Raw genomic sequence first — 40937 nt, forward strand, 5'->3', positions numbered from 1 at the left:
TGCACCGACGTGCTCAACGGGCTCCTGAACGACCAGTTCGTCGTCGACGTCATCCAGGGCGGCGCCGGGACCTCCTCGAACATGAACGCCAACGAGGTCATCGCCAACCGGGCCCTGGAAATCCTCGGCCACCCCAAGGGCGACTACGCCCGGCTGCACCCCAACGACCACGTAAACCTCTCCCAGTCCACCAACGACGTCTACCCCACCGCCGTCAAGCTCGGCACCATCTTCGCCGCCCGSGAACTCCTCGCCGCCCTGGCCGAACTCGARGACGCGTTCGCGGCSAAAGCCGCCGAGTTCCGCACCGTCGTGAARATGGGCCGCACCCAGCTCCAGGACGCCGTSCCCATGACCCTGGGCCAGGAATTCGGCACCTACGCCGTCACCATCGGCGAGGACCGGCTCCGCCTCGCCGAAGCGGACCTGCTCATCCACGAGATCAACCTCGGCGCCACCGCCATCGGCACCGGCCTGAACGCMCCGCCCGGCTACGCCGACACCGCCTGCCGGCACCTGGCCGACATCACCGGCCTGCCGCTGGTCACCGCCGTGGACCTGATCGAGGCCACCCAGGACGTCGGCGCGTTCGTGCACCTCTCCGGCGTCCTCAAACGCGTGGCCGTGAAACTCTCCAAGATCTGCAACGACCTGCGCCTGCTCTCCTCCGGCCCCCGCGCCGGGTTCGRCGAGATCAACCTTCCGGCCGTGCAGTCCGGATCCTCCATCATGCCCGGCAAGATCAACCCGGTGATCCCGGAAGTCGTCAGCCAGGTCGCCTACGAAGTCATCGGCAACGACGTCACCATCACCATGGCCGCCGAAGCCGGGCAGCTCCAGCTCAACGCCTTCGAACCCGTCATCGTCCACAGCCTCCACAAGAGCATCTCCCACCTCGAAGCCGCCTGCCGCACCCTCACCGCACGCTGCGTCCGGGGCATCACCGCGAACACCGAACACCTCCGCCTCACCGTGGAACAATCCATCGGCCTGGTCACCGCCCTGAACCCCCACCTGGGCTACGCCACCGCCACCGCCATCGCCCAGGAAGCCCTCGCCACCGGCAAGGGCGTGGCCGAACTCGTCCTCGAACACGGCCTCCTCACCGCAAACCAACTCCAGGAACTCCTCAGCCCCGAACGCCTCGCCAACCTCAGCAAATAACCGGCGTAGCCCAACACGGTCTCGACAAGCTCGACCGGCGCAACCCATCACCTTTCCCCGCACCGCGGTTAGGTGCACGCCGTCGTGCCCGGAACCGTCCCGTCCCGCCCCCGTGAAACCGGACCTACCCGAAGGATTGACCATGAAAAACAAAACAACGATGTGGATTCTGGCAGCGCTCCTGTTCGGGATCATCAGCGGCCTCGTGTGCCACTGGCTGCTCGCCGGAGCAGCGCGCGAAACTGTCGTAGCCGTCCTCGACACTGTCACGCACATGTTCCTGAATCTCATCAAGATGATCATCGCCCCGCTGATCTTTGCCACCCTCGTCTCCGGCATCGCAGGAGCTGCCAAATCCGCAGGGGTGGGAAAGCTCTTCGGCCGTTCGATGATCTGGTTCCTGTCCGCCTCCGTCCTGGTCGGCGCCTTCGGATTCATTACTGCGCATGTACTCAACGTGGGCGACGGTCTCCACCTTGCGCCCACCGGGGATGCCGGCATGGAAACGAAGGCCCTTGATTACCAGGAGTTCATCACCCATATCATTCCCACGAGCGTATTTTCCGCACTGACGAACAACAACCCGCTCCAGATCCTCGTCTTTGGCGCACTCTTCGGCATCGCCCTGCTGAATCTTCGGAAGAAGGGCCACTCCTCCATAGCGAATGCCATCGATGAATTGATGGGCATCATGCTCAAAGTCACCGGCTACGTGATGCTGGCGGCGCCCGTAGGCGTTTTCGCGGGAATCGCTTCCGCCTTCACATCCCAGGGCCTTGATGCGTTTGCGACCTACGCCTCTTTCATCGGCGGATTCTACGTCTCTCTCACGGCGCTGTGGGCCCTCATGATCGCCGTGGCCGTCGTATTCCTCGGACGCGCGGCCTTCCGTCTCGTCCGGATCGTGCGCGAACCCATGGTCATTGCCTTCGCCACCTCCAGCAGCGAGGCCGCACTGCCCAAACTCATTGAAGGCCTGACCAAGTTCGGCATCGAGAAACGCACCACCGGTTTCGTGCTGCCGCTGGGATACTCCTTCAACGTCGACGGTTCCATGATGTACATGACGTTCGCGTCGGTCTTCCTGATCAACGCCTACGGCATCGACATGGACCTTGGCCAGCAGATCGCGATGACCGCCATGCTTCTGCTCAGCAGCAAGGGCATGGCCGGCGTGCCGCGCGGGTCACTCGTCGTGGTCGCCGCCGTCGTCCCGGCCTTCGGCATCCCGGCAGCAGGCATCGGTGTCCTGCTGGTGATCGACCAGCTCCTGGACATGGGACGCACCGCCACCAACATCCTCGGAAACGCCATCGCCACCGCAGTCATCGGCCGAAACCACGACAAGGCTGCTCCCCGCGAGGATTCACTCGCGGCTCAGGACGTGCACGAGGTCAAAGAGCTGGAAGCCGCAACGCACTGACCGGACCACACCCACCCGGCCGGCCGGTCCGGGCTCTGATGCCACGGCGTTTATGCCCCGCCATCCCGGATCCTGCCGGCCTGCATTTCCTGCGCACACTTTCCTGAGCACACTGAAAGGCAGTTGCATTGACTGAGGTAGTTAGCGTCCCGAGCAGCCAGATGACGGTCCACGCTGGCAATCACGAGCCGAAGGTTCGGAGCAACCAGATCAGATCCCGGATCGTCGAGTATCTGGCACACAACGGGGCGAGCAGAGTGTCGGAGCTCAGCAGCGCTCTTGGCGCCACCAGGGACATCGTCCGGTACCACCTTGCGGCACTGGAGGCCGCTTCGGTGGTCCGGTCGGATATTTCCCCCGGAACCAGAGCCAGATTCACCCCCTTCTACTCCCTTACGCCTGTTAACTCTCGCCGCGTTCGAGTCCTCCCAACGGGTAGCAGCACTCGCCGTTCCCAGCCCTGAGAACGGGCGGGCAGCTACCCACACCCGTTGACATGTGACCAAATGGTCACCTATTCTGAACCGTATGGACGCGGTGTTTAAGGCCTTGGCTGACCCGATCCGCAGGGAGCTGCTGGACCAGCTTTTCCGCGAAGACGGCCAAACACTCAGCGCCCTGGAAGCACACTTCGAGATCACCCGCTTCGGGGTCATGAAGCACCTCAAGATCCTTGAGGAAGCCGGCCTCGTGGTGACCCGGCGCCGCGGCCGCGAGAAGCTGCACTTCCTGAATCCGGTGCCCATCAGGCTCGTCCACGACCGCTGGGTGAGCAAATATTCAGAACCATGGGCCGCTGCCCTCAGCGACCTCAAATCCAGATTGGAAAGTCCCATGGAAAAGATCTTCGAAATCTACATCAAGACCACTCCGGAACAGCTCTGGGAAGCCATCACGGACAGCGAGATCCGCGGCAAATACCAGTTCGGAATGCACATCAAGTCAGACTTCACGCCGGGGTCCCGGTTCGAGATGGCTCCCAGCGGAGGGGATCTGCTTGGCGAGGGCGAGAACGTCGAAGTCGACCCGCCGCGCCGGCTCGTGCAGACCATGCGCGCGCTCTGGGGCGAGGACGTCAAGGCCGAGGGCACTTCGCGGATCACCTGGGAGATCGAACCTGTTGGCGACTCCTGCCACCTCACGGTCACCCATGACCAGCTCCGCGAAGGCGCCAACGAGCAGCTCTATGGCGGCTGGCCGATGATCCTGTCCGGCCTGAAGACATGGCTCGAAACCGGGCAGATCCTCACCACGCCGGGTTCCCTCATGTACACCTGAGGCACCCGTGTGGCGGCCCTCACCCAACTAGCCCCCGTGACAACGTCGGTGGGAACTACGCCTGAGTCTTTGCGTGCGCGGCAAGCGCCTCATTCAGGAACGCCAAGTGCTGGTGTGTGGTGGCTGTCGTGTTCTCAGAGTACTCAGGGTGCTTGGTGAGGAACTTCTTGATGAAGGGACACACCGGCACAATGGTCAGACCCGCGTCCGCCGTCTCGTCCAGTGCCACGGTTGCGAGCCGGCCGGCCAGCCCCTGGCCGCCGTACTCCTCGTTGATCACGGTGTGATAGAAAATCCGCTGTGGCGACCCGCCGTCGTCGTACATCTTGTACAAGGCCTTGCCGATGACGTGGCCGTCGGCGAGCACTTCAAAGCGCTCCCGGTCAGGGGTGTGGCGGATGGTGACATCAGTCATCGTCGAACTCCTTGGTAGCTGCCTTTGTAGCAGCCTAACCCCGGCGGCGGGGCACTTATACCGGTGCACCCTTTCCGAGTGGGAACAGGCACGCGAGCGCGCCGGCGGCGGGCCGGGGAACGGTAAGCGGTCACGTCCCCGACTTTATGTGCCGGTCCGCGACGCCGGATGTCCCCTAGAGTTCGCGCAGCTGGCCGAGTCCAGCGGCTTCCCGGGCCAGCTCCGTGATCCGGCCCCAGTCATTGCTCTCCACGGCGTCGCGGGGCGTGAGCCAGCTGCCGCCGACGCACGAGACGTTGGGCAGTTTCAGGTAGTCCGGTGCCGAGGCGAGGCTAATGCCTCCGGTGGGGCAGAACTGCACCTGCGGAATGGGTGCGCCGATCGCCGCGAGGTATTTCGGACCGCCGGCAGGTCCGGCGGGGAAGAACTTCATGGCGTCGAGACCGCTTTCCAGGACTGCCATCACTTCGCCCACCGTGGCCACGCCGGGCAGCACCGGAATGTTGAGGGTCAGCATGTGACGGAGCAGCGCGGGTGTCACGCCCGGGCTGACCAGGAACTGCGCGCCGGCGGCTACCGCAGCATCCGCATGGCCGGGCGTCAGGACCGTGCCCGCTCCGACCAGGATGTCCGGCACCTCGTTGGCGATCAGCTTCAACGATGTCAGCGCACTCTCGGTCCGCAATGTGAGCTCGATGATGCGGATGCCGCCGTCGGCGAGTGCCCGGGCCACCGGAACGGCATGCTGCGGATCGTCGATCGTCACCACCGGGATGACCGGGGAAACGTGCAGGACGCTGGTGGCGTCAGCCATGGTTGATCTCATTTCTCAGGCCGTCCAGCCCGTGGATGTCGATAATGCGGTACCAGTGAGTGAGAAGCTCGGCGAAACCGCCGTGCGCGGCCAGCTCGCCGTCGAAGATGCTGCGGCAGCCGAGGAGCGCCGGGACCACCGTGGCGGCACTGCGCGATGAAGGAAGCGCAGCATGGAGCTCTGCGGCCAACGGGTCGTCAAGCTGACCTTCGGGAGTGGTCGCCACATGGCGCATCCAGGCTGCCACCGCCAGGGCGGCCCACCGTGGTTCGCGGCCGGCGTCGAGATTTCCACGGACGGTGCTCAGCAACCGCAGCCCGATTTTCTGCGAGCCGTCGCTGCCCACCTTCGCGGTGGTGTGGCCCAGGGCAGGATTCGCGAACCGGCCCAGCACCTGGTCGCAGTAGCTTTCGCCGTCGAGTCCCTGGGGCAGGCTGATGGTGGGCAGCGCGTCCTCGGCCATCATGCGCCGGCAGGCAGTGAGGAACACGTCCTCCCCCACGGCGTCGCTGATCGTGGTCTTGCCCGCAGCCAGCCCCAGGTAAGCCAGCATGGAGTGGCTCGCGTTCAGCAGCCGCAGCTTGGCTGCCTCCCACGCTGCAACGTCGGAGCTGAACAGCGCCCCGGCGTCCTCCCACCGAGGGCGGCGGGCGGCGAAGTTGTCCTCGATCACCCACTGCAGGAACGGTTCGGCCACCACGGCGGCCTCGTCCCGGAGCCCGAGTTGACGTTCGACGGCGTCCAGGTCACCGGCCGTCGTGGCCGGCACCATCCGGTCCACCATGGTGTCGGGGAAGGTGACATGCGCGTCGAGCCAGGCCAGCAGCGGCTCCGCCTCCCCGGAAGGCAGCGCGGCGGCAAAGGCGTGCACCAGCTTGCGGGTCAGCTCCCCGTTGCCCGGCAGGTTGTCGCACGAGACCACGGTGAGGGGGCCTGCGTCGGCACGAGAGCGTTGCTGGAGTCCCCTCGCGATCTGGCCGATCGCCGACTGCGGCGCCTGGCCGGCAAGATCCGCCCGGACCTGGTCATCAGCGACGTTGAGGGTTCCGGTCCGCGGATCGATCCGGTACCCCTTTTCCGTGATGGTGAGCGTGAGCACCGACGTCGCCTCGGCGGCGATCCGGTCCACTACCGACGCCGGATTGTCCCGTCCCGAGATGGCTTCCACGATGCTGGACACCACCCGGAGGGGCGCCGCACCGCTGCCCCTTTCGGTTACGGTGAAGAGTCCGTCCTGCGGCGTCAGTTGTCGCGCGACGGTGTCCGAGCGCTGGGTGACTCCGGTGATCCCCCAATCGAAATCGCCGGAGGCAAGCATCGCGTTTTCGGTGATGACGGCCGTGTGGGCGCGGGCAAAGGCGCCCAAGCCAAGGTGCACCATGCCGGGCCGGAGCGTGTCGCGTTGCAGCAGGGGCCGGTGGTCCCCATGAGCTGCAAGCGAGGAGGCGTTTAGGCGTGCGATGGCAGGCCTCCCTTGGCTCCGGCGGAAGCGTGGGCGCGGGTCTGTTTGAAGGTGGGAATGAACCCGGTCCCGCCCTTGCCGCCCACGACGAGCGATGCGGCTGCCGCACCAAACCGGGCGGCCACGGGAAGGGAGTCCCCGAGCACCATCCGTGCGGTCAGCGTTCCGACGAACGCGTCGCCCGCCCCTGTCTGGTCCACCACCGACGGCGCGGGAATGGAGTCGATCCAGGCGGAGTCCTGTTCGCCTTCAAGCTGGATTCCTTCCGCCCCGCAGGTCACGGCGACGTTCGCCGCGCCAAGGCTGCGCAGCTTGGCGGCGGCTTCCTTCGGTGAGGAGCAGGCCAGCAGGGCCGACGTCTCCCCGGGGAAGGACGGAGTGACCAGGAACGTCCGCGGCGCGAGCTCGGCGAGGACCGCCGTCGCGTCCTCCACGGAGGTGAGCCGGGGACGGAAGTTGGGGTCGAAAACGAAACGGCGGGACAGGGCCGCAGCCTTCAGGACCGCCGCACGCGAGGACGCGGAGATGGCGCAGGCGATCCCGCCGCCAATCACTGCCCCGGCCGCCGAGAAGACGGCCGGGTCAATATCCTCCGGGGACAGCGTGGAACCTACGCTGCCGCTGCGGGCGTATGAAAACTCCCGCTGCCCGTCGGGATCGCAGTGCACCAGGTAGACGCCCTGCTGTCCGGTTCTGAATTTCAGGAGCTCGGTTGAAATGCCGAGTTCCCGGATCCTGGCGGCGATCGCCTGGCCGAGTTCGTCGTCGGGCAGTACCGATAGCAGCCCCACGCGGGCACCGGCCGCGGCGGCGGACGCCGCAACGTTCAGCGCATCGCCGGAGATGCCCAGCTGCGCCGGAACGCCGTGGCCGAACGGGGCGTCAGTGGCGACTTCCAGCAGGATTTCACCCATCACGACGACGTCGAAGGGCTTGGGCTGGGATTCTTGCGGTGCGGTGTTCACCAGTCGTGAGGCGCTCACCAGTCGTGCACCGACCCGTCGAGCCGGCGGTTGATGGGGAGGTACTTCGGCTCGAACGGGAAGGCTGCTGCCGCTTCCTCGTTGAATTCCACGCCGAGTCCCGGGGCATCACCCGGGTGCATGTAGCCGTCGGTGAAGGTGTAGGAAGTCTTGAAGACGTCACCGGCGGGGTCGCGGTGGCCCATGTATTCCTGGACGCCGAAGTTGGGAATGCTCATGTCCACGTGCAGCGCCGCAGCGAACGACACCGGGGACAGGTCGCCGGCGCCGTGCGAGCCGGACCGGACCCCGTACAGGTCGGCCAGCGAGAAGATGCGGCGCAGGTGCGTGATGCCGCCGGCGTGCGAGACGGACGTGCGGATGTAGTCGATCAGGCGTTCGGTGATCAGCTGCTGGCAGTCCCAGATCGAGTTGAACACCTCCCCCACGGCGATGGGCGTGGTGGTGTGCTGGCGGATCAGGCGGAACGCCGACTGGTCCTCGGCGGGCGTCGGGTCCTCGATCCAGAACGGCCGGTACTGTTCCAGCGAGGCGCCCAGCCGGCCGGCCTCGATGGGCGTCAGCCGGTGGTGGACATCGTGCAGGACGTGGACGCCGTAGCCGAACTGTTCGCGGACGTGCGCCATCATTTTTGGCGCGAAGTCCAGGTAGGACGTGGTCTCCCACAGGTCCTCCTGTGGAACGTTGCCGCTGGCCGGTTCGTACGTCCTGCCATCCACGGGCGCGATCCCGTAGGTTTTCTCCAGCCCGGGCACCGCAGCCTGGGCGCGGATTGCCTTGTAGCCGAGGTCCAGGTGGTGCTGGAAATCGGCGCTCAGGTCCTCCAGGCTTGAGCCGCTGGCGTGCCCGTAGACCATGACGCCCTCGCGGGCGGCACCCCCCAGGAGTTCGTAGACCGGCATGCCGGCCGCCTTGCCCTTGATGTCCCACAGCGCGACGTCGATCGCGGCGATCGCGGTCATGGTCACCGGCCCGCGGCGCCAGTAGGCACCCTTGTAGAAGTACTGCCACGCGTCCTCGATCCGGCGGGCGTCGCGGCCGATCAGCAGCGGGCAGAGGTGCTCGGACAGGTAGGACGCCACGGCCAGTTCGCGGCCGTTCAGGGTGGCGTCGCCGATGCCGGTGATGCCGTCCTCGGTTTCAATAACGAGCGTGACGTAGTTTCGTCCGGGGGACGAAACCACTACCCGTGCGTCGGTGATTTTCACTGGTTGGTCCTTCGTGGGTGCGTGGGAGATTTGCAAGAAGCTTGCAGTAGGTGTCGTTTTGAGCCCTCATAACGACACCTGCTGCCAGTCAGTTGGCGGTGAGGCGGAGCATGACCTTGCTGCTGCCGGACGCAGGATCGGCCGAAACCCGCATGGCTTCCTCGGCCTGGTCGATGCCGAACTTGTGGGTGATGACGGGCGATACGTCCAGGCCTTCGGCCATGGCGCGGAGGGCGTCGCTGATTTCGTCCGCGAACCGGTATGAGCCGATCCAGGTGATTTCCCGGGTCACCAGGTCTCCGAGCGCCGCGGGCGCCGGTGTGCCCGGCAGGTTGCCCACCTGGACAACGGTTCCGCCGCGGGCCGTGGCGCGGAGGACGCCGCCCAGCACGCCCGGGATGCCGGTGGCTTCGAACACCACCTCCATGTCCTCTGGAAGTGCGCCGACTCCGGAAAGGTTTCGGAGCTCGTCGGCGCCCATTGCTGCGGCGATCCGCAGCGAGGCATCGTTGATGTCGGCTGCGATCACCGTCCTGGCCCCGGCGTACTTGGCTGCTGCGATCACCAGCGAGCCGATAGGTCCGGCACCGTTGACCAGGACATCCCGTCCGGCCAGGGATCCGGCCCTGCTTACGGCGTGCATGGCGACGGCGAGCGGTTCGGCGAGCGCCCCGCGAAGGGTGTCCACGCCGTCGGGCAGGGCCCGGATCTGCGAAGCCCGCACAAGCTTCCGTTCGCTGAAGCCGCCGTCGGTGTGGGGGTCGAAGGCAGCTGACCCGAAGTAGCGGATCTGCGGGTAGAGGTTGGTCCTGCCCGCGAGCCGTGCCGGCATGGTCCCGTCCCCCACGAGTTCCGCGGGGTGCACCGTAACCGGCTGGCCGACGTCGAGGTTTTCCACTCCGGACCCGAGCTGCGCGATCCGGCCGGCCACCTCGTGGCCGAGGACGAGCGGCGACTTCAGTGCCGCCGTCCCCGAGGCGCCGTGGCGCCAGTACGAAAGGTCGGAGCCGCAGATCCCGCCCCACTCGACGTCGAGCACGACCTCGCCGGGTCCGGCTACGGGTTCCGGGCGGTCGTCGATGCGAAGGTCGTTCGGTCCGTGGACTACTACCGCTTTCATACGGCGTCTTCCAGGCGGACCATGTCGCGGCCGCGGACCTCGGGTCCCACGGCTGCGGCGACCAGGGTGATCAGGGAGTAGCCGATGAGCATCGCGGCGAGCGGCCACCAGTGTCCCGTGATGGCCGTGAGCGTGGCGGCCAGCAGCGGGCCGATGGCCGTGGCGAGGATGCCGCCGATTTCCTTGGCGAGGGCCAGCTGGGTGAAGCGGGTGCGGGCTCCGAAGAACTCGGCCATGGTCACGCTTTCCATGGCGAACAGGCTCAGGACGCCGAGGTTCAGTCCGGCCACGATGGCCACGGTGATCAGGGTGGTGTTGCCGCTCGTGACCATGAGCATCATCGGGATGGCGAACAGCGCCGTGAGGGTACTGAGGACCAGGTACAGCGGTTTCCGGCCGAAGCGGTCGCCCAGGAGACCCATGATGGGGATGGTGATGAAGCCCAGCAGGGAGCCGTACATGATGGCGCTGGTGCCCACGGTCTTGTCGACCAAAAGCACGGTGGCGAGGTAGCCGATGAGGAAGGTCTGCACGAGCCCGGAGTTGCCGGCCTGTCCGAACCGGAGGCCCAGGGCGATCAGGAAGGCCCGGCCCTTGCGCTGGTGCAGCGCGGCTTCAATGGTGCTGGTGCCGGCTGGTACGGCGGCCTGGGCGATGTCCTTCTTGGCGAGGGCAACACCGTCCACGACGTCGGCCCGCTGTTCGAAGACCGGGCTTTCCTTGAGCGAGCGGCGGATCCAGACTGCGAAGATCATCAGCAGGAAGCTGGCCAGGAACGGGATGCGCCAGCCCCAGCTGAGCAGTTGGTCCTCCGGCAGGACCGCGACCAGGATCGCCCAGAGGGCAGAGGCTCCGAGTGTGCCGGAGTTGGTGCCAAGGCAGACGAGCGAGGAGATCAGGCCGCGTCGTTTGGCGGGGGCGTATTCCGCGAGCATCACGGTGGCCCCGGCGATCTCGGCGCCGGCTCCGAAGCCCTGGATGAGGCGCAGTGCTACAAGCAGGATCGGAGCCCAGATGCCGATCATCGCGTACGTGGGGAGGACACCGATGAGCGTGGTGGACGCGCCCATGAGGGCGATGGTGATGAAGAGGACCTTCTTGCGGCCGATCCTGTCACCCATGCGGCCGAAGTAGACGGCTCCTGCGAGGCGGGCGACGTAGCCCACGCCGTAGGTGGCCATCGCGGCGATGAGGCCGAGCACGGGGCTCACCTCAGGGAAGAAGATCTTGTTGAAGACGATGGCTGCGGCCAGGGAGTAGAGCTGGAAGTCCATGAACTCCATGGCGGTCCCGAGCCAGCCTGAAACTGCGACCCTGGCCAGGTCACGGGTGGTCCTCGTCTCCGGCTTGGTGGTGGGTGGCGCAATGCTCTCGGTCATCTGGTGCTCCTTTGCAGGCGATGAAAAAGGGAGGTGGCGATGTCTGCGGTGCGAGGGTGGCCGCCTTCCCGGGTGCACGCTCTGCTGAGCAGGTTTGGCGTACGGGGCTTTTTCCGGCGGCTTCTTACTACCATACAAGCACTACCATTCTAGTTTGTCAACGATGGCTAGACTGGACGCATGGCAATAGGAAAACCCGATAAAGGACAGTCGCCGAGGCTCTCGGTGCGTGATCAGACACTGGAAACCCTCCGTCGTCGGATCATTTCCCTGCAGCTCCCTCCCGGTGAGCCGCTGTCCGAAAACGAGCTAGCGCAGGAGCTCGGCGTCAGCCGGACACCGGTGCGGGAAAGCCTGATTCTGCTGCGCGAAGAGGGGCTGGTGCAGGTCTTCCCGCAAATCGGATCCTTCGTCTCCCTCGTGGATCTGGGCCGGGTTGCCGAAGCTCAGTTCGTCCGGGAGGCCATCGAATGCGCATCCCTTGGTGACCTGGTGGTGGACGCGCCGGGGATTGGCGGCCTGCGGCAGATTCTTGCCAGCCAGCGCGAGGCCGAGGCCCAGGGTGATGTGGAGGAATTCTTCCGGCTGGACGAAGACTTCCACCGTGAACTCCTCCGGCTGGCGGGGCACGAGTCGGCCTGGACGGCCGTCAATTCGGCCAAGGCGCACCTGGACCGCGCCCGGCGCTTGAGCCTGATCGATACGAGGCCTGTGTCCACGCTGATTGAGCAGCACACGGCAGTGGTAGACGCGTTGGAAGCCAACAATATCGCCGACGCCGACAGCTCCCTGCGCGTCCACCTCCGGGGCGTTTTCGAAGACGTCAAACGGATTCAGGCATCCTCGCCTGATCTCTTTTCGGACGGCACGGCCTCACGGCCGATCCGGCGGAGCATCGCGCGCCTGTCCTAGTTCGATTCACCTCGGACAGACGCGCGGCTGCTACTCATGGTCAGGCTTGGCCCGGTACGGCCTGGTCTTGCTTGACCAGTGCAGCCTCGAGATTGATCTTCACCTTGTCACTGACCAGGAATCCGCCGGTCTCCAGCGCTGCGTTCCACGTCAGGCCAAACTCCTTGCGACTGATTTCCGTCTCCGCCGAGAAACCTGCCCGGGTGGCACCGAACGGATCAACCGCCACGCCGGTGAACTCAACTTCCAGTTCGACGGGCTTGGTGATCCCCCGGATCGTCAGGTCGCCGGTGACCGTGTAATCCTCGCCGTCGCCCTCGATGCCCTTGGCCCGGAACGTCATCTCGGGATACTGCTCGACGTCGAAGAAGTCCGCACCCCGCACGTGGCCGTCGCGGTTGGCGTCACCGGAGTCGAAACTCGCGGTCTTCACTGTGGCGCGCACGGAGGATTCAGCCAGCGATTCCCGGACACGGGCTTCGGCATTGGCATCCGTGAACCGGCCACGGACCTTGCTGATCCCGGCATGCCGGACGGTAAATCCAATCTCGCTGTGCGACATATCAAGGGTCCAGGTGCCCGGGGTCAGGCCTGAGGGAAGCGTCATTGCACATCTCCTAAAAGGGTGAAAACCAGCTGAAACGGTGCGATTTCCACACTGGTTCAGGCCGGGAGTGAAGTCAAGGTCCCGCCGAACCTTCCGCCCGCGCGCGGAAGTAATGGGGGCCTCGCCCTCCACAAGGTCTTCCAAGCTTGGTCCCCCACTCCCCCTTACCGGCCGCTGCCAGTCCCCCCAAAACTCCTAGCCAATTTTCAGGAAACCTCTTTATCTTTGTTAACAGGCCCACCGCGTCCCCCAGTTGCGGTGGTCCTGCCGCTAGGAGGGGCCTCGCACACCGACAGGTGACGCGAGGCCCTTCCGCTTAACTGCTGTTCCCACGCTTTACGCAGGCTTGGCGCAAGATCCCCGATCCAGCTCGCTTGGTGGGTACGATCGTTGAACGCACAACGACCGCCACGGGGGCACAAGAAGTTGAAGAGAGCACGTCCACTGCCGCGCGGCAACTACAGCGGAGCCTTCGGCACCAGCGCATCCTTCGGCGCTGTCGACTGGGTCAAAGGCGGCATCGTCGCCACCGTCATCCTGGTCACCACAGCCTGCGGCGGAGCCGTCAGCGCAACGCAAGAGCCGTCGTCGGGCGCCCGAACAAGCACCTCGGCGGATGTGCCGGCAACCGCCGCCCCACCCACCGCCTCAGCCACTGCCACTGCGCCGCCGTTCGAGCCCGCACGGCTGGACGCGGTCAAGGCACGGCCTGCCTACGCCACCAAGGCCGCGGAGCTGCTCGCCACCCTGCCCATCAAAGGCCGGGCGCCGAAAACCGGCTACGACCGGGCGCAGTTCGGGCAGGCGTGGGCGGACACGGACCACAACGGCTGCGACACCCGGAACGACATCCTCACCAGGGACCTCACGGCCACGACGCTGAAGCCGGGGACCCGAAGCTGCGTGGTCCTCTCGGGCACGCTGAATGATCCGTACACGGCCACCGTCATCGCATTCCAGCGCGGGGTCAACACGAGCAGCGCGGTGCAGATCGACCACGTCGTGGCTCTCAGCGACGCCTGGCAGAAGGGTGCCCAGCAGCTGACAGAGGCGCAGCGCACGGCCTTTGCCAACGATCCCCTGAACCTCCTCGCCGTTTCCGGCCCCGCAAACCAGCAAAAGAGCGACGGCGACGCTGCCACCTGGCTGCCGCGAAACACGGTCTACCGCTGTGCGTACGTCGCCCGGCAGATCTCGGTCAAGACCACCTATAAGCTCTGGGTCACGCGGGCCGAGCACGATGCCATGGCCACGGTGCTGTCCAAGTGTGCCGGCGGCCTGTCTCCGACGAACGGGAGCGGCTCGGGCACGGCTCCGGCCCAAGCGGCGCCCGCGGTTCCCGCGCCAGCTTCCGCGGCTCCCGTAGCGCCCGCAGCGGCAGCGGCAGCGGCGCCTGCAGCGGCCGAGGCCGCGCAAGCCGCGCCGGCTCCCGCTGCCGCCTACTACGCCAACTGCGCGGCAGTCCGGGCGGCCGGTGCCGCGCCCATCCACGCCGGCCAGCCGGGCTACAGCGGAAAGCTGGACCGCGACGGCGACGGCGTGGGCTGCGAATAGCCGGATCCCGCTGTTTCGGCTCCCCTACTCCTGTTCCTCTCCCGCAAACGGGTAGTCCTCCTCGTCCCCGCCGGGGGTTGCTGCCGACTGCTGAATGGCGTCCGCTTCAGCAGCGTCCTCGAGTGCGACGTGCGGTGCGGGAACATCGGTCATGGCCCCAGCAACGCGGGGTCGATCACGGCCGGATCCTCGCAGGATATTGAGTGGCCGCTGACCCCGCGCTGCTGCTCATGCCGTCAGCTCAGGTATCCGTTCGGGTTGAGGACGTACTTGGTGGCGGCGCCGGCGTCGAATTCGGCGTAGCCCTTGGGTGCCTCGTCCAGCAGAATCGGCTTCGCGTTGACGTTCTTGGCGATTTGCACCCTGTCGTGCAGGATGGCCATCATCAGTTGCCGGTTGTACTTCATCACCGGACACTGCCCCGTGGTGAAGCTCAGCGATTTCGCCCAGCCCGTGCCCAGACTCAGGCTGAGCGATCCCTTCTTTGCGGCCTCGTCCACGCCCCCGGGGTCGCCCGTCACGTAGAGCCCGGGAATCCCGAGTGCGCCCCCCGCGCCCGTGATTTCCATGAGTGAGTTCAACACGGTGGCCGGGGCCTCCTGCGCACCGGAGCCGTGGCCCTTGGCCTCGAAGCCCACGGCATCCACGCCACAATCCACCTCCGGCACGCCGAGGATCTGCTCGATCTGCTCCGCCGGACCGCCCTTGGACAGGTCCACGGTTTCGCACCCGAAGCTGCGCGCCTGCGCGAGCCGCTGCTCATTCAGGTCACCGACAATTACGACGGCGGCACCCAGTAACTGCGCGCTGGTCGCCGCAGCGAGGCCAACAGGACCGGCACCGGCAACGTAAACAGTGGAGCCGACACCCACGCCGGCACTCACGGCTCCGTGGTAGCCGGTGGGGAAGATGTCCGAGAGCATGGCGAGGTCGAGGATTTTCTCCATGGCCCGGTCCTTGTCCGGGAACTTCAGCAGGTTCCAGTCGGCGTACGGCACCAGCACATAGTTGGCCTGGCCGCCCACCCAGCCGCCCATATCCACGTAGCCGTAGGCGCTGCCCGGGCGGTCCGGGTTCACGTTCAGGCAGATGCCGGTCTTGCGCTCCTTGCAGTTCCGGCAGCGGCCGCAGGCAATGTTGAACGGCACCGAGCAGAGGTCACCCACCTTGATGAACTCGACGCCCGGCCCCACTTCCACTACCTCGCCGGTGATTTCGTGGCCCAGAACCAGGTCCGGCGGCGCCGTTGTCCGCCCGCGGACCATGTGCTGGTCGGAGCCGCAGATGTTGGTGGCCACCGTCTTGAGAATTGCCCCGTGAGGAACCGAACGCCCCACGTTTGCCGGGTTAACGCCCGGCCCGTCCTTGAGTTCAAAGCTGGGGTAGTCGATATCAATGACTTCCACCTTGCCGGGCCCTTTGTAGGCAACGGCTTTGTTCCCTTCCATCTTTTCCTCCTGGCGTCACGGACCCTCCCCAATGAAGGGCCGGCTGTGATTCATCAAGCGTCCTGATGTTCCCTCCAGGGCGGGTACAGACGGCAGACCGGACGGCGTCGTCGGTGCCTTTGATGGTGGAGGGTGCCGCCAGTCTAAGACGCCCGCCTTGGTGAGGTCTATAACGTTCCGTGATCATCGCCCGGCAGGGCCTGGTGGCGGATAAATACGCAACACTATTGGGTCTTTTTGATCAGGCCGGGCAGGCCTACGTTGGAACAAGCGGGCCGTCCAGCCGGGATGGCCAGAACCATGGAGGAACTTGCCATGTCCACGCATGTCGCCGACTGCAGCGTATCCAACTGCTCCTTCAATGATCACACCCATTGCAATGCCGAGGCCATCACTGTCGGCGGCACCACAGACCACGCGTCCTGTGCCACGTTCATCGACACCGGAATCCACGGCGGGCTGCCCAAGGTCCTTGCCGGAGTCGGTGCCTGCCAGCGCGGGGAGTGCGTCCATAACGACCACCTGATGTGCCAGGCACCGGAAGTCCACGTGGGCCCGGGCCCGGACAACGCCGACTGCCTTACGTACGCCCACACGTAAGCCGATCGGGGCACTTCCGCCATGGCTGCAGATGGCCTTCACCGTCAGAGCCTTCATTGTCAGAGCCACTTGCTAGATTCGAATTAGCACACCGGGAGCCCTCCCGGAGTGAGGCTGCCAATGGGGAGGCCCCATGTTCCTGCTCGATGCCCTGCCGGAAGCACCCGCCGATCTGGTGTTCTCGGCCAGCGACCTCGTGGCCGCAAGCGAGTGCGAATACCGCACCCTCCGGATCCTGGACGAGAAGCTCGGCCGCTCCCCCAAGGCCGACTTTCCCGCCGACGAGATGCAGGCCCGCGCCGGAAAACTCGGCGATCTCCACGAGCACAAGGTGCTGGCCGGCCTCATCGCAGAGTACGGCGCCTGGGATCCGGCCCGCGGCACCGGCGTGTACTGCGTGGAGCGCGGACCCACCGCCCGGTCAGACCTGGCCGCCAAGCACGAAGAAACGGCAGCGGCGCTCCGGGCAGGGGCCGAGGTGGTCTTCCAAGCAACCTTTTTCGACGGCGAATTCCTCGGCTATGCGGACTTCCTGGTCAAGGATGGCACTGACAGCGAGGGCGCTGGCAGCAAGAGCACTCGCGGGGAGGGCGCAGGCAGCGAGAGCACTGGCAGCGAGGCCGCGGACAAACGCGGTCATGACGCCGACGGCGGCCGCTACGCCGTATGGGACACCAAGCTGGCCAGGCACGCCAAGGTGGGCGCGCTTCTGCAGCTTGCCGCCTATGGGGATCAGCTGATCAAACTCGGACTTGATCCCGCTCCCCGCGTCACGCTGGTGCTGGGCAACCTCGAACGAAGCATCCACTCGCTCACCGACCTGCTGCCGGTGTACCGCGAGCGCCGCGACCGCTTCCGCGAACTGACCGCCGCACACCGCGTCTCCGGTGTTCCCGTGGCGTGGCAGCAGCCGGGCATCGGCTATTGCGGAAGGTGCGACTACTGCGCCGAGCAGGTGTCCGAACACCGCGACCTGCTGATGGTGGCCGGCATGACCTCCGTCCAGCGGAAAAAACTGATCGCCGGCGGCATCACCAGCATCGATGCCCTCGCCGAGTTGCCTCCGGAGAAGGCCACCGGGTCAACCCGGCGCCTGCGTGACCAGGCCCGCATGCAGACCGCCCGTGACTCTCCGGACGGTTCGCGGACCTTCCTCAAGGACGGCCAGGAACATACCGTCACCTTCAAAGTGTTGCCTGAGAACGCCCTGGCCAGCATCCCCGCTCCCAGCGACGGCGACATCTTCTTCGACTTCGAAGGCGACCCGCTGTGGCAGGATCCCGTCACGGGCCAGTGGGGATTGGAATACCTCTTCGGTGTGATCGAGGCGCCCCTGCCCGGGGATCCGCCCGGCGCGACGCCCGTGTTCCGGCCTTTCTGGGCGCATTCCCGTTCTGGTGAACGGCAGGCGTTCCTCGACTTCCTCGCCTACGTGGAGGAACGCCGCGCCAGGTATCCGGAGATGCACGTCTATCACTACGCGCCGTACGAAAAGACAGCGCTGCGCCACCTCTCGCTGACTCACGTCGCCGGCGAGGACATTGTGGATTCCTGGCTTCGCGAGGGAGTCCTCGTGGACCTCTACGCCACGGTGCGGCACTCGCTCAGGATTTCCGAGGCCTCCTACTCCATCAAGAAACTCGAGCCGCTGTACATGGGGAGCAACCTGAGGTCCGGAGACGTCAAAGACGCCGGTGCTTCGGTGGTGGCCTACGCGGCGTTCTGCACCGCACGCGACGGCGGACCCGAGACTCAGGCCGAGGCCGCTGCCATCCTTTCCTCCATCTCCGACTACAACCAGTACGACTGCCTCTCCACCCTGCGCCTGCGCGACTGGCTGCTGCAGCTGCGCGGGCCGTCCGCCTCTGACGCCTCCCGTGAGGCGACCGTCCCGGCCATCGCCGCTGAGGGCGGTGCCGCCGAGTCCGGCGCGGAACCGCCTGCGGAGGAAGAAGCCCTTCGCTCCTATCTGGATTCACTCCCGGACAACCGTGAGCTCACCGCCGACGAACAGGCCGTGGCGATGGTGGCGGCGGCTACGGGCTATCACCGCCGGGAACGCAAGCAGTTCTGGTGGGAGCATTTCGACCGCCTTGAATCGGAGGTGGACCGCTGGTCGGACCAGCGCAACGTCTTCGTGGTTGAGGACGCTTCCGTGGTCTCCGACTGGGCACCGCCCAGCTCCCGCGCCCGCACGGAATCCAGGACCCTGCGGCTCACCGGCACCATGAGCGAAGGCTCGGAGTTCCGCACAGGCTCCACGTGGTTCCGGATGTTCGAGGATCCCCTGCCCGACGGTCTCGGAGAGGTAGACGGCGGCCGTACGCCGCGGGCTCCGGGCACAGCCGCCGATTCAATTGGGCGGGAGGCGCTGTCCCGCGACGGAATCTTCGGCACTCTGGTGGAGGCGGTTGAGGACCACCCCGGCCAGCCGGGCAAGACCATCATCACCATCACCGAGAAGTCAACAGGCAAGGTACCGCCGTACTTCCAGTTGCCCATGGCCCTCACCCCGGACCGGCCCATTCCCACAGCGAACATCGAGGCGGCCCTGGCCGACCTCGCGCAACTCGTAGGGTCCACGCTTCCATCGCTGCCCAAGCACTCCGGACTCGACGTCCTCCGCCGGGTGCCCCCGCGCCTGGCCACGCTGGAAGCACTCCCGGCAGTCACCCACGACGACTCCGGCAACGCTGACTACGTCTCAGCCATCACTGAAGCCCTCGGCGATCTGGACAGGTCCTACCTCGCAGTCCAGGGGCCGCCGGGAACGGGCAAGACGTACGTTGGCTCGCACGTCATCGCACGCCTGGTGCGACGCGGGTGGAAGGTGGGCGTCGTTGCCCAGTCGCACGCGGTCGTCGAGAACATGCTCTGCACGGCCATCGAGAAGGCGGGCGTCGACCCGCGGGTTGTGGCCAAGGACGTCAGGGCTCCGCGCTCCGGCTCCGAGGTCCCCTGGCACCTCACCACGGACAATGACGTCGCACGGATCCTCGACGGCGAGGGCGGTTGCTTGATCGGCGGGACGGCCTGGACCATGACCGGCAAGTGTGTTCCCGCCGGCTCACTGGACTTGCTGGTCATCGACGAGGCGGGCCAGTATTCGCTGGCCAACACCCTTGCCGTTGCCCGGTCTGGAAAGCGCCTCCTGCTGCTCGGCGATCCCCAGCAACTGCCCCAAGTCACCCAAGGCTCCCATCCGCAGCCTGTTGACGAGTCGGCCCTCGGCTGGCTGTCCGCCGGCCACGCCACCATGCCCGCCGAGCTGGGCTACTTCCTCGCCGATTCCTGGCGGATGCATCCCCAGCTGTGTCAGGCGGTTTCGCTCCTCAGCTACGACGGCAGGCTCGAGTCAGCGCCGGCTGCAACGTATCGGCAGCTGGACGGCGTGCCGGCCGGTGTGGAGACGGTCCTCGTGGAGCACACCGGCAACACGACGAGTTCCAAAGAGGAGGCCGCGAAGATCGTCGAACTGGCAAACGACCATATCGGCCTCAAATGGACTCCCGGCATGGCTGAGCCGGTCCGCCGGCTCGAGGCGAAAGACATCCTGGTGGTGGCCGCCTACAACGCCCAGGTGCAGGCCATCCGGCATGCGCTCGACCGGAAGGGGCTGGCAGAGGTGCGGGTGGGAACGGTCGACAAGTTCCAGGGGCAGGAAGCTCCCGTGGTGCTCGTGTCCATGGGTTGCTCTGCCATTGCCGAAGCACCCCGCGGCGCAGAGTTCCTCCTGAACCGAAACCGCATCAACGTTGCTGTGTCACGCGGCCAGTGGCGGGCGGTGATCGTCCGCTCCCCCGAGCTGACAAACTACATGCCCAACAAACCCTCGGCTTTGGAGGAGCTGGGTGCTTTCATCGGGCTCAGTCCGCGCCCTCCCCGGCTGTGAGCGTTTAGTCGACGCCGACAGCCCAAACGTCGGAGGACCGTCCACCCGGCAGCTGTCCAGTGTGCCGGTCAACAAACCCCGTCAGCCCACCACGTTGAAAGTGTTGAACTTCCCCTCGGCCGGAGTCATCTTCTCGTCAACGTGGGCTACCCGGCCGGGAGCTTGGCTGGATCCGAGCCAGCGCCGGAATTCGATGATGACCGGCTGCGGCCCCTCGGCGACGACGGCGACCGAACCGTCGTCGTCATTCCTTACCGAACCGGTGATTCCCAACTCGTCGGCTTTGCGCGCCGTCCAGTAGCGAAAGCCGACGCCCTGGACTGCCCCGGTGACGCGCGCCGTGAGGCGCACGCTGTCCGCATCTGACGCATTTGAGTGAGTCATGAGTCCAATGTAGCGCCGGGTCTTCGGTCCCGACAGGCTCGAGCAGCACACCCTCACCGACCAGCGGGACGGTCCCGACAGGCCCGACCAGCACGCAGTCATCGCCCAGCGGTTGTCAGCCCGCGGGACGGAGGGATGTGATCATCTTGCGGATGTCCCTGTACTCGGCCGTCTCCTTGTATGCCTCAGGTGTGTCCACGAACGGTTCGTTGCCGGGCGTCGTGTCGAACGGGTTGTAGACACCGCCAAACATCGCACCGCTCGGCGGCCAGGTGAAGAAGTGGAAAATCGGGCAGGCCTCAGTTCCGGTGGGCTCCGGCGCGGATGTGATGCCGTAGGCAAGGATATTCGCCTTCGTCGGGTCGGTTGCTTCGGGGTCCATGCGGGACTCGAAGGCGAACCGGGGTGTCTTTCCTGCCTGGGCCAGCGCGGGCAGAGGCTGGGAGTCCAGCATTCCGTAAGGCTGCTTCTTGGTGCACTCGGCGCCGGTGACCACGTTGGTGCGCAGGGTGGCCATGGACTTTCCGTTGGCCTTGGAGACTTCCACAAAAGCGCCGCCGCCTGCGGGCGTTTGCCCGGCCGGATCCTTGATGGTCCAGTCGGCCGGGTAATCAAAGGACAGCGAACCGTCCGTCGTCGTGAAGGTCTTCCAGCCTTCGGCGGGCGTGGTGGCGCCCGCCGAAGGGGTAGCCGACGGCGACGAGGTGGCGCTCGCGCTGGCGGACGCTGTGGGCGATTCCCCTGCCGGAGACGTTGTGGGCGGAGCCGATGCCGGCGAACCGCAGGAAGCGAGCGTGAGCGCCACGCACACACCCGAGAAAACCGTCACTGCTGATGATGCTGCTCGGCGCATCAAGGCCCCTCCTCAAAGATTAGAAAAGACGATGGATTAATTGTGCGGCAGCCGACCTTGGGAAAACCTTGGAATCGGCCCGATCGCAACCGAACCGATGCCGCCATAGCCCATTCCCGACGATTTCAACAGGCTGAGGAGAGGTTGGTAAGGGTTAACGCATGCAAGACCTTGTAAACCCAGCAATGCCCTTTCTCGCAATAGCCGTTGCCGTAGCCGCAGGGCTGTTCCTCTCCTGGCTGCTCCGGAAGATCCTCCTCCGGTTCAACCGAAGGCTCCCCGCGCTGCGCGAGACCTCCCGCATGGGCCGGGTTCCGCTCCGCCTGGCCCTCTGCCTGACCGGCATCCGGATCGCCCTGGCACTCACCACGGACGACGCCCCGTGGCGCACGAACGTGGACCACATCCTGCTGATCGCGCTCATCGCCTCTGTGGCCTGGCTGGCAGTTGCCATCCTGCTGATCATCGAAGCGCTGATGCTCACGCACTACAGCGTGGATGTGGCGGACAACCGCCGCGCAAGACGCCTGCGCACCCAGGTGATTCTCGCCAGGCGCATCGGCATAGCTCTGGTGGTCATTTTGGCGCTCGGCATCGCACTACTCACCTTCCCGGACGTCCGGGCCCTCGGGGCAGGCATCCTGGCCTCGGCCGGACTGATCTCCATCGTTGCCGGCCTGGCGGTACAGTCCGCACTGGTCAACGTTTTCGCCGGTGTCCAGCTGGCCTTCACCGATGCCATCCGCGTTGACGACGTAGTGGTGGTGCAGAAGGAATGGGGCCGGATCGAGGAGATTACCCTGACCTACGTGGTGGTCCACATCTGGGATGACCGCCGCCTCATTCTTCCCTCCACCTACTTCACCACCACACCCTTCGAAAACTGGACGCGTAGGCGGTCCGAGGTCATGGGCACTGTGGAATTCGATCTCGACTGGCGCGCCCCCGTCGAAGCAATGCGCGCCGAACTCAAGACCCTGCTGGCCGGCACCGAACTCTGGGATGAACGCGTGGGCATCCTCCAGGTCACCGATGCCACCAGCGGCTTCGTGCGCGTCCGGATCCTCGTGAGTGCCGCGGACAGCGCCTCCCTGTTCGACCTGCGCTGCCTCGTTCGCGAGGAGCTGGTGGGATTTCTGCAGCGGCAGCATCCGCAGGCACTGCCCCATATCCGCTGGGAAACCGTCAATTCCTCTCAGCAAAATTCAACGCAGCCACATGCCACGAGTGCCTCGCCCCGGCGCCCGCAGCTTGAGGCGCACCCCCGGCAGCCGTCCGATCCGCGCGACTCCCAGCTGTTCACCGGTTCGATGGAAGCAGTGGAGAGGTCGCGCGCCTTCAGCGGCCCGGGAGAGGAAGTGTTCGAGGACCGGGAAAAGACCCTGTCCGCCCACGAATGACGCTCGGTGCTTCCGGACGAACAGCGAAGCCCCGCTGCCGCGGTTGCGGCAACGGGGCTTCTCAGCTGCGTACTGACCTGTCCCAGTTCACGGGCCGCGTCAGTTGGCGGGCCGCGTACTGACCCGGGTCAGTTGGCGCGCCGGGTCATGCGTTAACGGTGATGTCCCGAGTGCGGTGGTCGTACCGGATGGTGAGGCGGCCGCCGTCGTGGTGCAGTTCGTGGTTTGCACCGTCGAACGCACCGAAAGCGCCGTAGTTCTCCTCCCAGGAGCGGTTCAGCGCGATCTTGAACGTGTAGTGGCCGGCCGGAATGTCAGCCGTCAGCTTCCACAGCTGGTCGAGGGCGTCGAGCTCCATCTGGGCTTCGTCATACTGCGGAGCCCAGTTCTCCGGGGCACCCAGCAGCGTGTTGAAGTCACCGGCAACCGCTACCGCTTCCGGCTGCGGGGCAGTTTCGACGGCGGGAGCTTCAGTTTCGGAGCTCGCCTCGGCCTTCTTGCTGCGAACCGCCTTGGCAACGGGGGCAACCGCGTCCTCGATCAGCTTGGCAGCCTTGTCAACGACCTTCGCAGCCTTGGACGGAGCCTTCTCAGCCTTGACGGCTGCTGCCTTCTTAGCGGCAGGTTTGGCGGGCACGGCCACCGGAAGGGGCGTGTTGGCAGGAACCGGCGTTCCGGCGTCGAGCGCTACAGCGAAGCTGTCGGCGTCCGCGAACGCGACAGTGGCTCGCAGGCCGTCCTCGGTGATGGTCCAGCCGGAGCGGCCCTTGACCAGCCAACCGGCCTTGACCAGCTTGGCCGTGGCAGTGGTGAGCGACTTGTGGCCGCGGGGGATCCCCCCGCTGAGCAGTTCAGCCTCGTAGGCGTTCAACGGAACTCGGATGAGTGCCTCGGCGAGTACTTCGCCAGCATTCTGCGACTCACCAGTCAACACCCCCTCCGCCAGAACGTCCAGCACGGCCTTCAGCCGGAAGTTGGTGTTTTCTGCGGCAGTCTTGCGCATGGTTCCCCTTAAAGAGCGATTGTTCCCCCAGTAGTTTGCCAAGTAGACGGTAAATCTGGCGACTTGAAATGGTAAATACCGCGTGTCGCGACCGGATATGACGCGGATTACACCCGATCTGAGCCTGGAGTCTCGGATTTCCGGACGTCGGCCGCCGCGGTGGTGCAGCCAAAACCAGCTGACCGGGTGGTTGACAAAGGAGTGCATTTCCCGCCGCGCGCAGTAGAAAGTAGGCTTACCATGTGCGTTGATCACCAGGACAGCACAGCACTGGAAAGGATGAAGGCCATGAGCGAGCACAATGCCAAGGAAGACGGCTTCATAGTCCCGAACCCGTCAAAGATCCGCGACGACGGCCCTGGCGACGCGGGCGACGACGCCAACGCAATCCGCTTCAGTGAAGAGCAGGCGCTGATCGAGGAACAGTCCCACGGAATCCGCCCCGAGCGCTACGACATCCCGTCCGGCGGGCCCACCATGGCCGAAGCGCGCGGCAATATGGACTTGTCGGATGACACCGGGGATGCAACTTCGGGCGACAGCAGCGACGACGGCCTGCACGGCGGAGCTGAGCAGTAAAGCGCCGAAGCAGTAAAAGCTCCCGACGTCGGCACGCCGGATTGCGGCGGCCACCCGGCAGCGGGCGGAGTCCGGGCCTACTGCCGGTAGCCCTCGACTTCGCTGGCGGGCCGCACGTCGGCCTCGTCAGGATCCTCCCCGGCCTTCGCCTTGGCTCGGCGCTGCCGCAGCAGATCCCAGCATTGATCCAAAGCCTCCTCCACCTGCCGCAGCCTGGCCAGTCGATCCCCCGGCTCCGGGCTGGCGACGTCCGACGCGTGCCCTTCCCCCACCTCGCGCAGTCGGTGCTCTTCGTCAACCAGCGACTGGATCCGCTGCAGAATGTCCTGATTGTCCATCGCTTGCACTCCTCACATCATGCGGCTCGCCAATGCCAGCCGGCTCAGCAGGCCTGGAATTGCCAGCCTAGTGAGGCTGGCCCGTCCGCGAAAGGGCCTGACCGCACAGCACCCAGCACTGCACGGGACCCCCAGGCACCGATCGCGCTGGCCACGCGGCAGACCGTTCGCTAGGCTTGAACGTAAGCATGCTTAGCATTCTGCTGGGAGCTTGTTAATCCACATGCGAACTGTCCGTGTTCAACCCCGCCATCAGGAGGAGCACCATGACCGATCAGTACACGTTCAAGAATCCCGTCACGGCTTACGAGCACATCGAGCCGCCGAAGCAGCACCAGCCCGAGCCCGGCCTGGACGCAAAACTGGAACCCAAGGCCGATCTGGGTGAGGACACCTACCGCGGGATGGGCCGCCTCGAAGGGCGCAAGGCGATTGTCACGGGCGCCGACTCCGGCATCGGCGCTGCCACGGCGATTGCGTTCGCGCGCGAGGGTGCCGACGTCGTCCTCTCCTACCTTCCTGAAGAGGAAGAGGACGCCGCGAAGATCGCCAACCTGATCGAAAAGGCCGGGCGAAAGGCCGTGAAGGTTCCCGGCGACCTTAAGGACGCGAACACGTGCCGCGAGCTGGTGGACACTGCGCTCCGCGAGCTTGGCGGACTGGACCTCCTCGTGAACAACGCCGGCAAGCAGGTGGCACAGGAGGAGATCGCCGACATCACCGACGAACAGTTCGACCACACGCTGAAGACCAACGTCTACGCCATGTTCTGGCTCACCAAAGCAGCGGTACCGCATCTTCCGGCGGGCTCCACCATCATCAACACGACGTCGATCCAGGCCTACAACCCCTCGCCCACCCTGGTGGACTACGCAACCACAAAGGCCAGCATCAACAACTTCACCAAGGGCCTCGCCCAACAGCTGGCGCCGAAGGGAATCCGGGTCAACGCGGTAGCTCCCGGCCCCATCTGGACACCGCTTCAGGTCAGCAGCGGCCAGCCCAAGGAAGCCCTCCCCGAGTTCGGCAAGGACACCCCGCTGGGACGGGCGGGCCAGCCCGCGGAACTTGCCCCTGCGTACGTGTTCCTTGCATCGGCGGAGTCGAGCTTCGTCGTAGGAGAAACGCTGAACGTCAACGGCGGAAGCCCGACGCCCTAGCCGTTCCGACCAGTACCGCGCTGGTCCAAACCGCTGGTCCAACCCGCGCCTCACCCAGGCCATTGTGGCCCCGAAAGCAAGGTGCTTATAGTGGCGGTCTGCACACCCCTGAGCCACTCCGCCGCAAATACCTGATGAGGAGAGCCCGATGGAATCCCGCACCCTTGGTTCCCTGACCGTTTCCGCCCTCGGCCTTGGCTGCATGGGGATGAGCGAGTTCTACGGCACTGGCGATGAAAATGAGTCCATTGCCACGATCCACGCTTTCCTCGATGCCGGCGGCACCCTCCTTGATACAGCTGACATGTACGGGCCATTCACGAACGAGATGCTCGTGGGCAAGGCGATCGCGGGCCGCCGCTCGAACGTGGTCCTTGCCACCAAGTTCGGCAACGAACGCCGTCAGGACGGTTCCTGGGTGGGCATCAACGGGCGGCCCGAGTACGTCCGGTCCGCCTGCGATGCGAGCCTGCAGCGCCTCGGCGTTGATTACATCGACCTCTACTACCAGCACCGGGTGGACAAGACGGTACCGATCGAGGACACCGTGGGGGCCATGGCCGAGCTCGTCGAGGCCGGCAAGGTCCGGCACCTGGGCCTGTCCGAGGCCAGCGCCGAGACCATCCGCCGGGGCCACGCGGTCCACCCCATCACGGCCCTGCAGACCGAATACTCCCTGTGGGAGCGCGAACCCGAAACGAAGGTCTTCCCCGTGCTCGCCGAGCTCGGCATCGGATTCGTCCCCTACAGTCCGTTGGGCCGCGGCTTCCTGACCGGCCAGCTGCGGAGTCCTGACGACTTCGCCCCGGACGACTTCCGGCGCCACTCGCCCCGGTTCCAGGGCGAAAACTTCACCCGCAACCTGGAGCTCGTGGACCGGGTGAAGGACCTTGCGGATGAGAAGCAGTGTTCGCCCGCACAACTGGCGCTCGCGTGGCTCCTTGCGCAGGGCGAACACATCGTGCCCATTCCCGGCACCAAGAAGCGGGAGCGGCTTGACGAAAACCTGGGGGCGGCCGCCGTCGAGCTTTCCGCAGAGGACTTGGCGCGCCTCGATGAACTGGCCCCGGCAGGAGCCGCTGCCGGCGCGCGCTACCCCCACATGAACACGATCGACACCTGAACCGACTCCGCAGCAACCGAAGGGAATCCCATGAGCGGCAGCACCGAGGGCACCAGCGGCACTGGCGACACAAGCGAAGATCAGGTCCTCGACCAGTGGGCCCGGCGGCTCACCCAGGCCCTGCAAATCCTGGACCTCAAGGTTGACCACGGGCTGGTCCGACGGCTCGCCGACGAATCGGCGCAGGCTGTCAACGGTTCCGCCGGGCCCGTCAGCGCCCTGCTCGTAGGATACGCGGCCGGCCTTGCAGCCCACCACGGAAAGACCACGCCAACGGAGGCCGTGGAGTCCGCTGCGCAGGTGGTGCTGCAGCTGTGCGAGCACGGAGCCGACGGCGGCCCGGACAGCAAGGGCTGGTCCAGCACCGCTCAATGACCGTTAGCGGTGCTCACCCAGGTGTGCCGGCCCGCCAGCGCACCCGCGGGAGGCGCCAGCGCACCCCCGCGGCGCCAGCGCACGCGCGGGAGGCGCCAGCGCACCCCCGCGGCGCCAGCGCACGCGCGGGAGGCGCCCGTGTCCCCGTGACGCCGTGGCCCCGAGACCCCTGCCCCGGCGACTCAGGCTGCGCCCGTCAGGCCGTGGCCGGCTCCAGCCGCACTAGCACCGCCTTCGAAACAGGGGTGTTGCTTCCCTCCGCCACGCTGTCCAGCGGGACCAGCACATTCGCCTCGGGGTAGTACGTGGCTGCGCAGCCCTGGGCCGTGGGATAGGACACCACGCGGAGGTTCTTCATGACCCGCTCCACGTCGTCCTCATAGACTCCGTGGATATCCACGAACTGGCCGTCGCTGAGGCCGAGCTCAGCAATGTCCTCGGGGCTGACGAACACCACGTTCCGGCCCTTCTTGATGCCGCGGTAGCGGTCGTCGTGGCCGTAGATGGTGGTGTTGAACTGGTCGTGCGAGCGCACGGACTGCAGGATCAGGGTTCCCGCCGGCCGCTCCACGTGCTCCAGGTGGTTGACCGTCAGCATCGCCTTGCCCGTGGGCGTATGGAACGTGCGCGAGTCCCTCGGGCCGTTCGGCAGCACGAAGCCGCCCTTTTGCCGGATCTTGTCGTTGTAGTTCTCACACCCGGCCACGACGTGGGAAATGTGCTCGCGGATGAGGTCGTAGTTCTTCTCGAAGCCGTCCCAGTCCGCGCTGGTCTTTCCGGCCACAGTCTCCCGTGCTAGGCGGCAGACGATGGCCACCTCGGACAGGAGATTCGGCGCGACGGGCCGCACCTTGCCCTCCGAGGAATGGACGGCGCACACGGTGTCTTCAACCGAGACGAACTGCGGGCCGGACGCCTGCATGTCGATCTCTGTGCGTCCCATGGTGGGCAGGATGAGCGCCTCCTTGCCGGTCACGGTGTGCGAGCGGTTGATCTTCGTGGAGATCTGCACCGTCATTTCAGTGTTCTCCATGGCCGCCTCGGCAGCGTGGGTGTCTGAAATGGCGGCCACGAGGTTGCCTCCCAGCGCCACGAAAACCTTGATGTCGCCGTCGCGCATTCTCCGGATGGTCTGGACGGAATCCGCGCCGTGCTCACGAGGCGGGTCGAACGCGAATTCCTTGCCGACGGCGTCCAGGAAGGCTGGCGGCATCTGCTCCCAGATGCCCATCGTGCGGTCGCCCTGGACGTTGCTGTGCCCACGGATGGGCGAGGCGCCCGCGCCCGGCTTGCCCATGTTGCCGCGCAGGAGCAGCAGGTTGATGATCTCCTTGATGGTGGCGACGCCCTTCTTGTGCTGGGTGATGCCCATGGCCCACGTGACGATGACCCTGTCCGCCTTCAGGTACCGTGCAGCTAGTTCGTCGATCTCGTCGCTCCGCAGGCCCGTGGCCTCAAGGACAGCGTCCTCATCCAGCTCCGCCAGGTGCGCCCTGAGTTCCTCCAGCCCCTGGCAATGCTCCTCGAGAAACTGGTGGTCCAGCACCGTTCCGGGATTCTTCGCTTCTGCGTCGAGGACCCGTTTGGAGATGGCCTGCATGAGAGCCATATCGCCGCCGACGCGGATCTGCAGGAACTGGTCTGCTATTTCCGTTCCATGGCCAACGATTCCCTTGACCTTTTGCGGGTTCTTGTACCGCATGAGCCCGGCTTCCGGGAGCGGGTTGACGGCAACGATCTCGCAGCCGGCCTCCTTGGCCTCCTCGAGTGCCGTGAGCATGCGCGGATGGTTGGTGCCAGGGTTCTGGCCCATGATGATGATCAGCTGCGCCTTGGCGAAGTCGTCATAGGAAATCGTGGCCTTGCCGATGCCGATAGTCTGGCCCATGGCCCAGCCCGAGGACTCGTGGCACATGTTGGAGCAGTCCGGCAGGTTGTTGGTTCCAAAGGCACGCACATACAGCTGGTAGATGAAGGCGGCCTCGTTTGACGTCCGGCCGCTCGTGTAGAAAGCAGCCTCGTCCGGGCTGGCCAGGCCCTTGAGTTTGTCGCCGAGAATCCTGAATGCCTCGTCCCAGCTGACCGGCCGGTAGTGGTCCTCCCCCGCAGGCTTGTAGACCGGCTCGGTGAGGCGTCCCTGCATTCCCAGCCAGTACTCGGGCTTTTGCCGCAGTTCACTGACCGGGTGCTCTGCCCAAAACTCCGACGCCACCACCACCGGCGTGGCCTCCCATGTGACGGCCTTCGCGCCGTTCTCACAGAATTCAAAGGCCTTGCGGTGGTCGGGATCCGGCCACGCGCAGCTCATGCAGTCGAAACCGCCCTTCTGGTTCATGGCCAGCAGCGTTTTCTCGGTCCTGACCACGCCCATGTGCTTCAGGGCCGGCTGCATCGAGTGCAGGACACCGGGCATACCGGCTGCCCACTCCTTCGGCCTGCCCACCTCAAGGTCTTTGTCGTCAGCCTCTTCAACACGCGGATTCTTGCGCGGCATGCTGCACACTCCTTGACTCGCTGCTTTGTCCTGGTCCTGCTGCTTAGGGCCCGGGCACTACACATTGTGTTACCCCAGTCACAGGACTAGCAGGAATGGCAAGGGGCTGCAAGCATTTGGCCCGGAAGCTGGGACAGTGCTCTCTCGCCGGCGTGGCCCCGGAAGCCGCCCATCCTTCTCTGGCGCCCTGGAGCGGATCGGGAGGACAATTGGGGCACTACGCATTGACCGTTTGGAGCCGCCGTGCGTCGTTCCAACACCTGGCTAAGACGTCACAGGCTTGTGGCCTTCTTCATTCTGGCCTACGCAATTGCCTGGGCATCGTGGCCTCTCTACGCGGCAGGGCTGATGCCGCGGATGGAGTTCCTGCCCGTCGGCCCGCTCTTGGCGGCCGTCATTGTGATCGCCCTGGCCGAGGGCCGGCGCGGCTTCCGGGCCTGGGGCCGGCGGCTTGTGCGGTGGCGCGTGGGCTGGGTCTGGTACGCCGTCGCGCTTCTGCTTCCCGCGCTGCTGGTGCTGGTCACGGGCTTCATCAACACCGCTCTCGGCGCATCCGCCCCAGGCCTCGCGGACCTGACCTGGAACGGGCTGCTGATGGCGTTCGCCGTGCGTCTCGTCAACCCGTTGGACGGCCCCTTAGGCGAAGAACCGGGCTTCCGCGGCTACGCCCTTCCCCTGCTGCAGGCCTCCCGTCCGCCGCTGCAGTCGGCGGCGATCCTCGGCGTCCTTGTCGCCATCTGGCACCTGCCGCTCATCCTTTTCAACGGCCTAAGCCTGATCGGACTGCCGACGACGTTCGTCATCACCTTCCTGTACGTATGGCTCTTCAACCGCACGGGCGGAAGCGTCCTGCTGACCTTCCTGTTCCACAACAGCCAGGGCACCTTCACTGTCGGTTCCTTCGGCTTCACCGGCGCAGCCGGCGGCCGCGCTGAACTGATCTATTTCGCCGTGGTGCTCGCCGCGGTCCTGGCCACCCTGCTGCTCGACCGCAAAGCCTGGCGCAAGGCACCCCGCTCAGCCACCGCCGTCGGGCGCTTCTCCCTCAAGATGCGCCCGATGTAAGGGCACCAGAAACCAAGGAGGAAAGATGTCCTCACCGCTCGCCTCAGCCGCCGGGCCGATCGCCCTGGTGGCCGGACTCGCATTCGCCGCTGTGGACGTCGCCCGCCTGCTCGCCGCCGACCGGAGCCTGGACCGGATCGAGATGATGCGCCAGACGCCGTTCGTGGTGACCAACGCACTGTACTGGGTGGTCTTCATCGGCCTCGTCCTCGCCCTCGTATCGGTCTACTTCCGCTCCGCCGGAAGTACCGGCGGCCTCGGCGCCGTCGGCTTCTGTTTCGCGCTCGTTGGCACCCTGGACATGGCCGGCAACATGTGGTTCGACGGGTTCGCCGGCCCCTGGATCGCCGACGTTGCACCGGGCGCGATCCTCGCGGGCGGATCCGGAATGCTGGCTGTCGGCGGCCTCTCCAGCTATGTCCTGTTTGCACTCGGCTGGATAGTCTTCGGCATCACCGGCTGGCGGTCACGGATGTTCCCGGCGTGGGCGGGCGTGGCGTTCATCGTGGCCGGCGTGCTGGGCTACAACGCGGGCCTTCCGCCGTACGGAATCCCCATCGGGCTCACCATGGCCGCCCTGGGATGGTGGATCCTGCGCGGTTCCTCCCCGCGCCAGCCGGCGGCCTCAGCCTGACAGTTCAGCCAGCAGCTCCGCCTTGCGCTCTTCGCTGGCGAACGAGGACCCGATGGAGTTCGCGGCAAGCCGGACGCGGTCGAATTCGGACAGCCCCATGACCGATTCCAGCTGGGCGAAGTTGTCATCCACGTAGCCGCCGAAATACGCCGGATCATCCGAGTTCACGCTCACGTTCAGTCCGGCAGCCAGCATCGCCGGAAGCGGATGGTCGGCCAGCATGTCCACCGCCCGCAGCCGCACGTTCGACAGCGGGCAGACGGTCAGCGGCACCCGGTCGGCCACCAGCCGCTCCACCAGGTCGGGGTCCTCCATGCACCGGATGCCGTGGTCGATCCGATCGACTCCCAGCACGTCCAGCGCCTCAATAATGTACGACGGCGGTCCCTCCTCGCCTGCGTGCGCGATCTTCCGCAGGCCTGCTTCGCCGGCCCGGGCAAACAGCCGCTCGAACTTGGCCGGCGGATTGCCCACCTCCGCAGAATCCAGGCCGATGCCCGTAATCGGCGCGTTCATCGCGATCAATGCTTCAAGAACCTCTAGAGCGGACTCTTCAGACAGGTCCCGCAGGAAGGCAGCGATCAGCAGGGTGGAGATCCCGAACTCCTCCTGCGACGTGGCGAGCACTGTGGCCACACCGTTGACGCAGGTCTCCAGTGAAACGCCGCGGGACAGATGGGCCTGCGGGTCCAGCATGATCTCCGCATGACGCACTCCCGCAGCCGCGGCCCGGCCAAGGTAGGCGCGGGTCATGTCAGCGAAGTCCTCCTCGGTCCGCAGCACCGCCATGTTGGCGTAGTACAGGTCCAGGAAGGACTGCAGGTCCGTGAATTCGTACCGCGCCCGCAGCTCGTCGAGGTCCGCGTAGGGCAACTCGATGCCGTTGCGCTCGGCCAGTGCGAAGATCAATTCGGGTTCCAGCGTTCCCTCGATATGCAGGTGCAGTTCGGCCAACGGCGTGAGCGGCGGGGCCGCCGGGCCCTCCGTTCCGTCCAGAATCGGGGCTTGATCGGTCGGTTCGGTGGCGCCGTCGTAAGTGTTCACTCCGCCAGAATAGTCCCCGGATCTGCCATCACCGCTAGAGTCGAATAGATGCGAAGTGAAAAGTATGCTGATCATCTGCCGGGCCTGGCGCCTGACCACACAGCAGACGGCTTTGTCCGGGTGCGCGGAGCCCGCGAAAACAACCTTCGCAACGTGGACGTGGACGTCCCGCGCGATGCGATCGTCGCCTTTACGGGCGTCTCCGGCTCGGGTAAATCCTCGCTGGCGTTCGGCACCATCTACGCCGAGGCCCAGCGCCGCTACTTCGAATCCGTGGCGCCCTACGCCCGGCGCCTCATCCAGCAGGGGCACAACCCGAAAGTGGAGATGATCACCGGGCTGCCTCCCGCCGTCGCGCTTCAACAGCGCCGCGGCACGCCCAGCAGCCGGTCAACGGTGGGCACTGTCACCACGTTGTCGAACTCGCTCCGCATGCTGTTTTCGCGGGCCGGGACGTATCCGGCTGGTGCGGCGCAATTGGACTCGGATGCCTTCTCCCCCAACACCGCCGCCGGCGCCTGCCCCGAGTGCCACGGCCTGGGCATCGCGCACACCGTCAGCGAAGCGTCCCTGGTTCCCGACACCTCGCTCAGCATCCGGGACGGCGCCATCGCCGCCTGGCCGGGCGCGTGGCAGGGCAAGAACCTGCGCGACATCCTCACCCACCTTGGCTATGACGTGGACACGCCGTGGCGGAAGCTCCCCAAGAAGCACCGCGACTGGATCCTCTTCACCGACGAACAGCCCGTGGTGGAGGTGACGCCCCAGCGCGACCGCGTGGCCAAGCCGTACAAGGGCCGCTTCTGGAGCGCGAAGAGCTACGTCCTGCACACCCTCGCCGACTCCAAGAGCAACACCATGCGCGAGCGTGTCCTGGCGTACATGGAAACCGGGCCGTGTCCCCGCTGCGGCGGCACCGGCCTGACACCAGAGGCGTTGGCGGTGACCTTCGCCGGACACACCATCGCCGGACTGAACGCCGTTCCCATGGCCGAACTGGCAGAGATCATCCGTCCCACCGCGGAGCTCACCGATTCGGTCACCGCATCACGGCAGCAGACCTCGGGCGAAGGCAACGAGGTGGCTGTCGCCATCACGCGGGATCTCCTGCAGCGGGTCAACGTGCTGCTGGAGCTCGGCCTGGGCTATCTGGCACTGGGACGCTCCACCCCCACGCTCTCCCCCGGCGAAATGCAGCGGCTCCGCATCGCCACCCAACTGCGCTCCGGGCTGTTCGGCGTGATCTACGTGCTCGACGAGCCATCCGCCGGGCTGCACCCCGCCGACGCTGAACCGTTGCTGGCGGTGCTCGACCAGCTCAAGTCGTCCGGCAACTCAGTGTTCGTGGTTGAGCACAATATGGACGTGGTGCGCCGTGCTGACTGGCTCGTGGACGTGGGGCCGCACGCCGGAGAAGGCGGCGGCGAGGTGCTCTACAGCGGCCCTGTGGCCGGCTTGGCCGACGTGGAGGAGTCCGTCACCCGGGCGTTCCTCTTTCCGGACGGTTCCGCCAGGTCAGCGGCCGACGGCGGCGCTGACGGCGGCGGCGCTGACGGCGGCGGCGCGGCCGACGGCGGCGGCGGCCGGGCCGGCGGTTCGGCCGACAGGTCAGCAGCCGACGGCGGCGGGCCAGCGATCGACGGCGGCGCGCGCCGCGAACCCGACGGCTGGCTTGAGCTGCGGGATATCAGCCGCCACAACCTGCGCGAGCTTGATGCAAACTTCCCGCTGGGCGTCCTGACCGCGGTGACCGGCGTCTCCGGCTCCGGCAAGTCGACGCTGGTCAGCCAGGTGCTCGCGGAAGTGGTCGGCGCCCGGCTGCATTCCGATTCCGGGGCCGGGCCCGGGCCGAGCCCCGCGGACAGGGCAGCGGACAGGACAGCGTTGGAGGAACCGGAGGACGCCGGCGAGGTCACAGCACCTTTGTCAGTCGGGCCCGTGTCCGGCCTGGACCGGGTGGACCGGCTGGTGACGGTGGACCAGAAACCGATCGGCCGGACCCCGCGCTCCAACCTCGCCACCTACACCGGACTCTTCGACGCCGTCCGCAAGGAATTCGCCGCCACGGACGGGGCCAGGTCCCGGGGTTTCGGCGCAGGGCGCTTCTCTTTCAACGTGGTGGGCGGCCGCTGCGAAACCTGCCAAGGTGAGGGCTTCGTAGCCGTGGAGCTGCTGTTCCTGCCCGGCAGCTACGGTCCGTGTCCGGAATGCCATGGCTCGCGCTACAACCCGGAAACCCTGGAAGTCACCTACCGCGGCAAGAATGTGGCGGAAGTCCTGGGCATGACCGTCAACTCGGCAGCAGAATTCCTGGACGACGTTCCGGCGGCCGCGCGCAGCCTGCAGACCTTGCGGGACGTGGGTCTGGGATACCTCAGGCTGGGCCAGCCCGCCACTGAGCTCTCCGGCGGCGAAGCCCAGCGCATCAAACTCGCCACCGAGCTGCAGCGTGCCCGCCGTGGCCACACGCTGTACCTGCTCGATGAACCCACCACCGGCCTGCACCCGGCGGACGTCCAGCTTCTCATGGCGCAGCTGCACCGCCTGGTGGATGCCGGCAACACGGTGGTCGTCGTAGAACACGAGATGGATGTCGTGGCCGCCGCAGACTGGGTCATCGATCTGGGACCGTCGGGCGGCGACGCCGGCGGTGAGATTGTCGCCGCCGGTACGGCAGCCGCCGTCGCGCTTTCACCCGACAGTCGGACGGCGCCGTACCTGGCCACGGCCCTGAAATCCTGAGGCCAAAGAGGCCGCCGCGGACCCGTCTGCGGCGGCCTCCGCTCGACTTAGGCGCCTGTCACATGGGCCTCCGGCCGTCCACTTGACTGTCAATATTGATCTCGATTTGATAACGGGGACTCACTGCTTTACCGTTGAACACATGCCCGCGCCACGCGGGCCCATGAATGCCCGGTGCCGCCTCCACCAGTTACTGCCCGGCCGGCGGACACCGAAATGACCTCTATTTGTCAGGGGCGGGCGGTAGCGCGACAACGTCCGGGGACGGACCGAGCGCGGGTGGCCTCAGGAGCATCCCACCATGAAGAAATCTACTTTCAGCACTGCCGCGCGCCGTGGAGTAACTCTCGCCGCCGTTTCTGTTGCAGGGCTTGCACTTTCCGCCACCGCCGCAAACGCCGCAACCCCCACCGCCAGCACCTCCACCTGGGACGCCCTCGCCCAGTGCGAGAGCGGCGGTAACTGGGCCACGAACACCGGCAACGGTTTCTCCGGCGGCCTGCAGTTCACCCCGCAGACCTGGGCTGCCTACGGTGGCACCGGCTCCCCTCAAGGCGCCTCCCGCGCCCAGCAGATCGCTGTAGCCGAAAAGGTCCAGGCCGGCCAGGGCTGGGGCGCATGGCCCGCCTGCGCCGCCAAGCTGGGTCTGAGCGGCGGCGCTACCGCAGCTGCCCCGCAGATCCTGCCGCAGAGCGCACCCGTCCAGGCCGCACCGGTTCAGACTGCTCCGGTTGCCCAGGCCCCGGTCGCCACCGCGGCCCCGGTCCAGGCTCCCGTGCAGGCCGAAGCCCCCGTCCAGGCCAAACATGTTGCTGCCGTCGCCGTTAGCGGCGAGACCTACACCGTCCAGGCCGGCGACACCCTGAGCAAGATCGCCGACAAGCTCGGTGTTGACGGCGGCTGGCAGAGCCTGGCCGACGCCAACGCTGCCACCATCGCCGATCCCGACCTGGTGTTCGTTGGCCAGGTTCTGCAGCTGCCTGCCTAATTTGGCGGCCGTGGCCTGCTGACAGTTCCGCACTGTCGTGCAGACCGACCCCTGAAGTCCGACGCCGGGCCGCTCCACTTTGTGGGGGCGGCCCGGCGTCGTTCTTTTAACTGGCTTTTCATGCGTCAGCGCGCGAACGTGTTTCCTTCCGCAGCAGGCGGTCATTCGCCACGCCGGCCGCCGGGCCGCTCCCCTCTGCGGGGCGGCCCGGCGTCGTTGGCCTGAATCAGTAGGGCGTCCGGACTGTCCGCTTCGCGCACCCGGGCGCCAGGTCGCTGCTGAACCGGGGACGAGGCCGGGACGTGACGTTGGCGGGTGGCGCCCGCCGTCGTTTTTCAGCGTTCCTCCCCTCAAAGTCTTTCCCTTAAAGCAATACGACGCCGGGACGTCCCCGTTGTGGGGCGTCCCGGCGTCGTTGTCTGTTAAGTTGCTGATGGCTGCTGCCTGGCAGGCGACACGCGTTACTTCTGAGGCGTCGCCTTAGGCTGCTGCCGGCAGTTCACGAACGATGCGCACCTTCCAGGCGGCGTCGTCGCTCGTGTCCAGCAGGGCCACTGTGCCCGATGCGAGGTGCAGGGCGACCCGCTTGGCGTGGAGCAGCTCCAAGTAGAGGTGCTCGTTCATGCGGGAAGGGGTGTCGATGACGAACTTCACGGCGTCACGCACCTTGCGGTAGTTGGCGCTGAGTTCGCGGTGCCGGTGGAGTTCAAGCTCGTGGCGCTGCTTCACCCGCGGTTCGTGCTTGTTGAGCCAGTTCACTGCCAGGTGCACTCCGATGACCAGAGCGAGCGAGACGGCGTAAATCCACCAGCCCGTCGACATCAGGAACAGCGGCAGGTTGGCAACAGCGACGATCGCGATCACAACGCGCAGGGCCACCAGCCGGCGCAGAGTCAACGCGACGGAAGCGAGTGCCGTGCGAAAGCGGTGCTGGTCCTTACGGGCGGCCGCCGGATCGAGCGTAAACTCGTCAAGAACCAGGATGCCGTTTGCCTCGGGGCCAAGCATTTTGCCGTACTTCGGAATGAAGTGCTGAGGCGCCTGTGACCCGTGTGATTTGGCCGCTGAGGGCGCGGGCAACAGGGGCGCGGGAGAGGTAAGAGTCATGTGAGGGCTTCCAGACGCTGGTGAGGTTTCGGCTATCTTAGTGGTCGGCGCACGTTGGTGTATGCATAGGTCCACTATGTGAACACCTTTATTTGGGCTGGGCGTGTGCGAGCGTGTGGGCTCGGACACCGTAATTGGCACATCGGGCGCGGGGCGTCAGACTGAAAGGATGCAAACCTTCCTTCCGTATCCCGATTTCCAGCAAAGCGCTGCCGCGCTGGACCCCGCCAGGCTCGGCAAGCAGCGTGTCGAGGCGCTGCAGACACTGCGTGCGCTGGTGATCCCGGAGTACGGCTGGCAGTCACACCCGGCCATCCGCATGTGGATGGGTTACGTCCCGGCGCTCACCATGTATGGCCTGGCCATGGCCGACGAGTGGACCAAGCGCGGGTTCGCGGACAACACACGCGACAACATCCGCGAGTTCGCCCCACAGGCGGCCCACCCGGATTACGCCGCCAAAATCGCCATGCCGCCATGGCTGGGCGACCCGGAGCTGCACCTGAGCCACCGTTCCAACCTCATCCGGAAGGATCCGCGGTTCTATGCGCCGGTTTTCCCGGACACGGAAGCCGACCTGGAGTATGTCTGGCCTGAACCCCGCCACGAGTTCCTGCCCGAGGACCCGGAGGACGACGTGCTGTGGATCCTGCGCGAGCACGTGGGTGACATCGACCCCGAACGTTTGGACAAAGTGGGACTGCCGGCCGTGGGACGTGCAACCCTGACTGCGGCCAGCACCGAAGACGACTACCAGCCGGTCTACGCGGACTCAAGCTCGCGTCGCCCGTCCAAGGTCGCCCGCAAGTTGCCTCCCAAGCAGCTCGTCAAGAAGCCGTCGCGGAAACGCCAGCGCCAGGAAGCGGCCTTCTCCACCCTGCCCGGCAAGTCGCCGGTGGCCGTACCGTTTGAAGGCGGCAGCAAGTTCGCCGTCGGCATGGTTCTCGGCCGGCCCATCACGCTCGACGACGGCCGCTTCGGCCGCAACTTCAAAGTCACCGAAATCATTGACCGTTCAGCATTCGACTACCCAGCCCTGCTGCAGGATCCCCGAGTGTTCTTCCCGGTTCCTGCGCTGTAAGGGCAGGCATGACTATCCTTCTGGCAGGCTGTGGCGACCTGGGCACCGAAGTCGGGCTGCGGTTCGCCGCAGCCGGGCACCGCGTTGTGGGGTGGCGGCGTTCGCCCGCGAAACTGCCACTGGAAATCGAAGGGGCGGCGGCTGACCTGAGCACCGCTGACCTTCCGCCGGTCCCGGCAGATACAACCGCCGTCGTCGTTGCCGTTGCCGCCGATTCGCCGACTGAGGCGGCATACCGTGCGGCGTACGTGGACGGCCTTTCACATGTCCTGGACGCGCTCGAGCGCGACGGTGTGACGCCGCGTCGCGTCCTGTTTGTCTCCTCCACCGCCGTTTACGGCGACGCCGGCGGCGATTGGGTGGATGAAAGCACGACGCCGGCACCCGGCAGCTTCTCTGGCCGCATCCTCCGCGAGGCCGAGGATCTGCTCCTGACGCGGCTGCACGGGACGTCCACGACGGCTGTGGTGCTACGCCTCGGGGGCATCTACGGGCCCGGGCGTACAAGGCTAATAGATCAGGTCCGCAGCGGGTCGGCCGTGCTTCCCGAAGACAAGCGGTACACAAACCGCATTCACCGGGACGACGCCGCCGGCGCCATCCTTCGACTGTGCACCATGGCTGAAGAACCGGCTCCTGTCTATGTCGGTGTTGACGAAGATCCTGCCGAACTCGGTGATGTCCTGTGTTTCCTGGCATCGGAGCTGGGGCTCGATGTCCCGCCGTCGGGCCCGGTTGGCGAGGCGCGCGGCGGCAACAAGCGATGCAGCAACGCGTTGCTGCGAGGGACCGGATATTCCTTCGCCTATCCGACGTTTCGTGAGGGATACCGCGACATTCTGGCCGGGGTCGGAGTGCGGCACCCCTAGGCTGTTCCTCTAAGCAACACCGGCTGGCCGGACCAAGCTCGCTGGAGGAACGGGAACCACCCCGGACCGAACGCAACTTCAACGAGGGGCCCGATGGATTTTCAGCACATTATTGAAGCAGTCGGCAGGTTCATGGACTTCGCAGGCGTGGCTGTAATGGTGATCGGCGCTGTGGTCTCGATCCCCATGGCACTGCGCGGCTACCAGCCCCGGCGCCTGCCCGCCGATGCCGGGCGCATGTCCGTCTACCGCTCGTACCGCCAACTGCTCGGCCGCTCCATTCTGCTCGGACTGGAACTCCTCGTGGCAGCCGACATCATCCGCACCGTAGCCGTCACTCCGACGTTTGAAAGTGTCGGCGTGCTGGCCATCATCGTGCTCATCCGTACTTTCCTGAGCTTCTCGTTGGAACTGGAAATCACAGGCAGATGGCCTTGGCAGAAGGAGCCGTCTGCGGGCGGTTCCGGATCTAAGGGCAGCTCGCAGAGCCGGGAGTCCGCTGTTTCAGAGACGTAGTCCGTCGGTCGGTTCGCGACAACGTTTCCCGCCAGGCCGTGGTCTGTGGCTGTTCGGCCTATCTTCGTGGCCATCCATTTGAGATTTCGCTCCCTTCAACTGGGTTATCCTTGCGCAGCTAAAAATGTCAGACCCCTCTGACAAAGTTTTCCTATGGAAGCAATGGGGGAACACGCAGCGGATCACACCGCGGGCCAGGCGGTAACGCCGGGCCTCAGCGCGGCTGCCCTGCTGCGGGGCCGCGCGCTTCGCAGCGTTCCCCCTCCCGCTTTGCTCACGGATCACGCGGCGTCCGACGGCGGTGCCGCCGCCGGCGGGTCCGTCACCGGCGTGACGTTTACTGGCACCGCCTTCAGTGGCGGGGCGGCTGAGGCCCTGGAACAGTGTCTGGAGGCGCTGGCATCGGCGGTCGACGCCGCGGACAATGAACTCGGGCTGGCTTCCTTCCGGGAGGCGGCGGATTTCGCGGACCTGACCGAGGAGCTCTCCCGCCGGGCCGAGCACCTTCAGCTGCTCGCCGCGGCCGCGGTGGAACGGACCCGCACCGAGGCGGTCAACGCCGCCGGACCCGCGGCAAAAGCCACAGGCTGGACCACCGGCTGGGGCACCAACACCGACACCGGCAGCGCGGCCGACACCGCTGCCGGTGCAGGAGCATCCGGGGCCGCGGCGGCGGGGCCGGTGCCGGTGCGGTCTGTGCCTGCCGATGACGGGTGCCGGAACACCGCCGAATACCTCCGGGTCCGGCTCCGGATCAGCATCGGCGAAGCCCGGCGCCGGCTCGCCCTCGCCGCGGCCGTGCTGCCCCGCACCGGCCTCAACGCCCACCCCATGCCCCCCGCCTGCGAACAGACCGCCGCGAACCTCGCCGCCGGGACCATCGCCTCCCGCGCCGGAACCATCATCACCACCGCCCTGGACAA

38 protein-coding genes are annotated in these 40937 nt (G+C 66.1%); 21 read left to right on the plus strand and 17 right to left on the minus strand.

Translation table 11 applies throughout. The annotated features are described in order from the left end of the window. The 4 genes from AC1DDG_RS20190 to AC1DDG_RS20205 all read left to right on the plus strand — a co-directional run. Window positions 1–1164, plus strand: a 1164-nt coding sequence (locus AC1DDG_RS20190) for an aspartate ammonia-lyase (protein ID WP_476877468.1), incomplete at its 5' end; no start/stop codon positions are given. A 142-nt stretch (window positions 1165–1306) separates the two neighbouring features. Beyond that, entirely contained in the window at window positions 1307–2587 is a 1281-nt protein-coding gene (locus tag AC1DDG_RS20195; RefSeq protein ID WP_476877469.1) for a dicarboxylate/amino acid:cation symporter, read from the plus strand. 161 nt (window positions 2588–2748) lie between these two features. After that, window positions 2749–3051 carry a winged helix-turn-helix domain-containing protein gene (locus tag AC1DDG_RS20200; protein ID WP_476877499.1) on the plus strand — a complete coding sequence of 101 codons (303 nt, stop codon included), beginning with the start codon at window positions 2749–2751 and terminating at the stop codon, window positions 3049–3051. 64 nt (window positions 3052–3115) lie between these two features. Continuing rightward, window positions 3116–3865, plus strand: a complete 750-nt coding sequence (locus tag AC1DDG_RS20205; RefSeq protein WP_476877470.1) for an ArsR/SmtB family transcription factor — start codon at window positions 3116–3118, stop codon at window positions 3863–3865. Window positions 3866–3920: 55 nt separating this feature from the next. Here AC1DDG_RS20205 and AC1DDG_RS20210 read toward each other — a convergent pair whose 3' ends face one another. From AC1DDG_RS20210 to AC1DDG_RS20240, 7 genes are all read right to left on the minus strand, one after another. Then, the gene (locus tag AC1DDG_RS20210; protein ID WP_476877471.1) at window positions 3921–4280 is read right to left on the minus strand and encodes a GNAT family N-acetyltransferase; all 360 of its coding nucleotides are present in this window, start codon (window positions 4278–4280) and stop codon (window positions 3921–3923) included. A 175-nt stretch (window positions 4281–4455) separates the two neighbouring features. After that, on the minus strand, window positions 4456–5094 hold the full coding sequence (gene eda, locus AC1DDG_RS20215; RefSeq protein WP_476877472.1) for a bifunctional 4-hydroxy-2-oxoglutarate aldolase/2-dehydro-3-deoxy-phosphogluconate aldolase: 639 nt from the start codon (window positions 5092–5094) through the stop codon (window positions 4456–4458). Then, window positions 5087–6475, minus strand: coding sequence for a mannitol dehydrogenase family protein (locus AC1DDG_RS20220; protein ID WP_476877473.1), 1389 nt, complete (start codon window positions 6473–6475; stop codon window positions 5087–5089). The genes eda and AC1DDG_RS20220 overlap by 8 nt, the downstream gene beginning before the upstream one ends. A 68-nt stretch (window positions 6476–6543) precedes the next feature. After that, entirely contained in the window at window positions 6544–7470 is a 927-nt protein-coding gene (locus AC1DDG_RS20225; RefSeq protein ID WP_476877500.1) for a PfkB family carbohydrate kinase, read from the minus strand. Between the two features lie 65 nt (window positions 7471–7535). Further along, window positions 7536–8747 (minus strand): D-mannonate dehydratase ManD, encoded by a 1212-nt coding sequence (manD, locus tag AC1DDG_RS20230; RefSeq protein WP_476877474.1) that lies wholly within the window; start codon window positions 8745–8747, stop codon window positions 7536–7538. An 88-nt stretch (window positions 8748–8835) separates the two neighbouring features. After that, entirely contained in the window at window positions 8836–9867 is a 1032-nt protein-coding gene (locus tag AC1DDG_RS20235) for an L-idonate 5-dehydrogenase (RefSeq protein ID WP_476877475.1), read from the minus strand. Further along, on the minus strand, window positions 9864–11246 hold the full coding sequence (locus tag AC1DDG_RS20240) for an MFS transporter (protein ID WP_476877476.1): 1383 nt from the start codon (window positions 11244–11246) through the stop codon (window positions 9864–9866). Before AC1DDG_RS20240 ends, AC1DDG_RS20235 begins: the two co-directional genes overlap by 4 nt. Before the next feature lie 180 nt (window positions 11247–11426). Here AC1DDG_RS20240 and AC1DDG_RS20245 point away from each other — a divergent pair, with 180 nt between their 5' ends. Next, the gene (locus tag AC1DDG_RS20245; RefSeq protein WP_476877477.1) at window positions 11427–12158 is read left to right on the plus strand and encodes a GntR family transcriptional regulator; all 732 of its coding nucleotides are present in this window, start codon (window positions 11427–11429) and stop codon (window positions 12156–12158) included. 40 nt (window positions 12159–12198) lie between these two features. Here the strand turns inward: AC1DDG_RS20245 and AC1DDG_RS20250 are convergent, their stop codons facing one another. After that, the gene (locus tag AC1DDG_RS20250; RefSeq protein WP_476877478.1) at window positions 12199–12765 is read right to left on the minus strand and encodes a YceI family protein; all 567 of its coding nucleotides are present in this window, start codon (window positions 12763–12765) and stop codon (window positions 12199–12201) included. A gap of 426 nt (window positions 12766–13191) precedes the next feature. On the opposite strand from AC1DDG_RS20250, the gene AC1DDG_RS20255 reads away from it, so the two are divergent. Beyond that, the gene (locus AC1DDG_RS20255) at window positions 13192–14319 is read left to right on the plus strand and encodes a GmrSD restriction endonuclease domain-containing protein (RefSeq protein WP_476877479.1); all 1128 of its coding nucleotides are present in this window, start codon (window positions 13192–13194) and stop codon (window positions 14317–14319) included. A 24-nt stretch (window positions 14320–14343) separates the two neighbouring features. On the opposite strand, the gene AC1DDG_RS20260 is transcribed toward AC1DDG_RS20255, so the two are convergent. Both AC1DDG_RS20260 and fdhA read right to left on the minus strand, forming a co-directional pair. After that, window positions 14344–14472 (minus strand): hypothetical protein, encoded by a 129-nt coding sequence (locus AC1DDG_RS20260; protein ID WP_476877480.1) that lies wholly within the window; start codon window positions 14470–14472, stop codon window positions 14344–14346. An 83-nt stretch (window positions 14473–14555) separates the two neighbouring features. Then, window positions 14556–15767 (minus strand): formaldehyde dehydrogenase, glutathione-independent, encoded by a 1212-nt coding sequence (gene fdhA / locus AC1DDG_RS20265; RefSeq protein ID WP_476877481.1) that lies wholly within the window; start codon window positions 15765–15767, stop codon window positions 14556–14558. A 315-nt stretch (window positions 15768–16082) separates the two neighbouring features. Between fdhA and AC1DDG_RS20270 the strand changes: the two genes are divergently transcribed. After that, window positions 16083–16367 carry a DUF1540 domain-containing protein gene (locus AC1DDG_RS20270; RefSeq protein WP_230120143.1) on the plus strand — a complete coding sequence of 95 codons (285 nt, stop codon included), beginning with the start codon at window positions 16083–16085 and terminating at the stop codon, window positions 16365–16367. Window positions 16368–16500: 133 nt separating this feature from the next. Then, window positions 16501–20259: a TM0106 family RecB-like putative nuclease gene (locus AC1DDG_RS20275; RefSeq protein ID WP_476877482.1), complete on the plus strand. Its 3759-nt coding sequence runs from the start codon at window positions 16501–16503 to the stop codon at window positions 20257–20259. A gap of 81 nt (window positions 20260–20340) precedes the next feature. On the opposite strand, the gene AC1DDG_RS20280 is transcribed toward AC1DDG_RS20275, so the two are convergent. Together AC1DDG_RS20280 and AC1DDG_RS20285 are read right to left on the minus strand one after the other, a co-directional pair. Continuing rightward, window positions 20341–20643, minus strand: coding sequence for an acylphosphatase (locus AC1DDG_RS20280; protein WP_230120141.1), 303 nt, complete (start codon window positions 20641–20643; stop codon window positions 20341–20343). 115 nt (window positions 20644–20758) lie between these two features. Continuing rightward, window positions 20759–21496: a hypothetical protein gene (locus tag AC1DDG_RS20285; protein ID WP_476877483.1), complete on the minus strand. Its 738-nt coding sequence runs from the start codon at window positions 21494–21496 to the stop codon at window positions 20759–20761. 161 nt (window positions 21497–21657) lie between these two features. Between AC1DDG_RS20285 and AC1DDG_RS20290 the strand changes: the two genes are divergently transcribed. Further along, window positions 21658–22896, plus strand: coding sequence for a mechanosensitive ion channel family protein (locus tag AC1DDG_RS20290; RefSeq protein ID WP_476877484.1), 1239 nt, complete (start codon window positions 21658–21660; stop codon window positions 22894–22896). Window positions 22897–23041: 145 nt separating this feature from the next. On the opposite strand, the gene AC1DDG_RS20295 is transcribed toward AC1DDG_RS20290, so the two are convergent. Continuing rightward, the gene (locus AC1DDG_RS20295) at window positions 23042–23899 is read right to left on the minus strand and encodes a pullulanase X25 domain-containing protein (protein WP_476877485.1); all 858 of its coding nucleotides are present in this window, start codon (window positions 23897–23899) and stop codon (window positions 23042–23044) included. A gap of 288 nt (window positions 23900–24187) precedes the next feature. On the opposite strand from AC1DDG_RS20295, the gene AC1DDG_RS20300 reads away from it, so the two are divergent. Beyond that, window positions 24188–24478, plus strand: a complete 291-nt coding sequence (locus AC1DDG_RS20300) for a hypothetical protein (protein ID WP_476877486.1) — start codon at window positions 24188–24190, stop codon at window positions 24476–24478. 77 nt (window positions 24479–24555) lie between these two features. Here the strand turns inward: AC1DDG_RS20300 and AC1DDG_RS20305 are convergent, their stop codons facing one another. Further along, a complete protein-coding gene (locus AC1DDG_RS20305; protein ID WP_476877487.1) occupies window positions 24556–24816 on the minus strand; it encodes a DUF2630 family protein in 261 nt (86 codons plus the stop codon). 266 nt (window positions 24817–25082) lie between these two features. On the opposite strand from AC1DDG_RS20305, the gene AC1DDG_RS20310 reads away from it, so the two are divergent. From AC1DDG_RS20310 to AC1DDG_RS20320, 3 genes are all read left to right on the plus strand, one after another. After that, complete coding sequence (locus AC1DDG_RS20310; protein ID WP_476877488.1) at window positions 25083–25976, plus strand: SDR family oxidoreductase; 894 nt, start codon at window positions 25083–25085, stop codon at window positions 25974–25976. 148 nt (window positions 25977–26124) lie between these two features. After that, a complete protein-coding gene (locus AC1DDG_RS20315; protein ID WP_476877489.1) occupies window positions 26125–27099 on the plus strand; it encodes an aldo/keto reductase in 975 nt (324 codons plus the stop codon). 30 nt (window positions 27100–27129) lie between these two features. After that, window positions 27130–27474: a DUF6457 domain-containing protein gene (locus AC1DDG_RS20320; protein WP_476877490.1), complete on the plus strand. Its 345-nt coding sequence runs from the start codon at window positions 27130–27132 to the stop codon at window positions 27472–27474. 196 nt (window positions 27475–27670) lie between these two features. On the opposite strand, the gene AC1DDG_RS20325 is transcribed toward AC1DDG_RS20320, so the two are convergent. Continuing rightward, on the minus strand, window positions 27671–29968 hold the full coding sequence (locus AC1DDG_RS20325; RefSeq protein ID WP_476877491.1) for an FdhF/YdeP family oxidoreductase: 2298 nt from the start codon (window positions 29966–29968) through the stop codon (window positions 27671–27673). 243 nt (window positions 29969–30211) lie between these two features. On the opposite strand from AC1DDG_RS20325, the gene AC1DDG_RS20330 reads away from it, so the two are divergent. Both AC1DDG_RS20330 and AC1DDG_RS20335 read left to right on the plus strand, forming a co-directional pair. Next, on the plus strand, window positions 30212–31033 hold the full coding sequence (locus AC1DDG_RS20330; RefSeq protein WP_476877492.1) for a CPBP family intramembrane glutamic endopeptidase: 822 nt from the start codon (window positions 30212–30214) through the stop codon (window positions 31031–31033). Between the two features lie 25 nt (window positions 31034–31058). Then, complete coding sequence (locus AC1DDG_RS20335; protein WP_476877493.1) at window positions 31059–31667, plus strand: hypothetical protein; 609 nt, start codon at window positions 31059–31061, stop codon at window positions 31665–31667. Here the strand turns inward: AC1DDG_RS20335 and AC1DDG_RS20340 are convergent. Further along, window positions 31659–32711 carry an adenosine deaminase gene (locus AC1DDG_RS20340; RefSeq protein ID WP_476877494.1) on the minus strand — a complete coding sequence of 351 codons (1053 nt, stop codon included), beginning with the start codon at window positions 32709–32711 and terminating at the stop codon, window positions 31659–31661. The genes AC1DDG_RS20335 and AC1DDG_RS20340 overlap by 9 nt on opposite strands. 48 nt (window positions 32712–32759) lie before the next feature. On the opposite strand from AC1DDG_RS20340, the gene AC1DDG_RS20345 reads away from it, so the two are divergent. Both AC1DDG_RS20345 and AC1DDG_RS20350 read left to right on the plus strand, forming a co-directional pair. Then, a complete protein-coding gene (locus AC1DDG_RS20345; RefSeq protein WP_476877495.1) occupies window positions 32760–35453 on the plus strand; it encodes an excinuclease ABC subunit UvrA in 2694 nt (897 codons plus the stop codon). A gap of 301 nt (window positions 35454–35754) precedes the next feature. Then, a complete protein-coding gene (locus AC1DDG_RS20350; protein WP_230120128.1) occupies window positions 35755–36441 on the plus strand; it encodes a transglycosylase family protein in 687 nt (228 codons plus the stop codon). A 480-nt stretch (window positions 36442–36921) separates the two neighbouring features. Here the strand turns inward: AC1DDG_RS20350 and AC1DDG_RS20355 are convergent, their stop codons facing one another. After that, on the minus strand, window positions 36922–37449 hold the full coding sequence (locus AC1DDG_RS20355; protein ID WP_476877501.1) for a hypothetical protein: 528 nt from the start codon (window positions 37447–37449) through the stop codon (window positions 36922–36924). A gap of 268 nt (window positions 37450–37717) precedes the next feature. On the opposite strand from AC1DDG_RS20355, the gene AC1DDG_RS20360 reads away from it, so the two are divergent. The 4 genes from AC1DDG_RS20360 to AC1DDG_RS20375 form a co-directional block, all read left to right on the plus strand. Then, entirely contained in the window at window positions 37718–38629 is a 912-nt protein-coding gene (locus AC1DDG_RS20360) for an MSMEG_6728 family protein (protein WP_476877496.1), read from the plus strand. Between the two features lie 8 nt (window positions 38630–38637). Then, entirely contained in the window at window positions 38638–39498 is an 861-nt protein-coding gene (locus tag AC1DDG_RS20365) for an SDR family oxidoreductase (RefSeq protein ID WP_476877497.1), read from the plus strand. Between the two features lie 93 nt (window positions 39499–39591). Then, window positions 39592–40014: a DUF1622 domain-containing protein gene (locus AC1DDG_RS20370; protein WP_230120125.1), complete on the plus strand. Its 423-nt coding sequence runs from the start codon at window positions 39592–39594 to the stop codon at window positions 40012–40014. A 153-nt stretch (window positions 40015–40167) separates the two neighbouring features. Beyond that, the coding region (locus AC1DDG_RS20375; protein WP_476877498.1) for a DUF222 domain-containing protein at window positions 40168–40937 on the plus strand (770 nt) is incomplete at its 3' end.

This window comes from Arthrobacter sp. 10L430 (assembly GCF_056395245.1).

What these genes read in the sequence shown, in the direction of transcription:
- AC1DDG_RS20195 (WP_476877469.1), top strand. Translation starts at nt 1,307, where the DNA reads ATGAAAAACAAAACAACGATGTGGATTCTGGCAGCGCTCCTGTTCGGG.
- AC1DDG_RS20200 (WP_476877499.1), top strand. Translation starts at nt 2,749, where the DNA reads ATGACGGTCCACGCTGGCAATCACGAGCCGAAGGTTCGGAGCAACCAG.
- AC1DDG_RS20205 (WP_476877470.1), top strand. Translation starts at nt 3,116, where the DNA reads ATGGACGCGGTGTTTAAGGCCTTGGCTGACCCGATCCGCAGGGAGCTG.
- AC1DDG_RS20210 (WP_476877471.1), bottom strand. Translation starts at nt 4,280, where the DNA reads ATGACTGATGTCACCATCCGCCACACCCCTGACCGGGAGCGCTTTGAA.
- eda (WP_476877472.1), bottom strand. Translation starts at nt 5,094, where the DNA reads ATGGCTGACGCCACCAGCGTCCTGCACGTTTCCCCGGTCATCCCGGTG.
- AC1DDG_RS20220 (WP_476877473.1), bottom strand. Translation starts at nt 6,475, where the DNA reads ATGGTGCACCTTGGCTTGGGCGCCTTTGCCCGCGCCCACACGGCCGTC.
- AC1DDG_RS20225 (WP_476877500.1), bottom strand. Translation starts at nt 7,470, where the DNA reads ATGGGTGAAATCCTGCTGGAAGTCGCCACTGACGCCCCGTTCGGCCAC.
- AC1DDG_RS20235 (WP_476877475.1), bottom strand. Translation starts at nt 9,867, where the DNA reads ATGAAAGCGGTAGTAGTCCACGGACCGAACGACCTTCGCATCGACGAC.
- AC1DDG_RS20240 (WP_476877476.1), bottom strand. Translation starts at nt 11,246, where the DNA reads ATGACCGAGAGCATTGCGCCACCCACCACCAAGCCGGAGACGAGGACC.
- AC1DDG_RS20245 (WP_476877477.1), top strand. Translation starts at nt 11,427, where the DNA reads ATGGCAATAGGAAAACCCGATAAAGGACAGTCGCCGAGGCTCTCGGTG.
- AC1DDG_RS20250 (WP_476877478.1), bottom strand. Translation starts at nt 12,765, where the DNA reads ATGACGCTTCCCTCAGGCCTGACCCCGGGCACCTGGACCCTTGATATG.
- AC1DDG_RS20260 (WP_476877480.1), bottom strand. Translation starts at nt 14,472, where the DNA reads ATGACCGATGTTCCCGCACCGCACGTCGCACTCGAGGACGCTGCTGAA.
- fdhA (WP_476877481.1), bottom strand. Translation starts at nt 15,767, where the DNA reads ATGGAAGGGAACAAAGCCGTTGCCTACAAAGGGCCCGGCAAGGTGGAA.
- AC1DDG_RS20270 (WP_230120143.1), top strand. Translation starts at nt 16,083, where the DNA reads ATGTCCACGCATGTCGCCGACTGCAGCGTATCCAACTGCTCCTTCAAT.
- AC1DDG_RS20275 (WP_476877482.1), top strand. Translation starts at nt 16,501, where the DNA reads ATGTTCCTGCTCGATGCCCTGCCGGAAGCACCCGCCGATCTGGTGTTC.
- AC1DDG_RS20280 (WP_230120141.1), bottom strand. Translation starts at nt 20,643, where the DNA reads ATGACTCACTCAAATGCGTCAGATGCGGACAGCGTGCGCCTCACGGCG.
- AC1DDG_RS20285 (WP_476877483.1), bottom strand. Translation starts at nt 21,496, where the DNA reads ATGCGCCGAGCAGCATCATCAGCAGTGACGGTTTTCTCGGGTGTGTGC.
- AC1DDG_RS20290 (WP_476877484.1), top strand. Translation starts at nt 21,658, where the DNA reads ATGCAAGACCTTGTAAACCCAGCAATGCCCTTTCTCGCAATAGCCGTT.
- AC1DDG_RS20295 (WP_476877485.1), bottom strand. Translation starts at nt 23,899, where the DNA reads ATGCGCAAGACTGCCGCAGAAAACACCAACTTCCGGCTGAAGGCCGTG.
- AC1DDG_RS20300 (WP_476877486.1), top strand. Translation starts at nt 24,188, where the DNA reads ATGAGCGAGCACAATGCCAAGGAAGACGGCTTCATAGTCCCGAACCCG.
- AC1DDG_RS20305 (WP_476877487.1), bottom strand. Translation starts at nt 24,816, where the DNA reads ATGGACAATCAGGACATTCTGCAGCGGATCCAGTCGCTGGTTGACGAA.
- AC1DDG_RS20310 (WP_476877488.1), top strand. Translation starts at nt 25,083, where the DNA reads ATGACCGATCAGTACACGTTCAAGAATCCCGTCACGGCTTACGAGCAC.
- AC1DDG_RS20315 (WP_476877489.1), top strand. Translation starts at nt 26,125, where the DNA reads ATGGAATCCCGCACCCTTGGTTCCCTGACCGTTTCCGCCCTCGGCCTT.
- AC1DDG_RS20320 (WP_476877490.1), top strand. Translation starts at nt 27,130, where the DNA reads ATGAGCGGCAGCACCGAGGGCACCAGCGGCACTGGCGACACAAGCGAA.
- AC1DDG_RS20325 (WP_476877491.1), bottom strand. Translation starts at nt 29,968, where the DNA reads ATGCCGCGCAAGAATCCGCGTGTTGAAGAGGCTGACGACAAAGACCTT.
- AC1DDG_RS20335 (WP_476877493.1), top strand. Translation starts at nt 31,059, where the DNA reads ATGTCCTCACCGCTCGCCTCAGCCGCCGGGCCGATCGCCCTGGTGGCC.
- AC1DDG_RS20345 (WP_476877495.1), top strand. Translation starts at nt 32,760, where the DNA reads ATGCGAAGTGAAAAGTATGCTGATCATCTGCCGGGCCTGGCGCCTGAC.
- AC1DDG_RS20350 (WP_230120128.1), top strand. Translation starts at nt 35,755, where the DNA reads ATGAAGAAATCTACTTTCAGCACTGCCGCGCGCCGTGGAGTAACTCTC.
- AC1DDG_RS20355 (WP_476877501.1), bottom strand. Translation starts at nt 37,449, where the DNA reads ATGCTTGGCCCCGAGGCAAACGGCATCCTGGTTCTTGACGAGTTTACG.
- AC1DDG_RS20360 (WP_476877496.1), top strand. Translation starts at nt 37,718, where the DNA reads ATGCAAACCTTCCTTCCGTATCCCGATTTCCAGCAAAGCGCTGCCGCG.
- AC1DDG_RS20365 (WP_476877497.1), top strand. Translation starts at nt 38,638, where the DNA reads ATGACTATCCTTCTGGCAGGCTGTGGCGACCTGGGCACCGAAGTCGGG.
- AC1DDG_RS20370 (WP_230120125.1), top strand. Translation starts at nt 39,592, where the DNA reads ATGGATTTTCAGCACATTATTGAAGCAGTCGGCAGGTTCATGGACTTC.